Source organism: Vibrio sp. PID23_8 (assembly GCF_003584965.1).
Taxonomy (GTDB): domain Bacteria; phylum Pseudomonadota; class Gammaproteobacteria; order Enterobacterales; family Vibrionaceae; genus Vibrio.
Genome location: NZ_LIXE01000002.1, coordinates 461373 through 519043, shown reverse-complemented (window position 1 = coordinate 519043; position 57671 = coordinate 461373). Strand labels below are relative to the sequence as shown.

Sequence of the window (57671 nt, the reverse complement as noted above, 5' to 3'; positions counted from 1 at the left end):
TACAATCTGTATCTCAAGCTACGACCACGATCACCAACGTGACATGACCGTGCTAAAAGCACCGGAAGGTGATGGCGAAGGTTACCTAATTATTGAAGACCTAGTAGATAGCGGCGACACAGCGCGTAAACTACGTGAAATGTACCCGAAAGCAAAACTTATCGCGGTATGTGCGAAACCGTCTGGAAAAGAACTGCTTGATGACTATGTAGTCGATATCGCTCAAGATACTTGGATTGAACAGCCATGGGATATGTCTATCCAGTACGCTGAGCCGGTAAACCGCAAGCAAAAGTAATTGGATACGAAGAATCTTGAGAAATGCCCCTTTATAGGGGCATTTTTTTTATTATTATTAAAGCTATTGCTAACAGCCTAGAGTTCTTCCTATGTCAGAAGACGTCAGTAAAAACCTTTCCGAAGCTTTGTTTGCCAATCATAAACAGGCGAAAGAAACGTCCGCACTTACTCAGTACATGCCGACCAGCCAAAAGATTCTTGATGAACGAGAAGGGAGTGATGATAGTGCCTGGTATCGCCACCTGAGACGTTTACAGTGGGCTTGGCAGGGGGTATCTCCCATAGAGATAGAAGGCGTTTTATCAAAAATTGCTTCTTCTCCTCACTCTCGCACTCAAGATAGATGGCTAGATACGGTGATGGGGTATCACAGCGGTAACTGGACATTTGAGTGGATAAAATTAGGTATGGAGCATCAACGACGTGCAAAAGATCTCAGTGGTGAGGAAGCGGCTGATGAGTTGTTTTCGGCATCGCTGTGTTTTAGCATTGCAGGTTATCCTCACCTAAAAAATGACAACTTAGCGCTACAGGCTCAAGTGCTAGCGAACAAAGCCTATTCGGAAGCCTCTGAAAAGACGCAATACACGATTAAGCAGATTGAAGTGCCTTATCAAAAGCATAAGATCATTGCGAACTTGCATCTGCCACGTACCGATAAGCAATTGCCAGTGGTGATGGTGAGTGCGGGTTTAGATAGCTTGCAAACCGACATGTGGCGACTTTTCCGTGATCACTTAGCGCCAAAAGGCATTGCCATGTTGACCGTGGATATGCCTTCGGTAGGTCATAGCTCACACTGCCCATTGACCGAAGACTCAAGTTGTGTGCATCAGGCCGTACTTAACGAACTCTATTCTGTTCCCTGGGTTGATCATCATAAAGTGGGTTTGGTTGGTTTCCGCTTTGGTGGTAACGCCATGATCCGTCTTTCTTTTATCGAACAAGAGAAGATCAAAGCTTGCGTGTCGTTAGGGGCGCCTGTCCATGATTTGTTTACTTCGCCGAAGAAGTTGCAGCAGATGCCCAAGATGTATTTAGACTTACTAGCTTCACGTTTAGGAAAGAGTGCGGTCGATATCAACAGCATGGCCGGACAAATGATGGCGTGGTCATTGAAAGTGCAGGGTTTTTTGAGCAGCCGTAGAACCAAAGTACCAATCCTTGCCTTGAGTTTAGAGGGCGACCCGATTTCTCCTCACAGTGATAATCAGTTGGTGGCACTGTTTAGCCAGTATGGTCAGGCGAAGAAAATCAGTTCCAAAACAATTACAAAAGGATATGAGCAATCCCTCGATTTAGCCATAAAGTGGTTAGAAGATGAACTATTGAGATGACAAAGAGCCTAATTTAGTGAAGAGTAATGCAGTTGAGCAAAAAACATGCTCATTACAATTAAATAATTTACTGGGTAGTAGATATCCTCACTATAGAAACGGAGATTCTTATGTCAGAGACGAGTCAAAGCCCGACCCATTTTCGCTTGATGTCAAAGTTAAAGGCGGTAGGGCCTTACCTACGCGAACCACAATCACAGGAAGGGAGGTATTATTTTGATTGCCTATCAGTCTGTGTAGACGACAAAAAGTCACCTGAACAACGTGAGTTTTGGGGCTGGTGGATGGATTTGGAGTCCATCGAAAGTGGCTTTACGGCTAAGTACCATATCGGCAAGTATAATCAAGAAGGCGAGTGGGAATCAGAGTCATTACCCAAAAAAGTCGTTGAAGAAGTGTACTTAACTCAAAACATCTTTCACAAAAAGCTTGTAGAGACAATGAGTGAATATTTCAAATTGGAAGTGGAATATCACACCGAGTCGTTTGACTTTGCCTAATTTGACTGATTTACTCTTCCCTAAGACAAAAAGGTGCGTTTTCGCACCTTTTCTGCTTGTTAAATCCCCATTTGATTGCTAAAACATCCACTCTTTATTTGTTTTTCATTTCAGAAGACATCATGACAACGAATCAACAGAATGCAGTTGTTTCACAACCACAGACCGTCGTTGTGAAACTGGGAACAAGTGTGCTGACAGGCGGTACTTTGGCGTTAGACCGTGCTCACATGGTAGAGCTGGCTCGTCAATGTGCGGAGCTAAAAAAACAAGGCCATTCAGTCGTAATGGTTTCGTCTGGTGCAATTGCAGCAGGCCGAGAGCATCTTGGATACCCCGCGCTGCCCAATGCGATGGCGAGCAAACAGTTGCTTGCTGCTGTGGGTCAGAGCCGCTTGATTCAAACATGGGAGTCACTGTTTGGCATTTACGGTATTAAAATTGGTCAAATGCTGCTGACTCGCGCAGATTTAGATGATCGTGAGCGCTTCCTTAACGCGCGTGACACTATTAACGCACTGGTAGCAAACGACATTATTCCTATCGTTAACGAAAACGACGCAGTAGCAACGAACGAAATCAAAGTGGGTGACAACGATAACTTGTCTGCTTTGGTGGGGATTTTGTGTGGTGCAGATAAATTATTACTCCTCACTGACCAAAAAGGCTTGTTTACCGCAGACCCGCGTAAAGACCCAAATGCAGAGCTGATCAAAGAGGTGAAAACCATCGATGATACTTTACGTAAAATTGCAGGTGGCAGCGGAACAATGCTCGGTACTGGCGGTATGGCAACCAAACTCCAAGCCGCAGACATTGCTCGCCGAGCCGGTATTGAGGTAATTATTGCTGCAGGTAGTGCGCCAAACGTGATTTTTGATTCGTTGAGCCCAGAGCCACAAGGCACCCGTTTCCTACCTTGCTCAGAAGCACTAGAAAACCGTAAGCGTTGGATCCTTGCGGGTCCTGCCGCTAGTGGTGACATCGTGATCGATGACGGTGCAGTTAATGCGGTGGTAGGCACGGGCAGTAGTTTGTTAGCGAAAGGTGTGATCAAAGTTAGTGGTGATTTCGCGCGTGGTGAAGTCGCACGTGTCACCAACTCGCACGGTAAGTTAGTTGCCCGTGGTATCAGCGCTTACTCAAGTGAAGACTTAGCGAAAATTGCCGGTAAGCACAGTAAAGATATCATCTCTATTTTGGGGCATGACTACGGCTCGGAAGTGATTCATCGCGATGATCTTGTTGTTATTCAAGAATAGAATTTGAGGGAAGCAAAGTGGATTTAACGAATATGGGGAAAGCTGCCAAAGATGCAGCTTTCGAGCTAGCGACGGCGTCAACTGCACAGAAGAACCAAGCGCTAGCCATCATCGCGGATGAGCTAGAAGCAAATGCTGCAACAATTTTGGCTGCCAACGCAAAAGACATCGAACTGGGCCGTGAAGCAGGTCTAACAGACGCGCTGCTTGATCGTCTCCTACTGAATGAAGAGCGCCTAATTGGCATAGCAAATGACGTTCGTAACGTTATCAGCCTAAATGACCCAGTCGGTAGCGAAATTGACAGTAAAGTACTAGAAAACGGCATGTCACTGTCTCGTCGTCGCGTTCCTCTTGGTGTCGTGGGTGTGATTTACGAAGCGCGGCCAAACGTAACTATCGATATTGCGGCACTGTGTCTGAAAACGGGTAACGCTAGTATTCTACGTGGTGGTAAAGAGACCTTCTTCTCGAACATGGAGTTGGTGAAAGTTATCCAATTGGCGCTAGCGAAAGCGAACTTGCCTGCGGCATCTGTTCAGTATATTGAAAAGCCTGACCGTGAGTTGGTTTCTCAATTGCTTAAACTGGATGATTACGTCGATATGATCATTCCACGTGGTGGCGCTGGTCTACACAAAATGTGTAAAGAGAACAGCACGATTCCAGTCATCATTGGCGGTTTTGGTATCAGTCATATTTTCGTCGATGAATCAGCGGAACTAGAAAAATCGCTAAACGTGGTTGAGAACTCAAAAGTTCAACGCCCATCGGCATGTAACTCATTAGATACACTGTTAGTACACGAGAAGGTAGCAGCGCAATTCTTATCAATGATTGTTGATCGCATGAACGACAAAGTGACGTTCGTTGCAGAGCCAAAAGCAAAAGCACTAATGGCACAAGCGAAACACATTCGCGATGCCGGTGAAGGTGATTTTGATACGGAATGGTTAAGTTACACGCTTGGCGTAAAAGTGGTTGCTGACGTGAAAGAAGCGATTGACCATATGCGTGTTCACAATGCGAGCCATTCCGATGCAATCATGACCAATAGCCTGGAAAATGCTGAATGGTTTATTAACTCAGTGGGCTCTGCTGCAGTATACGTAAACGCGGCGACGCGCTTTACTGATGGAGCACAATTCGGTTTAGGTGCAGAAGTGGCAGTATCCACTCAGAAACTGCACGCGCGTGGGCCGATGGGTTTAGAAGAGCTAACCAGTTACAAATGGGTAGGTAAAGCGAACTACCTTGTACGTAGTTAACTGATATTGATTGAAAAAGGGGCAGTAATGCCCCTTTTTGTTTTCTCTAACATGGCAATTCCGCTACACTAGTCTTGCTTTTAGGACGAACTTGAAAGCACTTTATTTGGAGGTGATATGCATTGTCCTTTTTGTTCTGAGAACGATACAAAAGTAATTGATTCCCGCTTAGTTGCGGACGGCCACCAGGTGCGCCGCCGTCGTCAGTGTTTGGCATGTAATGAACGTTTTACTACGTTTGAAACCGCGGAATTGGTGATGCCAAAAGTGATTAAGTCGAATGGAAACCGTGAACCGTTTGATGAAGACAAAATGGTAGGCGGCATTCAACGAGCTTTAGAAAAACGTCCAGTGAGTGCGGATGCGATAGAGCTAGCCATTAGCATGATTAAATCGCAGTTGCGTGCCACTGGTGAGCGCGAAGTTCCGAGTGAAATGATTGGTAATTTAGTGATGGATCAACTCAAAGAGTTGGATAAAGTCGCTTACATCCGTTTTGCCTCGGTTTATCGCAGTTTCGAAGATATCCGAGAGTTCGGTGAAGAAATTGCTCGCCTCGAAGACTGATTAAATCATGACGCAATACTTGCCTTCCTCAGAATTTACTTCTCAAGATTTCAACATGATGTCGCGTGCACTAAAACTCGCCAAACGCGGCATATACACAACGGCACCTAATCCAAATGTAGGTTGCGTTATTGTGCGCAATGGCGAGATTATAGGGGAAGGCTACCACCATCGTGCGGGAGAGCCTCATGCAGAAGTGCATGCATTACGCATGGCTGGGCGTAATGCTGAAGGTGCCACCGCTTATGTGACGCTTGAGCCTTGCTCTCATTATGGACGAACACCACCTTGTGCAGAAGGGCTGATTAACGCCAACGTGGCGAAAGTGATTTGCGCAATGCAAGACCCTAACCCGAAAGTGGCTGGGCGTGGTATTCAAATGCTTCGTGATGCTGGTATTGAGGTTCAAGTGGGGCTATTGGAAAGCGATGCCATCGCACTTAATCAAGGTTTTATCAAATTTATGAAAACTGGCATGCCTTTCATACAGTTGAAAATGGCAGCCAGTTTAGATGGGCAAAGTGCACTCAGTAATGGCCAGAGTCAATGGATCACCTCCCCAAAGGCTCGTCAAGATGTGCAGCGTTATCGCGCACAGAGTGGTGGCATTCTCTCGACCAGTAAAACGGTGATTGATGACAATGCGTCACTGAATGTACGTTGGGATGATTTGCCTAAAAGTGTACAAACGCTCTATCCCAAAGATGATGTGCGTCAGCCGCCACGTGTGATTTTGGATCGCCAATCTCAACTGAGTGATGACCTAAAGTTATTTAACACCAATGGTGAGCGGATTGTTGTCAGCCCAGATGGCGACTTTTCCCCTCAACTGGATGAAGCTGGTCGAATTGACCTTGCTGCGACACTCAAAGCGGTCGCGAGTAAATATCATATCAATCACTTATGGGTGGAGGCCGGGGCGACACTTGCGAGTTCGCTAATCAGAGCGAACCTTGTTGATGAGCTCATAGTTTATCTTGCACCTAAATTGATGGGTAGCGATGGGCGTGGGCTTATCGGTGCTTTAGGTTTAACTGAGATGGCGCAGGTTATCGATCTTAATATTACCGACGTTCGTATGGTGGGGGTGGACATTCGCCTCACCGCAACGATCACGACAGCGAAGAAAGAAGCAATATGTTTACAGGAATAATAGAAGCAGTTGGCAAACTCACTGCAATCATGCCAAAAGGCGAAGACATGACCGTAACGGTAGAAGTCGGCAAGTTGGATATGTCTGACGTTAAGTTAGGCGACAGTATTGCTACCAACGGTGTGTGCTTGACGGTCGTAGACTTCGGTAGCAACTACTACAGTGCCGATTTGTCACTGGAAACACTTAACAAAACAGGCTTTGCCGCTTACCAAGTTGGCGACAAAGTGAACTTAGAAAAAGCGATGCTACCTACAACGCGTTTTGGTGGTCACATCGTTTCTGGCCACATCGATGGCGTGGGTGAAATCGTAGAGCGCAACCAAGTGGGACGTGCGATAGAGTTTTGGGTCGCGATGCCGGCTGAAATCACTAAGTACGTAGCAGAAAAAGGCTCGATTACCGTCGATGGTATCAGTCTGACGGTGAATGATTTACGTAAGCATGCTTTTAAGTTGACGATCGTTCCCCACACCAGTGAAGAAACAACGATTGATCAATTTCAAGTTGGTCGCAAAGTCAATTTGGAAGTCGATGTGTTAGCTCGTTATATGGAGCGCTTGCTGCAAGTGCAACGAGAAGAACCGCAAGAATCACGCATCACAATGGAATTCTTGCAGCAAAATGGTTTTGCATAATCTTAGCTGACCATAGTCACAGAACGCCATTAGGTTAATTGACTTAACAGAACGGCCGTTCAAACTCGGAGCTTACTGTAGCCATAAGTATGGACTCACAGCAACATGTCAAGCGCATTGCTGCTACAAAAATAAATTCTGAATAACGGGGAAACAGGCTATGCCAATCAGCACACCACAAGAAATTATCGATGAAATTCGCGCGGGTAAAATGGTCATTCTAATGGATGATGAAGACCGTGAGAACGAAGGTGATTTGATCATGGCTGCCGAGCATATCACGCCGGAAGCGATTAATTTTATGGCGACTTATGGCCGTGGCTTGATCTGTCTCACCATGACAAAAACACGTTGTGAGAGTTTAGGCTTGCCGCCAATGGTGCAGGACAACAACGCTCAGTACACAACTAACTTCACCGTATCAATTGAAGCGGCAGAAGGGGTGACGACCGGGATTTCTGCAGCAGACCGTGCACGTACGGTCCAAGCCGCAGTGGCATCAAATGCGAAAGCGGCGGATTTGGTTCAACCTGGTCACATCTTTCCTCTTGCTGCGCAAGATGGCGGCGTTCTGACTCGCGCAGGTCACACCGAAGCGGGGTGTGATTTAGCTCGCCTTGCTGGTTTAGAGCCTGCATCAGTTATTGTTGAGATCCTTAATGACGACGGCACCATGGCACGTCGTCCCGATCTTGAAGTGTTTGCTGAAAAACATGGCCTGAAGCTTGGTACCATTGCGGATCTGATCGAGTACCGCAACAACACAGAAACCACCATTGAGCGTGTTGCTGAATGTAAACTGCCAACCGAGTTCGGTGAATTCACGCTAGTGACCTACAAAGACACGATTGATAACCAAGTGCATTACGCGCTGTGCAAGGGGGAGTTGCAAGGTGAAGCGCCATTGGTGCGAGTGCACCTGCAGGATGTGTTTACGGATTTACTGCGCAGTGATCGTAACGCAGAGCGCAGCTGGACGCTAGACAAAGCGATGAAACGCATTGGTGAAGAAGGCGGCGTGCTCGTAGTGCTTGGTCATGAAGAATCGACCGATCTTCTCATCCACCGTGTAAAAATGTTTCAAGCACAAGATAAAGGCGAAGCACCAACGTTGGCGAAAAGACAGGGCACGTCACGTCGTGTCGGTGTTGGTTCACAGATCCTTGCAGATTTGGGGGTACATGATATGCGTTTGTTGTCGTCGACCAACAAAAAATACCACGCGTTAGGTGGCTTTGGCCTGAACGTGGTTGAATACGTTTGCGAGTAACAACACTCCACAATAGAGCCTTAGCCGTGAGTGAGCTTAGTTTGCTTACGGCTAGTAACTTGTGGCTCGCCTCCAATTTCCATTAGATATTGCTCACAGACTTGTGCTAGAATCCGTCGATTCTCACTTGATGAACAATTTTCACTTATAAATAGAGTTAAAGGAAAGCTTATGAAAGTGATCGAGGGTGGCTTCCCAGCGCCAAATGCAAAAATTGCTATCGTTATTTCGCGTTTTAATAGTTTTATTAACGAAAGCTTACTTTCTGGTGCGATCGATACACTAAAGCGTCATGGACAAGTAAGCGAAGACAACATTACTGTTGTTCGTTGCCCAGGAGCGGTAGAACTGCCTTTGGTAGCTCAGCGTGTTGCTAAAACAGGCAAATACGATGCTATCGTATCTCTAGGTACAGTAATCCGTGGCGGTACACCACACTTTGACTATGTTTGTAGTGAATGTAACAAAGGTCTTGCACAAGTGTCTATGGAATATAGTCTTCCAGTGGCATTTGGTGTATTGACAGTTGATACTATTGATCAAGCGATTGAACGCGCGGGAACCAAGGCTGGTAATAAAGGTGCAGAGGCTGCACTAAGCGCACTTGAAATGATTAACGTACTATCTGAAATTGATTCCTAATGGGGGCCAGTGTGAAACCAGCCGCACGTCGTAACGCACGTCAATTCGCTCTACAGGCGATCTATTCATGGCAAATTACTAAAGAGAATGTTGCCACGATTGAAGAACAGTTTTTGTCTGGCGACAAATACGATGAAGAAGAACTTCATGCCTCTGAGCCTGCACTAGCTGCTCCAGAAACTGACGTAGCTTACTTCCGTGAACTACTAAGCGGTGTTGTACTTAGCCACTCAGAGCTAGATAGCAAAATCCGTCCATACGTGTCTCGTCCAATGCAGGATTTAGACATGATGGAACTTGCTCTTCTTCGCCTAGCTATGTACGAGATGACTCGTCGCGAAGATGTTCCTTACAAAGTGGTTATCAATGAAGCGATTGAACTTGCAAAAGTGTTCGCAGCAGAAGACAGCCACAAATTTGTGAATGGTGTGCTAGATAAGGCCGCACCACACGTACGTAAGAAATAATAATTTCTTAAATAAAAAGGTCAGCAGATGCTGACCTTTTTTGTATTAAAAGATAAATAAAAGATGTCTGGTGAATTTAGTCTAATCGAAAAGTATTTCGTTGGTCGTCAAAACCAACGCAAAGATGTACACCTAGCGGCTGGTGATGATTGCGCGCTAGTTCAAGCCCCCGCGAATGTTCAGATTGCTATCAGTACCGATACACTTGTCGCCGGTACTCACTTTCTTGCTGATGCGAATCCTGCCTGGGTAGCACATAAAGCCCTTGCTTCAAATATCAGTGATCTTGCCGCGATGGGCGCAACGCCAGCCTGGGTAAGCTTCGCATTGACGATGCCAGAGCCGGATGAGACGTGGTTGGCCCCTTTCTGTGATGCGTTTTTTGAGTTGGCGGATTACTTTGGCATTCAGCTTATCGGTGGCGATACCACCAAAGGTCCATTGAGTTTAACGTTGACAGTGCAAGGCTTCGTCCCTGAAGGGAAAGCATTAACTCGATCTGGAGCGAAAGTAGGAGACTGGGTTTACGTGACGGGCAACCTTGGTGATGCGAAAGCGGGCTTGGATGTTATCCTAGATGAATCTTTACGTTCTCGAGTCGCTGCGGCAGAGCTTGAGAAAGCTCATTATCTCAGTACACCGCGTGTATTGGCAGGGCAAGCCTTAGTGGGATTGGCGTCTTCAGCGATTGATATTTCCGATGGTTTGATTTCTGACATTAAACACATTCTTAAGCGATCTGAAGTTGGCGTCAGTTTGGATGCCTCCCTACTACCCATATCCTCAGAGTTGGTTCAGTTTTTAGATGATAAGATCAGCGCGCAGCAGTATGCTTTATCTAGTGGCGAAGAGTACGAATTGTGCTTTACTGTGCCAGAGCAGAACCGAGGCTCACTACCGAGTGCATTGGCACACATAGGATGTAAAGTGACGTGTATTGGTCAAATTCGACCGATGGGAACGTTTGAGTTACATGATAATAATCAGCCTCTTGATTGGGATCTTAGTGGTTTTGATCACTTCAAGTGATCTGAACTTAAGATTGAAACCAAACTAGCAGTAAAGGTTTAAGGAAATGACCAACCCTCTTTCTCTGATTTCATTAAAGAATCCGTGGCACCTTTTGGCGACGGGCTTTGGCAGCGGCTTATCACCAGTGATTCCTGGAACAATGGGGACGCTTGCGGCGGTGCCATTGTTTCTCCTTCTGGCACAACTGCCTTTCCCGCTTTATGTGATTGTCGTACTTTTCTCTTGTGTGATTGGCATTAAGATTTGCCAAGTGACATCAGATGATATGGGCGTTCATGACCACGGCTCAATTGTGTGGGATGAGTTCGCCGGTTTTTGGATCACCATGAGCCTAATGCCTGCATTGAATATTCCAGTGACCGAGTGGAAGTGGCTATTAACGGGCTTCGTCTTGTTCCGATTCTTCGACATGGTAAAGCCGTGGCCGATCGGTTGGTTAGATAAACGTGTCCACGGCGGCTTGGGTATTATGATCGATGATATCGTTGCAGGAGGCATGGCGGGCATCGCGCTTTTCTTCATCGCAAAATACGCAGGTTGGATGTAATACCTACCCTCAAGCTCTAAAATCAACAGATAAACCAAAGGGATGCAGCGACATCCCTTTTGTGTTTATTTTGCTGCGTTTTTTGTGTTCGCTTATTTCGCTAGATAGTCGTTGATCGACTGTTCGATGCCTTTCGCATCTAAGCCAAGCTCTTCATGCAACTCGTCTTGTGTACCTTGAGGAATGAAGCGATCTGGCAAGCCAAGATTTAGCACTGGCTTAATGATCTTCTCTTGCATCAAAAACTCAATGACACCCGCACCTGCGCCACCTGCAATTGCGTTCTCTTCTAGTGTCACAAGAACATCGTGCTCAGAGGCAAGTTGACGAATCAGCTCCTCATCCAAAGGCTTCACGAAGCGCATGTCAGCCACAGTTGCATTTAGGTTTTCCGCTGCTTCGAGTGCATTACCGAGGAAGGTACCGAAGCTTAGAATTGCGACTGTCTCACCTTTACGAACGACACGGCCTTTACCAATCTCAAGCGCTGTGAAGTCTTGTTTGATTTCTGTACCTATGCCGCTGCCACGTGGATATCGAACCGCACTTGGGCCCGTGTGCTTATGACCGGTGTACAGCATTTGACGACATTCATTTTCATCGCTTGGCGCCATAATCACCATGTTTGGGATACAACGCATAAAGCTAAGATCGAACGCGCCTTGGTGAGTTTGACCATCTGCGCCAACCAAACCAGCACGGTCGATAGCGAACATCACGGGTAAATCCATGATCGCAACATCATGGATCAACTGATCGTAACCACGCTGCAAGAAGGTTGAGTAAATCGCAACGATCGGGTGATCGCCAGCTATCGCCATACCGGTTGCAAGCGTCACTGCGTGTTGCTCTGCAATCGCAACATCGAAGTATTGGTTTGGGTACTCTTTCGAGAAACGCACCATGCCAGAGCCTTCACGCATTGCTGGCGTAATTGCCATCAGTTTAGGATCTTGCGCGGCCATATCGCAAAGGAAGTCACCAAAGATCTTAGAGAAACTAGGCTTACCACCATTGCTCTTTGGCAAACTGTTGTGTGATGGGTCGAACTTTGGAACTCCGTGGTAGCCGATAGGGTCTTTCTCTGCAGGTTCGTAACCTTTGCCTTTCTTGGTCATGATGTGCAGGAACTGAGGGCCTTTCAGCTCACGCATGTTCTTGAGGGTTTTGACCAGTTCATTGACATCGTGACCGTCCACAGGACCAATGTAGTTGAAGCCGAGCTCTTCAAATAGCGTGCCCGGAACTACCATGCCTTTTAGGTGTTCTTCCGTGCGACGAACCAACTCTTTGATTGGTGGCACACCAGAAAGCACTTTTTTACCGCCTTCACGGATAGAGGTGTATAGGCTGCCTGAAAGGACTTTGGCTAAATGGTTATTTAGTGCGCCGACGTTTTCTGAAATCGACATCTCGTTGTCATTGAGAATAACCAGCATGTCAGTGTGCACGTCACCAGCGTGGTTCATCGCTTCAAATGCCATGCCTGCCGTGATGGCACCATCACCAATCACACTGACTACTTTGCGACCTTGGCCCTCTTTCTGGGCACTTATGGCCATGCCAAGCCCGGCACTGATCGAAGTCGATGAATGTCCAACGGATAGGGTGTCGTATTCACTCTCTTCGCGCCACGGGAATGGGTGTAGGCCATCCTTTTGACGGATAGTTGGCATTTGGTCACGACGACCAGTCAGGATCTTATGTGGGTATGCTTGATGACCCACATCCCAGATCAACTGATCAACAGGTGTGTTGTATACATAGTGTAGAGCCACAGTGAGTTCTACGGTGCCTAAGCCAGACGCTAGGTGTCCGCTTGATTGGCTCACTGAATTTAGCAGATACGTACGCAGTTCATCACACAAAGTAGGCAATGTTTCTTTCGGAAGAAGACGCAGGTCTTCCGGTGTATTTGCTAACGCCAGTGTTGGGTACTTTGAAATATCAAGAGTCATATAAATGCGCGCTTATAGAGTTAGTTCTTGCGCTCGATGACATATCGGGCGAACTCTTCGAGTAACTGAGTATTGTATGGGATCGCTTCCAATGCTTGAAGCGCTTCCTGTAGTAGAGTGTGAGCTTTCTCCATTGCTCCCTCCAAACCCAATAAAGATGGATAAGTGCTCTTATTCAGATCTTGGTCTGAGCCTTGAGGCTTACCCAGTGTTTCAGTGTCACTGATAATATCAAGAATATCGTCTTGAACTTGAAACGCCAGACCGATCGCTTGCGAGTAGCGTTCTAGCTGTGGCAAGACTTCTAGGCCTTTTTCACCAGCGGCTAACGCGCCAAGTTTAATCGCACAGTTAATCAGGGCACCGGTTTTATTGCGATGGATTTTTTCTAATTCTGTGAGAGAGACTCGACGATTTTCAGCAGCAAGATCCAACGCTTGACCGACACACATACCGCTCGCCCCAGACGCTTGCGCTAAGGTTTGTACCATCTTGATACGGTACTTCTCCGCATTTAGGTTCAGTGCGCCTTCAGCGATGATGGTGAACGCGAGGGTTTGCAGTGCATCACCGGTCAAAATGGCCGTCGCTTCATCAAACTTAATATGGCAAGTTGGTTGGCCACGGCGCAGCTCATCGTCATCCATTGCAGGTAAATCGTCATGGATGAGCGAGTAGGCGTGGACACACTCGATAGCAGAGGCTGGGGTATCGAGATCTTCTGGTGCGCAACCAAGCATTTGACCTGTGATGTAAACAAGGAATGGGCGAACCCGTTTACCGCCAAGTAATAGGCCATATTTCATTGCTTGGATCAATGGCTGTTCCTGGTGAGGCAGTTGCTCAAGCCACAGATTCAGTTGCTGGTTATTTCTTTGTTGATAAGACGTCAATGTCTCTTGCATTACATTGCTCACTACTGATTATGATTCTGACTCAGGGGTGAAGTCACTCAGCGGTGCTTCATCATCTTCACTAAGAAGAATACTAACGCGATATTCTGCGTCACTCAGTTTGGTTTGGCCAGCACGAGCCAACGCAATGCCACGTTCAAATTTGCGTAGGGCATCATCTAGGGCAAGATCGCCGTTTTCTAATTGATCAACCAAGCTATCCAGCTCTTCAATGGTTGCTTCGAAGGTCATATTTTCTGGTTTTTTGACCGCCATCTTTTATTTGCCTTAATCAAGCCTCTAATCGAATCCACGAAAGTTACCTTAGCCTACTAACTTGGTCAAATTTAACCTCATATAATTGTCACAAATTTGGCTTTCGACCAGGCAGAATAGGCGATGCCCATTATCTAATTAGGGAGATAACGATCTTTTTGTGACTTATTAACCAAGATTTCTCTAAAAATTCTGCTCTCGCTGTCGATACAAGTAATAATTCGCCTGACTTGGCAATATTTGAATTTAGCGTGAGGAGTGCTTTGTGGATTTAGCAACCCTAATAGGTTTGATCGGTGGTTTTGCATTCGTCATTATGGCGATGGTGCTTGGTGGCAGCATCGGTATGTTCGTCGACGTCACTTCAATCCTAATCGTCGTTGGTGGTTCTGCATTTGTTGTATTGATGAAGTTCACCATGGGGCAGTTCTTCGGTGCGACCAAAATTGCGGGTAAAGCATTCATGTTTAAAGCGGATGAGTCAGAAGATTTAATTGCTAAGATCGTTGAAATGGCTGACGCCGCGCGCAAAGGTGGGTTTCTTGCGCTAGAAGAAATGGAAATCAACAACAGCTTTATGCAAAAGGGCATCGATTTATTGGTTGATGGCCATGATGCGGACGTCGTACGTGCCGCACTGCAAAAAGACATCGCCCTAACGGATGAGCGTCATACACAAGGTACGGGAGTGTTCCGTGCGTTTGGCGAGGTTGCACCCGCGATGGGGATGATTGGTACATTGGTTGGTCTGGTAGCCATGCTTTCGAACATGGATGATCCTAAAGCGATCGGTCCGGCAATGGCGGTTGCTCTATTGACCACGCTCTATGGCGCGGTACTTTCCAACATGGTGTTTTTCCCCATTGCAGACAAGCTTTCTCTACGTCGTGATCAAGAAACACTCAATCGTCGTTTGATTATGGATGGTGTACTTGCCATTCAAGATGGTCAGAACCCACGAGTTATCGACAGTTACCTCAAGAACTACCTCAACGAGGGTAAGCGCGTTCTTGAGATTGACGATTAACCCGGAGGTCATCTGATGGATGAAGATAACAAATGTGATTGCCCGCCACCTGGGCTCCCCCAGTGGATGGGGACATTTGCTGATTTGATGTCTCTGCTGATGTGTTTCTTTGTACTGTTGCTCTCTTTCTCTGAGATGGATGTCCTAAAGTTCAAGCAGATCGCTGGTTCGATGAAGTTCGCCTTTGGTGTGCAAAACCAACTTGAGGTGAAAGATATTCCAAAGGGGACGAGTATTATCGCGCAAGAGTTTCGTCCAGGGCGACCTGAACCGACACCGATTGATGTCATCATGCAGCAAACCATGGACATCACTCAGCAAACATTAGAGTTTCATGAAGGCGAATCTGATCGTGCGGGGGGGACAAAGCGTGATCAAGGTAAGTTAACCGGGGGGCAATCGCCAGAAACCTCGACGCAAAGCAACCAATCGTCAGAAGCTGATATGCAACAGCAGCAGTCTGAAGCGACCTCGCAGTCGATGGATACTTTGATGGAAAGCATCAAGAAGGCACTGGAGCGAGAGATTGAACAAGGGGCGATCGAAGTAGAAAACCTTGGTCAACAAATCGTGATTCGAATGCGCGAGAAAGGCGCTTTCCCTGAGGGATCGGCGTTCTTGCAGCCCAAGTTTCGTCCTCTGGTGCGTCAGATAGCGGAATTAGTAAAGGATGTACCCGGCATAGTACGTATTTCTGGTCATACCGATAACCAGAGAATCGATTCTGAGCTTTATCGCTCTAATTGGGACCTATCTTCCCAGCGAGCGGTTTCTGTCGCGCAGGAGATGGAGAAAGTCAGGGGCTTCTCACGTCAAAGATTGCGTGTGCGAGGCATGGCGGATACCGAACCTCTGGTAGCGAATGATTCTGACACTAACCGTGCGCTTAACCGCCGAGTAGAGATCAGTATTATGCAAGGTGAACCGCTTTACAGTGATGAAGTCCCCGTCATTCAGTAATTCGGTATTTATTCTTATACTAAAGCGAGCGTTTAGCTCGCTTTTTTTTTGACATTTACGCGGAAACTAGCACCTAGAGGTTACTTGGGTGTATAATCTTGCGCCTTTGAAGTGAGCTCAGGCTACCGGTAGTGAACGACGCTCTCCATTGCGACGTAAAATAGACCGAGGTGGAGTATCACTCACTGTTGATTGCGAAACTAACCTGCGAACGAAACTATGAAATTTATTGTAAAGCCCCATCCAGAAATTTTTGTAAAAAGTGAATCTGTGCGTAAGCGCTTCACAAAGATTTTAGAGTGCAACATTCGTAACATTGTGAAGAACCGTACGGAATCTGTTGCGGTTTTTAACCGTCGTGATCACATTGAAGTGACCTCCGAGAGTGACGAATTTTACGCTGAAGTACTGGAAATCCTGACGCATACACCAGGCATCCATCACGTATTAGAAGTAAAACAGTCTGAGTTTAAAGATTTGCACGATATTTACGAGCAAGTGCTAGAACTTAGCGGTGCGTCGATCGAAGGTAAAACTTTTGTGGTACGCGCTAAGCGCCGCGGTAAGCATGATTTTACTTCGCTTGAACTTGAGCGTTATGTCGGTGGTGGTCTTAACCAAGCGGTTGAGAGCGCACGCGTTAAGCTGAGCAACCCAGAAGTAACGATCAAGGTCGAAGTATCAAACGACAAGCTAAACCAAGTATTGGCGCGTCATAAAGGTCTTGGCGGTTTCCCTCTAGGTACTCAAGAAGACGTACTCAGCTTGATCTCCGGCGGCTTTGACTCTGGTGTTTCAAGCTATCTGCACATCAAACGTGGTTCAAAAGTCCATTACTGTTTCTTTAACCTAGGAGGTCCTGCACACGAAATCGGTGTTAAGCAGGTTTCTCACTACTTATGGAACAAATACGGTTCTTCAGCAAAAGTACGCTTTATCTCCGTGGACTTCGAACCAGTTGTGGCAGAAATCCTAGAAAAAGTGGATGACGGTCAAATGGGTGTTATCCTCAAGCGCATGTTTATGCGTGCGGCGGGAATGATTGCTGAGAAGTTGAAGATTGAAGCTTTGGTCACTGGTGAAGCTCTAGGTCAGGTATCGAGCCAAACGCTAACGAACCTTCGTCACATTGATAACGTCACCGATACGCTAATCCTGCGTCCACTTATCAACTGGGATAAAGAAGACATCATTAACCTAGCGCGCGATATCGGCACGGAAGACTTCGCTAAAACCATGCCGGAATACTGTGGTGTTATCTCGAAGAAACCAACAGTAAAAGCAGTGAAACATAAGCTAGAAACAGAAGAAGCGAAATTCGATTTCAGTATTCTAGAAAAAGTGGTTCTTGAAGCTCGTCAAATGGACATTCGTGACATTGCGAAAGAATCTGAACAAGCCGCCCCAGAAGTTGAGCAAGTTCAAGCGGTAGAAGAGCATGCCATTGTGCTAGATATTCGTAGCCCTGAAGAGGAAGACGATAGCCCATTAGAAATCGATGGTGTTGATGTTAAGCACATCCCGTTCTACAAGTTGAGTACTCAGTTTGGTGACTTGGACCAGTCTAAGACTTACCTGCTGTACTGTGACCGTGGTGTCATGAGTCGCCTTCAAGCGCTTTACTTACAAGAGCAAGGCTTCAACAACGTGAAAGTTTATCGCCCGTAACCTCCTTCGATAGGAATGACCACAAAGCGCAACCTGAGGAATCAGCTTGCGCTTTTTTCGTTGTTGGACGCCTAAAATTTATGTGTAAGACGTTAAAATATAGAGATGCTTCGCACCGTTTTAGTGCTGTATTGATATAACGATAATTAATCCGAAATTCGGTTGGAAAGGTGACCTTAGTGCAAGATTTTTAGGGGGAGAAGCATGAATTTGTTAGATAAAAAAACACCGCCTGAACCAGGCGGTGTAACAAATTTGACAGACAGGTCAAAATAAATACAGGAAGTATCTGTTTTGTCACAGGGAATGTCGACAAAACATCACGGTAGAAATCTACCTAACTCGAAATGCGAGTTTGCAAACACAACATCGCAATAACGAAGCCAATTGATTCATAAAAAATCAAGCCGTTCAGGCTCGTATTGCGAGGTGAAATATAGAATTTATCTGGCTGTTCGACAATGAACATTTTATAATGTTTCAGATTAAAAAAACTAATCCTATTTGAGGTTCCTTATGTCTCGTCGATTGCCTCCACTGAATTCGCTTCGCGTATTTGAAGCGGCAGCTCGCCATCTTAGTTTTACCCGTGCAGCCGAAGAGCTGTTTGTGACTCAAGCAGCAGTGAGCCATCAAATAAAAGCACTAGAAGAATTCTTATCATTGAAGCTTTTTCGTCGCCGTAACCGTTCACTGCTGCTCACAGAAGAGGGGCAAAGCTACTTCTTAGACATTAAAGATATCTTCACTTCCATTGCAGATGCGACCGATAAGGTATTAGAACGCAGTGAAAAAGGGGCGTTGACTATCAGTTTGCCACCAAGTTTTGCTATCCAGTGGTTGGTGCCTCGCTTGGCCGACTTCAATGCTCAAGAACCGGACATTGATGTACGTATCAAAGCGGTGGATATGGATGAAGGTTCATTGACGGATGATGTCGACGTCGCGATCTATTATGGACGTGGTAATTGGCCAGGTTTGCGTGCAGATAAACTCTACCAAGAGTATTTGATCCCACTTTGTTCACCTTCGCTACTTTTAGGTAGCAAACCATTGGAATCTCTAAGTGATCTAAAACAGCATACTTTGTTACATGATACGTCGCGAAAAGATTGGAAACAGTTTGCTCGACACTACAATGTTGACGGGATTAATGTGAATCATGGTCCAATATTTAGTCACTCAACCATGGTCTTGCAAGCGGCAGCTCATGGGCAGGGAGTTGCATTAGGAAACAACGTATTAGCCAAACCAGAGATGGAAGCAGGACGCTTGATTGCGCCATTTGACCAGGTTTTGGTTTCTAAGAATGCGTTCTACGTGGTATGTCACGAACAGCAAGCGGACATGGGGCGTATCGCGACTTTCCGAGATTGGATGTTGGCAACCGCGAGAAAAGAACAAGAGGAAGTACTCGATGAACCATTGGATAGCTGAGGGGCCAGAAAACGGACCATTGTTTATTTTTGCTCACGGTGCAGGCGCAGGCATGGAGCATGAGTTCATGGCGGCCGTTGCCAAAGGATTGGTTGATCAGGGTATTCGTGTGGTGCGCTTCAATTTCCCTTACATGGTCAAGCGTGCCGAAGACGGCAAAAAGCGTCCGCCAGATCGCGCGCCAAAGCTTCTTGAAGCGTACCAAGAAGTGATCACTCACTTTACTTCCGCTCCCATCGTTATTGGTGGTAAATCGCTGGGCGGTCGAATGTCGAGTTTGCTCGCAGATAATGAGCTAGTGGCGGGCATTGCGTGTTTGGGTTTTCCATTCCACCCACCGGGTAAACCAGAGAAATACAAAGGCGAGCATTTAGCTAGCATCGACAAGCCAACCTTAATTCTACAAGGCGAGCGCGATACGTTCGGCAAGCGCGAAGAGTTCGAAGGCTTCGCGTTATCAGAGCAGGTCACAGTGAGCTTTCTGCCAGATGGTGACCACAGCTTTAAACCGCGTAAGCGCTCAGGGTATACCGAGGCGGATAATATAGCGCAGACGATTGAGCAGTTAGCGGCGTTTATTAAAGAGGTATACCGTGAAAAGTAAGTGGTTACTCTCGTTTACTGGTATTTCGGGTCTGACATCGGTAGCGTTAGGTGCGTTTGCCGCACACGGTTTAAAAGCCAAATTGTCGCCCTATTTACTTGGCGTATTTGAAACCGGCGTTTTGTACCAATTCATCCATACTTTGGCTATCGCGTTTTGTGCCATCTTGCTACTGGTCAATTTGGGACAAAAAGCACAAAAGTATTTTTTCATCGCGGCGATTTGCTTTATCATCGGCATCTTTTGTTTTAGCGGCAGTCTTTATGCGCTGGCGCTGACGGGCATTAAGTGGTTTGGACCAATTACTCCGATGGGCGGGGTGTTGTTCATGTTCGGCTGGTGTCTGTTCTTTTTTGCTGCGTTTAATATCAAAGAGGTCTCCAAGTGAAACAACTAATGCTCTATTGCCGTTCTGGCTTTGAGAAAGAGTGTGCTGGTGAAATTCAGGACAAAGCGACACAGTTGGAAGTGTACGGCTTCCCTCGTGTGAAGAAAAACTCAGGTTATGTTGTCTTCGAGTGTTACCAAGATGGAGACGCAGATAAGTTAGTCAAAGGCTTGGACTTTAGTGCATTGATTTTTGCACGTCAGATGTTTGCTGTTGCAGCCGAGTTTGAAGCGCTACCAAGCGAAGACCGTATCAGTCCAATTCTTGCAGAACTGTCTGAAGTGGAAGATTTTCCGCGTTGTGGCGATCTACGTATCGAAACGCCAGACACCAACGAAGCGAAAGAATTGCTAAAGTTTTGCCGTAAATTCACGGTTCCAATGCGCCAAGCTCTACGTGGCAAAGGTCTGATGTGGAATAAAGACAACGCGAAGAAGCCAGTGCTGCACATCTGTTTTATTGCACCAGGTCATTGTTACGTGGGTTATTCATACCCAGGCAATAACTCGCAGTTCTTTATGGGTATTCCTCGCTTAAAGTTCCCTGCGGATGCACCAAGTCGTTCAACACTAAAACTGGAAGAAGCGTTCCACGTATTTATTCCACGTGAAGAGTGGGATGAGCGTCTTGCTCCAGGCATGTGGGGGGTTGATCTCGGTGCGTGTCCAGGTGGTTGGACTTACCAATTGGTTAAACGATCGATGTTCGTTCATTGCGTTGATAACGGCATGATGGCAGATAGCCTAATGGAAACGGGTCAAATCAAGCACCATATGGTGGATGGTTTTAAGTTTGAACCCGATCGTAAGAACGTGACTTGGATTGTGTGTGACATGATTGAGAAACCAGCTCGCGTTGCGCACCTTATGGGTCAATGGTTGTTAAAAGGTTGGGCGAAAGAGGCAATCTTCAACCTGAAGCTACCAATGAAAGGTCGTTACGACGAAGTGTTGCAAGATCTTGAGAACCTAAAAACGTTCTTGATTGAGAATAAGGTGAAATTCAAGCTGCAAGCAAAACACTTGTACCATGATCGTGAAGAGATCACGATTCACATTCAGTGTCTGTCTAACATCTCTCCGCATTAATCTACGCATTCACTTAAGCAGTAGAGCAGAATAAGAAAAGCGCCTTAAATTGGGCGCTTTTTTCTTGTCTGGAAGATAGGGCTTCTCACCAAACGGGTGGTTATTCTGCTTTGTTTGGACCAGTAAAGCGAATGTCTTGCAGGTTAAAGCCGAGTTCGATATCGCATTTCAGTGCTGCTACTCGTTTGCATAAACGCGCAGATTCAATGTGCTCATCTAACTTTTTGCGATATTTTGGGGCCAGCTCTTCGCTCGCGTATGCCGCTTCAATATCCTCAAATTGAGTCAGAATTTCTTTCGCTGCTTTTGGACCAACACCCGGTACGCCCGGCACTTGGCTTGAGCTGATACCCGTTAAACCCCAGTAGTCGGCAAGCTGAGATGGTTTTACGCCAAACTCTTTTTCGATAAATGGCTCATCTAACCAACGATGTTGGAAGTAATCTCGGATCTGTAGAGTCGGAGATAATAGTTGGCAGTAACCTTTGTCGGTCGAGACAATCGTTACTTTCTCGCCGTGGCTCGCGACTTTGGTGGCCAGTGTTGCGACCAAATCATCTGCTTCATCGCCTTCAGACAGCAATGAGTCGATCCCTTGTTCCCACCATGCTTGTTGAATCGCGTCTAAGCCTTGCATGAGCGGCTCTGGCATTGGCTTGCGGTTTTGTTTGTAGTCAGGAAGGATTTCAGCGCGCCAGCCACGGTCTTGTTCGTGGTGATCGAATACGGCGATGATGTGAGTTGGCTGCGCTTCAGACAGGATGCGAGTCAGTGTTCTGCTCGTCGTGGTAATGGTTCTTGCTATGTCAGTGGGATCGGGCTGTGCAGAGTGCACGCGGCGGATCAGGTTTAGGGCATCAATGATAACAAGATGAATAGACATAATGACTTAGCAGTAAAAAGGGGCGTAATGCCCCTAGTGTAACCAATGTAGCTCTTTCTATCGAGTTGCATTTTCTGGATGAGCGATTCGATAACAAGGTTCGTACGCGCTACCGCCTGGTAGCTTCATACGGTGCTGCTCTACAAAGTCTGAGAGTAACGTGTCGAGTTTTTTCATCAATGCTGATTCACCATGGATAGTGAAGGGACCTTGTTGCTCGATCTCTCTAATCCCTTCGGCTTTAACGTTACCAGCAACAATACCGGAAAACGCTTGGCGCAGCGTGGCGGCCAATACTTGCGGTTTTTGGTTCAAGTTCAAGTTTAAACTTGCCATTGATTCATGGTTGGGCTCGAATGGCAGTTGGAACTCTGGTTCAATCTTAAGTGACCAATTAAAGCTGTATGCGTCACCTTTCTCTTTACGGTGAAGGCGAACCTTTTCCATTGAGTACTTCATGATGCGTGCGACTTCCGCAGGATCATCGATGACGATTTGATAATGCTTCTGGCCCTCTTCACCTAGCGTATCTGCAATAAAAGCATCTATAGATCGGAAATAAGCTTCACTCTCTTTTGGACCAGTTAATACGATTGGCATGGGCTGGTCGGCGTTTTCTGGATGCATCATAATACCAAGAATGTACAGTAATTCCTCGGCAGTACCTGGACCGCCAGGGAAGATCACGATGCCGTGTGCCATTCGAACAAAGGCTTCAAGGCGTTTCTCAATATCTGGCATGATCACCAGCTCATTCACGATCGGGTTTGGTGGCTCGGCCGCGATGATTGACGGCTCGGTAAGGCCAAGGTAGCGTTGCTCGGTATAGCGCTGCTTCGCATGTCCAATTGCCGCCCCCTTCATTGGGCCTTCCATCGCACCTGGGCCACAACCGGTACAGATATTCAGCTCTCGTAGCCCGAGCTCATGTCCCACTTCGCGTGTGTATTGATATTCGGTGGCATTGATCGAGTGTCCTCCCCAGCAGACGACCAAGTTTGGTTCAATACCTGGCGTTAGTGTGCCTGCGTTACGTAAGATGCCAAACACCAAATTGGTAATGTGGGTCGCGTTGGTTAGATTTAGGCGTTGATTATCTGCTAAGTGCATGTTGACGTACACAATGTCTCGAAGTACTGAAAACAGATGTTCTTGGATGCCTTTGATAATCTCTCCATCTACGAACGCATGCTCTGGTGGGTTAGAGAGTTCTAGCTTGATACCACGTTCGCGGCGAACCACGTTGACATCAAAAGATTGATATCTATCTAACAATTCTTTTGAGTTGTCTGTGTGGCTACCAGAGTTAAGCACTGCTAGCGTGCAGTTACGATAAAGCTGGTAAAGGTCACTTGATGCGGTTTTTTTTAGACGTTCGACTTCAAGTTGGGATAGCAAGTCCATACTACCTGCGGGGCTGATATGGGTAATCATAGGGCCTCCTTGCTAATGCTTTTTTAGAGGAAAGAAACCAACGCATCTGTTTGTTTGTACGTATAGTTTGACTCAAATGGTTGGTGGAGTTTGTTTTAGGGTGTGTAGTTAGCTTAGCAGACTGGGAGAAGAGAAATGTGATAACTCATTGAAATTTTCGGCAATATGGTGAAAGATTGCATCAAAAGTGCGATCTTGGCGTTTTTTTGAGCGGTTTTAATTCCAGTTAATTTGGTTAGGACCACGCTGCTTTGCATCTTTTGACAAAATACCTAGGCGATCGAGTACGTATTCTGGGGTATCGGCTTCTCTAAAGGCAGTGGAAGCAGCTGTGAGCGTGATCATGATGTTTTGTTCACGGAACTTAAATGGTAATGCGTTGATGTCTTTTTGGATATTTTTCATCAGTTCTAGCGTGTACTCTTCGGATTGCTCTGGAATAAGAATAATAAACTCTTCACCGCCAAAACGAGCAACGGTTTCGGTTTTTCCCACTCGTTTTTGAATGGTACGAGCGATGATTTTTAAAGCCTTATCACCGGCCGTATAACCATAGCTGTCGTTAATCGCTTTAAAGTTGTCGACGTCAAACATCACCACTCGAAGGTTTTGTTGTGAGCGGATCCAACGGCGGTATTCGTGTTCCATTCGGTCAGTGAACGCCGCGCGGTTGTATACTTTGGTCAAAGGATCAAGCAACATGCGTTGTGCTTGATCTTCTAGGCGACGATGATACTCCTGGGTAGTTTCAAACACCAATGCGAGTTGATTTTTATTGTAATTTAAACGTTCTTGGAGGGTTTGCTCACGCTCTTCCGTCATCTTTAACCGTTCAGATAGTGATGCTATTTGTGCAAGTAGTGGAGCGATCTCTTGCTTCAGTGCGGCTAAATCTTGTGCTTGCTCGAGCGATTTTTGGCTGAGACCTACTAAATCGTTCATTTCAGCATTCAACTCTTGGCGATGTTCAAAGTAGTTTTGATGCTGATCGACGTTCTGATGTGCGGTTTTAAGATTACTTGAAAGAGACGCGTTTAACTGCACCAAAAATTGCTCGGATGTCTTACGTTCCGATTTGGTTGCTTCGACGACTAACTTCAGCGTATTTAAAGTCAGCTCAATCAACGACTCGGCATTCACACCTAACAGTAGCTTTGAGCGAATATCAAGCAGTTGATCACCAGAGTCACCTTCGAAATTGAGTTCCGTAATGGTACGCTGCAGATCGCTAGCAAGGCACTCTAATTGAGATCTATCTGGGTTGTTTTCAAGCTCAGAGAGGTTGAGGCGCGAATTGGCAGTCATTATCTTCAGCGAACGTTCGTAGATGCTAAGTAATTTTGTCGCTTGGTCAACGTTATTACAAGCATGAGTGCCGGAGCAACTCATTAGGTTACGCAACTCTCGCTTGAGTTGTGCTGGTAAACCCGGAGCACGTTGTAGTGTCGCAGCACTGTGCTTCACTTGCTCGTTGAGGTAATCGCTCTGCTTATCCATTGCCTTTGACTGCTGTTTGAGCATTCTTTCTAGTACGGCCAAACGAGGGATCAGAATACTGACATCTTTTTGAAGCTCCAGCTCTTGCTGAACTTCAAACAGATAGCTAGTGACTTGAGAGTTTGCCCCCTGACAAGCAGAAGACAATGCGGCCACGACGCGTTTTAGAACCTGTTGCTCACGCTTAAATTTGAGTGAAGTGTCACGATGAGTCAGTCTGAGCTTGTCAAGTTGACAACTCAGCTGATGAAGATGTGACTGAATATCGGATTCCAAGATTCCCATGAAGTGACTACAACTAAGTCCATGAACTGCTGATAATTATGTCATAATAACAAAAAACGTATTAGCGTCATCATTGTTTAAGAACAACAGTTAGTAAATTATCCACTTTTTAATATTTTTTTGATGTCCTCCTCATTCTTGTAAGAAGAATGAACTTTTATTAGTCCCTGATGGATAGCGTGTAGACACGCCGTTCTTATGTCATGACTTGCAAAACTCGCAGCAGGAGCATTGTCGATGGCCTTTAAGAATACCCAATGGCTGCGTTTATCTTTTAGGCTGACCTCACGAGCAACATGGGTTGCAAGAAGCAATAAGTCGAGCAGCTCTTCGCCGTTAATCGCGGTATAAGCTCGTGGTAAAAATGGATAATCACTGATCCCCATACGAATGATGCGGCTAACGTTATGTTGCTGAGCAAATTCATCTATCCACTTCTGGAACTTTTCAAAGGTGGCTTCGCCAGAGGTATTTCGGTCAGCATTGGGCTCAATGTAAAGTAAATTGGCATCGGAAAAATGATACAAGCGTGTTGGTTTCTTAATTTTTTCAGCAAGGAAGTCACCAAACGCTCGTTCCAATTCAAGGCCAGCTTTGTATCCGTGCTGTACATACATACTGCGTAGGAATGGTAGGTCTATCATGACAAAGCGCAAACGATCATTCAGAGGTTCGTGGATCAGTTCCCCCATCTGCCATTGCTCAAACGTATCGCTGGATTTTTTTAATGAACCAGATAACTTCACGTTCAACATGCGTAGGTTATTTAAGCGAGAGCGAGAGTGCGTGAATAGATCGCTACGAAGCTTATCTATTTCACTCGCTTGGCGCTGTATAATCACACCTCGGCGCATGATAAATAAGAACATGAATAGTACCGAAATAAATAGCGCGAATGAGATCTTCTGGAATTTGCGGTGTTCCATCTCAACCAACGCCAGTTTGTCGGCTTGGCCAACGTGATGGATGCTTTGCTCGGCAAATTCTTTTTGCTGGCGGAAGGCATCTTCACTGATTTGGTTAAGGTGCCTTTGTTCTACGCGCACTAGGTTGATGTATTTTTTAAATGCTTGAAGAGAGGAGTGATACTCACCAGCCTGCTCGTAGCCTAAGCCTAATAAACGGTAAGATTGCTGCTTAATGAAGTCGGATGCGTTGGGCAACGTCTCAAGAAGATCGAGTGCGTATTGAGCGTTTTTAATTACGTTTTGGCTGTCATTTTGGTGATAAGCCAAGCCGGACTGAAGCAAAGCCGCTTTGGCTTCTAAATTGGTTAAGTCGGAATATTCCAATAACTCGTTGGCACGCTTTAGATATTGTTCTGCTAAAGGGTAGTTATAGAGTTGTAAATAGGTCGCGGCAAGACTTAAGCGAAGATTGATATCTCGGTGAATATCTTGGCTAGTGCTCTTATGATCTAACACGTTGAAGTAGTGCACTAAAGCAAGATTAAATTTGCCTTGATAGAAGTAAACATCCCCCATATTTTCAAGGACATCTGCCAAAATTGGCGAGTTAGGATAACTATCATAAAAATCTGCGGCCTGAGATAAGTACTCCATCGCTTTATCGTATACGCGACGCTCTTGGAACAATCGTGCTAATAAACGGTTTACTTTCGCTAGTTTGGCTCCGTTATCACTCTCAATTGATTGCCAATAGCCATAAAGTAACTCAGAAAGAGCAAGGTTGTATTGCTTGTTGTTGAGATAGAACTCGCCTAAAGTCGTGTAGTAATCAATTAAAATTAGATCAGAACGCTTTTCTTTGAGCATCGCTTTTGCTTCGATGTAAAGTTGCTCGGCTTTCGCTGTCTCGCCTCTATGTGAAGCAAGCAGGGCGCGTTGCATTACTAAATGGTAACGAATGCTGTTTGCGCGTTGTAGTGCGGGTTTCGCCTCGTTAATCTGTTGCTCAATTTGATTCAGCTTTTTCTCTGCCGCCGCATAGTTTTTGTCGTACATCCACACCATTTGGTTGCGAGTCAATTGCACACCCAGTTCCATGTACGGCAATTGATACTCTTTCGCAAGGCGCTCCGCTTCATCTAAGCTCTTAATCGCACTTCGCAAATCGCCCATAACATAGTCGGCTTGAGCAATGATTTTGTACGCTTCGATGGTACTGCTTGGTGTGCGGATACTACGATCGGTCTCTTCACGGGACATCGCGGAGGGGCTGCTGTTTTCTATGCGCTCAATGAGTTCGCGTTGAAGTAGGTAGTTTTTGGCCGCTTGTTTAGCTTGGGAAGGTTCAAACTCAGTCAATTGTTGAGCTTCATTCAGCAAAGCAGAAGATAAAATGGTCGCGTGAAGTGGCGGTGCTAGCAATAAGCAAAGAAAGCCAATCAGCCAGTATAGACGCGAACTGTCCCAAAACATCGTTTTCGTTCCCTCGAACTGTGTCGTAATGCACGTATATTTAATCGAGCAATATTAGAGAAAAACACCGCGCAATCCAACAGATAGCTGGGTGTTTTAGATCATTATTGACGAGCCATGCGATTATTGTGTGCTGGTTTATCTTGTTCAGTTGAGCGGTAAGGGTTGATATCCAGCCCACCACGGCGAGTGTAACGAGCAAAAACCGTCAGCGTGCTTGGCTGGCAGTATTTTATCAAATCGGTGAAAATACGTTCCACACATTGCTCATGGAATTCGTTGTGCTCACGGAAAGAGACGAGATAACGAAGCAGCTTTTCACGATCAAGCTTAGCGCCTTGGTAACGAATTTCTACGCTGCCCCAGTCTGGTTGATTAGTGATCAGGCAGTTTGATTTTAATAGGTGGCTGTGAAGAATTTCTTCGACCTGCTCTTCACCCGCAGCCCCCTCAAGTAATGTGGCATCAAAATCGTAGCTATCGATTTCGATGTCTTGATCGTCAATGCATTCACCTTCCATCGTTACGATAGGTTGATTGGCGTAGTGAGTTACCGGGTTTACTTCCACAAGTACATGTTCGCCTGCGCATGCTGACAAATCTTGAGTGAGACGCTCTGTTACTTCTTCCCAGCTTGCAAAACGCGTTTGGTTGTAGCTGTTTAGATACAGTTTGAACGACTTTGACTCAATCAAGTTTGCGCTGGTTGCTGGAATGTACACTTCACCTACCGCAACTTGAGGTAAGCCTTTGCTGTTTAGCCAAGAAAGCTCGTAGAGTGTCCAGATGTCATGGCCCAAAAACGGTAGGCTATCGCCCAGTTCTAAGTCATCACGGTTTAAACTGCGAGGAACGGGTTGCAGCAAACTCGCATCGTATTGGTTTGCGTACTCGGTCTTTTTACCCAGAGTCAGGCTGGCAAGCTCTTTAGCGTCAGAATATTTGCTCATACTTTGTGGTCATTTTCGATTAGAATAGCGAGAATTTTACTTAATCCGCTGAACAATTGCCATCTGGCAGACACCGCTATCTGATAAATAAGGAATGAGGAGACCTTCATGACCCAGACCGTTACTCAGGCTCTACAGGAGTTTAGCCTGCGCTATCAACAAGCTTGGCAAGATGAGCACAATGAACTGCCACGCAGTGAAGAGCTTGCTGATCTTGTTTCTCCATGTGTAGAAGAGAAACGCGATGGGGCAGTATTGTGGAAAGCATTCCCACGTGAAGAAATGGCGGATTTCACGAATGTTGAGAACGCAATTGAATTAACGCTGCATGAAGACATCAAAACTTTCTATGGCTCTCAATACAGCGCAGACATGGACGCGGCTTGGCAAGGTAACGAGCTGACGTTACTGCAAGTATGGAGTGATGAGGATTTTACTCGTCTGCAAGAGAATATTCTTGGCCACTTAGTTACTCAGCGTCGTCTCAAGTTAAAGCCAACGGTGTTTATCGCTGCGACCGATGCGGAGCTGGATGTGATTTCCATTTGTAACCTAACGGGTAATGTGATTCTTGAGCGTCTAGGCACGGATAAGCGTGACGTGTTAGCAGAAAGCATCTCGGAGTTTCTGACTAAGCTAGAGGCAGCGGTGTAAGTATGTACGTGGTTGAGTTGCAGTTTGAATGCTTTGATAACACGACAGTGAGTGCGGTCGATAAAGCCATCAATGGTTTGATGGATGCGTTGCGTTATAACGGCCAAGTGTTAGGTCGTGAGTTCCCTATCGTGATGGGCGATGGCGAGTTCTTCGTTCGCGTAGTTTGCCCTGAGCAAGACAGTTTACATCCACGTTATCATTCAGACTTTGTAAAAGTGTGTATGAATCGTTTGACCGAAGCATCATTGCTAGCACCGAAAATGCGCATGTTAGGGCGAGACTTGAACTCAGAAGAAGCGGCGGAAGATGAGCAACCGAGCTGGCAAGTATTATACACTACTTACGTGCATACCTGTTCTCCACTACGTAGTGGAGAAACGCTATTGCCGATCCCTCTTTACCGCAATGGTCCTACGTTAAACGGTGATCACAAAGCTGTGGTGAAGTGGCAAACCGAATGGCAAGCGTGTGATGAAATCCAGATGGCAGGTGGCTGCCGTGCTGAACACGCGGCACTGCATGAAATTTGTGATGCGGACAGTGTGTTATTCCGTCGAGGTTGGGATTTACGTGGTCGTATTGAGTTCATTACAAAAATTCCGACGTATTACTATCAGTATCGCGTCGGTGGTGAGTCGGTAGAGTCAGAAAAAGCACGCAAATGTCCCAAGTGCGGTGGGGAGTGGCGACTTGATGAGCCGCTGCATGACATCTTCCATTTTAAGTGCGATGACTGTCGAATCGTATCGAATATGTCGTGGGACCATATCAAATAAGGCTTCAAGCGATAGCGTTTATCGACATGAGACAGTAAAAAGGCTGATGTATTCTCATCAGCCTTTTTGTTTTTGTGACGTATTGGTGTTGAATTACCAACCTTTAACAACGCCACCTTTAAAGGTTTCTTTTGCCGCTTGGTGCACTTCTTCGGTTTGGTAAGCTTTTACGAAGTTTTGTACGTTTGTCGCTTGAGCATTGTCTTCACGAGCGACAATTAGGTTCACATATGGTGACTCTTTATCTTCAACGAAAAGCCCATCGCGTTCTGGTGTGAGGTCAATTGAGCTTGCGTAAGTCGTGTTGATGATAGAAACCGCAACATCATCAAGAGAGCGAGGAAGCTGTGCAGCGTCTAGCTCAACGATAGTTAAGTTTTTCGGGTTGCCAACAATGTCGCGAACCGTTGCCAACAGATCTGCACCATCACGCAGTTCGATCAGGCCTTGTTGTTCAAGCAGCAGTAGAGAGCGACCTAAATTGGTTGGATCGTTTGGCACTGCGATGCGCGCACCATCTTCGATTTCATCCACTGATTTCACTTGCTTAGAGTAGCCAGCAATTGGATAGACGAAAGAGTTTCCAACCGTGACCAGCTTATAACCACGATCTTCTACTTGTTGGTCTAGGTATGGCTTGTGTTGGAACGCGTTCGCATCGATTGACCCATCATCCAGTGCGGCATTTGGTGTTACATAGTCAGTAAAGGTAACGAGCTCAACATCCAAGTTGTATTTCTCTTTCGCCACTTTTTTGGCAACTTCTGCCACCTGTGCTTCCGCGCCGGCCATGACACCGACTTTGATGCTGTTTTCGTTAGACTGTTTGTCACCGCAACCTACAAGCGCGAGAGTTGAAGCAACGGTTGCTGCAGTCAAAAGACTCTTAAGGCTAAATTTCATGGTTATCTCCTTATAATTTTTAGAAATGTTTAGGCTATCTGTGGTCCACGCGGCGTACGATTGTGTCGCCGATGGACTGAATAATTTGAACAAGTACAATTAGCATCACGACAGTTACTGCCATGATAACCACATCGTAGCGGTGGAAACCATATCGAATAGCAACGTCACCAAGACCACCACCACCCACAGTGCCTGCCATCGCTGAGTAGCTCACAAGTGTTACTAGGGTAATGGTTACTGAGTTAACAATAGTCGGCATTGCTTCTGGTAGTAGCACTTTTGTAATGATCTGCATCGGTGTTGCTCCCATTGATTGTGCCGCTTCAACCAGCCCTGTTGGAACTTCTAATAGGGCACCTTCAATTAATCGCGCAACGAATGGGATAGCGCCGATAGTCAGCGGGACGATCGCTGCGGTCGTGCCGATAAACGTGCCGACCAACAGTTTCGTTAAAGGGATGATTGCGACCATCAGAACGAGGAATGGTACAGAGCGACCGATGTTGACGATCGCGCCAAGAAAGCGGTTCAGTTTGTTGTTTTCTAGTAAACCACCTTTTTTAGTGGTGTGCAGAATGACACCTAATGGAATGCCTATCGCGAAGCCAACAATACCCGCAACGGCAACCATGTAAAGGGTTTCCCATGTTGCACCTAAAAGTAGGTTGCTGTTTAGGCTCAGCCATTCAGAAATTGCATTAAAGGACATAGCCAAGTACCTCTACTTTCACGTTGTGTTTACGTAGGAATTCAATCGCAGCGTTATCGTCTTCTTGATTACCAAACAGCTCGGCGACCATCATGCCGAACTTCACGCCGCCAGCGTAATCTAGATCGGAACTTAGGATGCTCACATCAATGTTGAACTTACGAGCGATTTGCGTCATCAGTGGTGCATCCACTGTTGCGCCAGTAAATTCTAGGCGAACCAGTGGGTAGCTATTGTCAACGCGGGTTGCTTGTAAGCGTGCTTGGTAATCTTCCGGGATAGACAGATCCAAAGTAGAGCGAATGAACTCGTGCGCCAGTTCTGTTTTTGGGTGCGCAAAAATGTCACCCACGCTACCTTTCTCAACTAACTCACCACCACCGATGATTGCCACTTCGTGGCAGATGCTTTTTACCACTTCCATCTCGTGAGTGATCAATAGGATGGTGATATCCAGTTTGCGGTTGATTTCTTTTAGTAGCTCTAGAATGGATTGCGTTGTCGCTGGATCCAGTGCGCTAGTCGCTTCATCGCACAATAGAACGCTTGGATCGGATGAGAGTGCACGTGCAATGGCGACACGTTGCTTTTGACCACCACTTAGATTTGCTGGGTAGCTTTCATGCTTATCTTCTAGGCCAACCAACTTAAGTAGCTCAGTCACTTTTGCTGTGATCTGTGATTTGTCTTTGCCTGCAAGCTCAAGAGGAAGGGCGACATTGTCGAAAACGGTGCGAGACGACAGCAGGTTAAAGTGTTGGAAGATCATTCCGATGTTGCGGCGAGTTTCTCCCAGCTGCTTTTTGCTTAATGTAGTTAGATCAACGCCATCAACGATGATTGAGCCTGATGTTGGGGCTTCCAGCATGTTGACACAACGGATCAGGGTACTTTTACCCGCGCCCGATGAGCCGATCACACCAAAGATGGTGCCCTTCGCGATATCTAGGTTAATGTCCTTGAGGGCAAGAATTTCTTTGCTTCCTTGGTAGAACACTTTATTGACGTTTTTTATTTCTATCATGTTTCAACCTGCACAGAGATACTGGGACCTTCACTGTTAAAAACGGCTTTTAACAGGAGTAAATTTTGAACTCTATCTCAATTCTCAGTTGATGCTATGGGGTAAGCGAAATGAAGTCAATAGATATTTTTACGTCTAGACGTCTAAGTGTATGGATGTTTTATTTCAGTACGTAAACAAGAAGAAGTATGAAAAAGAGTGGTTTTCCAGAATTACCGATTCTCTGCTAACAAATCAACTGTTTTGTGTCGGCTTCACACGAATTAGATAGTGTTGAAGTTTATAAGGTGTGTAATAATCAGATTAAACCGAGTTAATAGAGAAATACGTTTTGGCAAAACCTGCTGTTTTTATCGATCGTGACGGCGTGATCAACGTTGACCACGGCTATGTTCATGATGAACATGATTTTGAGTACATTGATGGTGTGTTTGAAGCGACGAAAGCACTGAAAGATAAAGGTTACCTATTGGTGCTTGTAACCAACCAATCGGGTATCGCGCGTGGTAAATACAGTGAAGACCGTTTCTTATCTTTAACTCAGTGGATGGATTGGAACTTCGTCGATAATGGCGTTGAGTTCGATGGTTTTTATTATTGTCCACATCACCCAGAACATGGCATTGGCGAATACAAACAAGATTGTGATTGCCGCAAGCCAAAACCAGGCATGTTCATTTCTGCGCGTGACTTCTTGAAGATCGACATGGAGAAATCTGTGATGATCGGCGATAAAGCCGAAGACATGATGGCTGCAGAAGCGGCTGGCGTTGGCACTAAGATTTTGGTTCGCACAGGTAAGCCTGTCACTGAACAAGGTGAAGCGCTCGCGACGGTTGTACTTGATAGCATTGCAGACGTTCCTGCATATTTAAGTCGTTAACGCTATATCAAACGTAAGATTTATTAAGAAGCCAGCATATTGATTGCTGGCTTTTTTTTGTCTTTTTGGTTAAGACCCATAGGTCACAGAATAGCGATGCGGCTTGTGATTCATTGCGAGTACAAGGTTTAAGGCAAAAGCGCCAAGAATAGACAGGCCAATAATCCAAGGCGTGACGAAGAAGAAAGAGGCAAACAGGATGCACGCATCAATGGCCATCTGAGATTTGCCGACAGAAATGCCAAACTTATCTTGAATGAACAAACACAGGACATTAAAGCCACCCAAGCTAGAGCGATGACGGAATAAGATTAACATGCCTAAGCCCATCAATAAGCCTCCTGCAACGGCGCAGTAAACTTCATTGATGGATTCAAGTGAAATCAGCAGAGATAAGTGGTCAGCAAACACGGAAACCAAAGCGCCAGAGATAGCACTGTTAATCGCAAAACGGCCCCCGAAGCGTTTCCATGCCAATAAGTAGAATGGGCAGTTGGCGATAAAATACAGAACACCAAAGCTAAACGGCGTAAATTGGGTAATTAAAAGAGCCAGTCCAGTGGTGCCGCCCGTTAGCAGATTAGTAGACTGTAAAAAGAATACGCCCTGAGCAACCAGAAATGTGCCAGTTAAAATCGCAATCCAATCTTCTTTATTTGAGTGTTTTTCCATCAATATTGTATTTATTGCTAAGTTTTGGGGCATGCATAGTAGTAAAAAGATGATCTTTTCGGTAGCTAGGGGGTAAAATTTGCGGTAAACCTATGTAATTATCGTTTTACAGGGTGTAAAGCGTAAAATTGACACTCAGGTTTACATAGTGAATCGATTGCAATATCACTATGATAAACCATACATGTCATCATGAAAAAACTGCATGAGAAAATTGTAAATTTCTCTTTATGACCTAGATCAAATTCTGTAGAATGCGCGCTATTAGAGTGACGAAAACGTTTGCGTTAGGTCATTATTCGGTTTTTTTTGCAACTTTCAGTACTAATCTGAGTCAGGAGATACAGATGCTTAAGCGTGATATGAACATCGCAGATTACGATGCGGAACTGTTCGCAGCTATCCAGGAAGAAACCCTTCGCCAGGAAGAACACATTGAACTTATCGCTTCTGAAAACTACACAAGTCCACGTGTAATGGAAGCGCAAGGTTCTCAGCTAACGAATAAATACGCTGAAGGCTACCCAGGCAAGCGTTACTACGGTGGTTGTGAGTACGTAGATAAAGCTGAAGCACTCGCTATCGATCGTGCATGTCAACTGTTCGGTTGTGAGTACGCGAACGTACAGCCTCACTCAGGTTCTCAAGCAAACAGCGCAGTGTACATGGCGCTTCTAAACCCAGGCGACACAGTTCTCGGTATGAGCCTAGCACACGGTGGCCACCTAACTCACGGTTCTCCAGTGAACTTCTCTGGTAAGCACTACAACGTGATTCCTTACGGTATCGACGAAGCTGGTCAAATCAACTACGACGAGATGGAACAGCTAGCGCTTGAGCACAAGCCTAAGATGATCATCGGTGGTTTCTCTGCTTACTCGCAAATCGTTGATTGGAAACGCATGCGTGAAATCGCAGACAAAGTTGACGCTTACCTATTCGTAGACATGGCGCACGTTGCTGGTCTTATCGCTGCAGGGGAGTACCCAACGCCAGTTCCACACGCTCACGTAGTAACAACGACTACACACAAAACACTGGCAGGCCCTCGCGGTGGTCTTATCTTGTCAAACGCTGGCGAAGATATGTACAAAAAGCTGAATTCAGCCGTATTCCCAGGCGGTCAAGGCGGCCCTCTAATGCACGTTATTGCTGGTAAAGCAGTGGCGTTTAAAGAAGCAATGGAGCCTGAGTTTAAAGAGTACCAAGCGCGCGTAGTGAAAAATGCGAAAGCGATGGTTGGTCAATTCCAAGAGCGTGGCTACAAGATCGTATCTAACGGCACGGAGAACCACCTGTTCCTCGTTGATCTTATCGACAAAGGCATCACTGGTAAAGATGCAGATGCAGCGCTAGGTGCAGCAAACATCACAGTAAACAAGAACTCTGTACCAAACGACCCACGTAGCCCATTCGTAACGTCTGGTATTCGTGTTGGTACGCCAGCAATCACTCGTCGTGGCTTCACAGAAGAAGACGCGAAAGAGCTTGCGAACTGGATGTGTGACGTTCTAGATAACATCGGCAACGAGGAAGTTATCGAAGCAACGAAACAGAAAGTTTTAGAGATCTGTAAGCGTCTACCAGTTTACGCGTAACTTTCTTCGTAGAGTGAGCTGATTTCGTTGTCGAACATACTCATTTGCTAGAAGCAAACTCCGTGTGTTCTCCTAGAACTCGCCCCATCTATTTCGAAAGTTCACCCAATTTAAAGGTCCTCATTTGAGGGCCTTTTTGTTTTTCTAGAATAGGGAATCTCTTGTTACCACTGTTAATTAAAGTGCGTTGAAAGCAGATTCCTGATATCGCTTAGGCTCGTCAGAATGATGCGCTTTTTGTTCGAGAAAATCTCTTATGAACGCTCCAATTCTGGGAGTATATAAGTTAGATACAAAAAAGGTTGGCATAGAGCCAACCTTTCCTCATCAAAGTAAGTCAGTGCTTATTTCACTTCAATACCTTGCGCCTGCATGTCGGCATGGTAAGAAGAGCGAACGAATGGACCACACGCTGCATGGGTGAAGCCAAGCTCTAGTGCGATCTCTTTTAGCTCGTCAAACTCTGAAGGTGGAACGTAACGCTCTACTGGCAGGTGGTGACGGCTTGGCGCAAGGTACTGGCCTAGAGTTAGCATGGTTACGCCGTGTGCACGAAGGTCTTTCAGTACTTCAACGATCTCTTCTTTCGTCTCACCCAGTCCCATCATCAGGCCTGACTTAGTCGGTACGTTTGGATGCTGCTCTTTGAATTTTTGCAGTAACTGTAGCGACCAATTGTAGTTCGCGCCTGGGCGAGCTTTACGATACAGACGAGGTGCCGTCTCTAGGTTGTGGTTGAAGACATCTGGTGGGTTGTCTTTCATCAGATCAAGTGCCACGTCCATACGACCACGGAAGTCAGGAACGAGGGTTTCAATTTTGATGTGTGGGTTCAATTCGCGGATTTCACGGTTACAGTTAGCAAAGTGCTCTGCACCACCATCACGCAGGTCGTCACGGTCTACCGAAGTAATAACGACGTATTTCAACTTCATATCGGCGATGGTTTTCGCCAGTTTCTTCGGTTCTTCTGCTTCAACAGGTAGAGGACGGCCATGAGCAACGTCACAGAAAGGGCAACGACGAGTACAGATCGCACCTAGGATCATAAACGTCGCGGTGCCGTGGTTAAAACACTCTGCGAGGTTAGGGCAAGACGCTTCTTCACATACGGAGTGAAGTTTGTTCTTACGCATTGCCGATTTGATGTCTTGAATACGTTGGCTGTCGGCTGGTAGCTTGATCTTCATCCAATCAGGCTTACGTAGCACTTCTTTCTGCTCTGTAGGCATGTTCTTTACGGGAATCAATGCCATTTTGTCGGCGTCGCGGTATTTAACGCCTTTTTCCATCTGGATTGGTTTGCTCATGCTTTATTACCTTGAGAAGGTGCTTCTGTGCTGAATTTTACTTGCTCATAATCAAGCAAAGTAACGAGTTCTTGTATTAATTGTTTTTCCACGGTTTCGATGTCGTCAGGTCCCCCAACTTGGCTAACCTGAACCATCTCCATTCCCTCATAACCACATGGGTTTATACGCAAAAATGGGGTTAAATCCATATCCACGTTTAGTGCGAGGCCATGGAATGAACATCCTTTGCGGATACGAAGACCGAGAGAACATATTTTTTTGCTGTCGACATAAACGCCTGGTGCGTCTGGTCGCGCAGCGGAATCGATATTGTATGCCTTTAGGGTATTGATCACGAGATTCTCAATGTGCGTAACGAGATCTCGCACTCCTAATTTTTTACGACGTAGGTTGATCAGGAAGTAAACAACCAACTGGCCCGGGCCGTGGTAGGTGACTTGTCCGCCGCGATCGCTTTGCACAACAGGAATGTCGCCAGTGTTAAGAAGGTGCTCCGCTTTACCTGCTTGCCCTTGAGTGAACACTGGGTTGTGTTCTACCAACCAAACTTCATCAGGCGTGTCGTCCGTGCGTTGGTCAGTAAACTCATGCATCGCCTTCCATACCGGCTCATAATCTTGGCGGCCAAGTCGTTTTACAACAAGTTGGTGTTGCATGGGAATTCCTGTCACTAATATATAAAGTTTTTGGATTATAAACTGGATGAACCTGATGCTCTACAGTTGAGTAACAGATTTTTAACTGGAAGTGGGATGGGACTTTATTATCTATCTGATAAATAAAAAGAAAGCAGCCTAAGCTGCTTTCAAAAAAAATTTAATGCATCAAAAAATTATAGAACCATGCGCACGATGTCGATTTCACCCAGTTCTTTATAAAGGGTTTCAACCTGCTCAATAGAAGTCGCAGTAATGTTGATAGACACCGAGTGGTAGTTGCCCTTAGCGCTTGGTTTTACTGCTGGGCTGTAGTCACCTGGAGCATGACGCTGGATAACTTCAAGAACAAGTTCTGGAAGCTCAGGTTTTGCATGACCCATTACCTTGTAAGTAAATGAACAAGGAAACTCAAGCAGGTCTTTCAATTTTGCATCAGAGTTGATGGTTAGCATTTCGGTAACTCCAGTTGGTATTCGTTGCGGTGCGAAATAGTACAGTCAAATTCGGTTGAACTCAAGATCATACTAAGTGGCTTAAAGGGGTATAACAAAGCCGCCCAAATTAGGCGGCTTTGTGGACGTTATTGTGTTTAAGAAGCTTGTTTTAGAAGAAGCTCTTAAACAACAATACGATGTAGTCCCACATGCGGCTAAATAGGCTGCCTTGGTCTACGGTCTCTAGCGCCATTAGAGGGTATTCTGCAATATCTTCACCATTAATTTGGTAGTATAGCGTACCCACAACATCGCCTTTGTTAATTGGTGCTTCGAGCTCTTTCTCAAGTACGAAGCTTGCTTCTAGGTTTTTCGCTTGACCACGAGGTAGCGTTACGTAAGTGTCTTGGTCAAGACCCAGTGCAACCGTATCTTGACTACCCATCCATACTTTTTCTTCAACGAAGGTTTCACCCGCTTTGTGTGGCGCAACGGTTTCGAAGAAGCGGAAGCCATAGCTCAGCAGTTTTTTACTTTCTGCTTTACGTGCATTCAAGTCTTTGGTGCCCATTACTACTGCAATGAGTCGCATTTGACCTTCTGTTGCTGAGCTCACTAGGCTGTAACCAGCGTTGCTTGTGTGGCCAGTTTTGATGCCATCAACGTTCATGCTTTTATCCCACAATAGGCCGTTACGGTTGTATTGGGTGATGCCGTTGTAAGTGAACTTCTTCTCTGAGTAGATGCGGTACTCATCCGGCACATCGCGGATAAGTGCTTTACCCAGTAGTGCCATATCGTATGGTGTTGAATATAGCTCTGAGTTGTCTAGGCCGTGAACGTTGGCGAAGTGTGAGTTTTTCATGCCTAGGGTGTTAGCCCAAGCATTCATTAGGTCAACAAATGCATCTTCAGATCCAGCAATATGCTCGGCCATTGCAACACAAGCATCGTTACCTGATTGAACGATGATGCCACGGTTCAGTTCTTTAACTTTTACTGTCGTACCAACTTCGATAAACATTTTTGACGAGTCTGGGAAGTTTTTCGCCCATGCATTTTTGCTGATGGTGACGTCATCGTCTTCTGAGATATTACCACGCGCGAGTTCTTGACCGATGACGTAGCTGGTCATCATTTTTGTCAGGCTAGCAGGAGACAATTTTTCATTCATCTCTTTTTCAGCCAGTACTTTACCTGAATGGTAATCCATCAGTACGTAGCCTTTCGCTGCGATTTGAGGTGCATCCGGCACAACAATTGGTGATGCAAAAGCAGATTGAGCGATGGTTGCAGATAGGGCAACCGAAGAAACGAGAATGGATCTCACAAACATATTTTTATTCATGGTAATTCAAATTTTTGGGTTAACTGGCGACATATTAACAGAATCCCCTCTTATATCAGAGGGGGCTTTATCGGTCATTTGTCAGTTTTATGTTTTTTGATAAATGCAGATGCATAACCAAGCAACTTTATTTTATCTAAGGTTGCCTGAGTCAGAGAGTAGTCACTATATGGCCCGAGCAATAAACGATAGGTTTCTTTTGAAGTCTCCAAAAAGGTTTCAGTATCGAGCTTTTGACCCAGTTCTGAGCCTAAAGTTCGTGCGCGATCTTCATATTTTGAAGAGGCGACCTGAATGACGTATTTAGGGTGTGCCGCGAGTGATTTTTCATCGGTCGGTTTATCGACAGCGATAACTTCAATCTGTACGTTTGCAGTCCCCGCCTTTACGACATCCAACTTATGTGCTGCGGCGTAGCTCAAATCAATGATACGCCCTTCATGGAAAGGGCCACGGTCATTGACGCGTACAATCGTCGACTTTCCATTATCGGTGTTGGTAACTTTCACGTAGCTTGGCAGGGGCAATGTTTTGTGTGCCGCTGTCATTGAGTACATATCGTAGATTTCACCGTTAGACGTTAAGTGACCTTGGAATTTTTTACCATACCACGAGGCTTTACCTGTCTGTGTAAAACCGTGGGCATCGCGGATAATCTTGTAATCTTGTCCACGTAGATGGTAATCACTATTACCGCCTAAGCTGTATGGTTCATATTTAGGGTGCGCATCTTCGATGTGCTCAACCGACAGCGGTTTATCGGGTGCTACATCGGATTCAAGTTCATAACGGCCTTCCTGTGTTTTTTGGTTGGTAGAAGAACAGCCTGCCAAAATCACAGCAGAAAAAACGAAGGAATATAAAGCGCGTTTTTGCATGTCTAGGTCGCCTTAGAGAATGCTTTTCGGTGTGTGTGAATCGACATGAGAATACCAAAGCCGGCCATTAGGGTCACCATAGAAGTGCCTCCGTAGCTGATGAGTGGTAATGGTACGCCTACCACGGGTAGGATACCGCTTACCATGCCGATATTTACAAAAATATACACGAAGAAGCTGAGTACAATACTGCCTGCCATCATTCGACCGAACGCGGTTTGCGCTTGGCTAGCGAGGTAGAGACCACGGCCAATGATGAATAGATAGATGGTTAATAGGCAAAGGAAGCCAATCATACCCCATTCCTCAGCAATTACTGCAAAGATAAAGTCAGTGTGTCTCTCCGGTAGGAATTCGAGTTGTGATTGCGTACCTTGCAACCAACCTTTGCCTGAAATTCCGCCAGAGCCAATGGCGATTTTACTTTGAATGATGTGGTAGCCAGCACCGAGTGGATCCGATTCTGGATTGAATAGGGTACGTACCCGCACCTTTTGGTACTCGCGCATTAAGAAGAACCATAAGATCGGAATAAATCCTCCGAGCGCGATGGCTGCCCCTGCAATTATTTTCCAACTAATGCCGGCAAGGAAGATCACGAAAATTCCAGATGCGGCGATGAGAATCGATGTACCTAAGTCGGGCTGCTTAGCAATCAGGATGGTTGGCAAGCACACCATAATCAGAGCAACTATTAGCGTTTTAAAGGTTGGAGGAAGGGGTTGACGACCGATATAGCGCGCAACCATGAGAGGCACTGCCAGTTTAAGCAGTTCTGATGGTTGAAAACGGACAAAGCCAAGGTTTAGCCAGCGCTGCGCGCCTTTTGATGCCTCTCCAAAGAAGAGAACACCAAACAGTAACACTAAACCCCCGATAAACATTAAGGGGGCAAGGCTCTCATAAGTTCTGGGAGAGAGTTGAGCCAACACAAGCATGACTCCCAAAGAGAGGGTCATGCGCATGACTTGGCGATCCATCATCGCCAAGTTTTGGCCACTTGCGCTATACATGATGACCAAGCCAAAAGCCATCAAAGATAATATGCCGAGTAGTAGTGGTAAGTCGATATGGAAGCGTTCAAACAGGGCGCGGTTCTTGCCTGTAGAGGGATCCATTTTCATTACTGCGTTACCTCTTGTTTTTCGTTGGCGTTATCATTGTCGGGGGCCACTTTTTCCGGTCCAAGAATGACGCGGTCGAAGATCTTTCTTGCTACAGGTGCACCGTTGCTTGAACCACCACCAGCATTCTCCAGTACGACAGTAACAACCACTTTAGGATCATTGAATGGCGCAAATCCTGTAAAGAGTGCGTGGTCACGTAAATGCTCAGCAACATCGTCTGCATTGTACTCTTCATCTTCACCCAATCCGAATACCTGTGCAGTACCGGACTTGCCCCCAGTTTGGTAGTCCATGTTATAGAACGAACGACGTGCGGTACCTTTTGGGCCATGGTTAACCAAACGCATCCCTTCTTTCGCCATGTTCCAGTACTTGTCTGGTACGTTTTGGATAGGTGGATAAATGACGTACTCAGACGCCTCTTGCTGTTCAAAATCACCACCGTTATCGATGGTTGCTTTTAGCAAGTGTGGAGCTATAACCGTCCCGTCATTGACTAACACTGACGTTGCTTTTGCTATTTGCATTGGTGTCGCGGTCCAGTAACCTTGCCCAATCCCTACCGGAATTGTATCGCCTTTGTACCAAGGCGTTTTATGACGAGACATCTTCCATTCACGTGTTGGCATGTTGGCTCTACTTTCTTCATAAATATCGATGCCAGTGTAATCACCAAAGCCAAACATCATCATCCAATTTGAGATGCGGTCGATCCCCATGTCATAAGCGATTTGGTAGAAGAAGGTATCCACAGATTCTTCAATCGACTTAATGATATCAACGCGTCCATGCCCCCAACGTAACCAGTCACGAAACGGACGAGTATCTGAATTTGGAATACGCCAGTATCCAGGATCGTTTCGTGTGGTTTTCGGTGTTACCACACCTTCTTCCAATGCTGCAACGGCCATAAATGGTTTAATGGTTGAAGCGGGAGGGTAGATGCCTAATGTAGAACGGTTTACCAACGGGCGGTTCTTATCGTTCAGTAGAGCTCGGTAGGCCTTACCAGAAATGCCGTGTACGAAGGCATTTGGATTGTAACTTGGGCTAGAGACCATTGCCAACACACCATTGTCTCTTGGATCAAGCACAACAGCGCTACCGCGACGCCCATCGAGCAGTTGATGAACGTACAGTTGCAGGTTGATATCAAGGTTCAAGACGATGTCTTCGCCAGGTATCGGTGGCACGTATTTCAGGGTGCGGATCACTCGGCCGAGGCTATTCACCTCAACTTCTTGATACCCAGCAGTACCATGGAGAATATCTTCGTAGTATTTCTCAATACCTAACTTGCCGATGTCTCGTGTTGCTTGGTAGTTGGCATCTTTCTCTTCGCGAATCAGGCGCAGCATGTCTCGATCGTTAATACGTGATACGTAGCCAATCACATGGGTGAGTACTTCGTCGAACGGGTAATAGCGTTTGAGTGTCGCGCTGATCTCAACACCAGGGAAACGGTATTGATTGACTGAGAACACCGCTACTTGCTTTTCATCTAACTGAGTTAATAGTGGCACTGATTTAAAGCGACGCGTGCGTTTACGTTCACGCTGGAAACGCGCGACTTGCTCTGGAGTGATCTCGAGAATGTTTTGTAGCTCTTTGATCGTGCCATCAATGTCTTTAATTTTTTCTGGAGTGAGTTCCAAGTTAAAGACAGGACGGTTTTCAGCAAGCAATACGCCATTACGGTCGTAGATCAGCCCACGGTTTGGTGCAATAGGAACAATTTTTATACGGTTGTCGTTGGAACGAGTTTGATAATCTTGAAACTGGTTCACTTGGATGTTGTACATGTTGGCGACCAACAAACCCATCAAAACGGCGATTCCGAGGAACGCAACAATAGCACGACTGGCAAACAGGCGCGCTTCGGCTTGATAATCTCGGATCTGACTACGGCGTTTACGGATCATTAACGCTTGTCTCTGGACTTAAGCTGCGATTATTCGCGGTGATAAGGGTGGTTAGCAGTGATGCTCCACGCTCGGTATAAGCTTTCTGCCATGACAATGCGCACGAGCGGGTGTGGCAATGTCAGAGCGGATAATGACCAGCTTTGGTCAGCGGCGGCTTTACATGCGGGAGCAAGGCCTTCTGGACCACCAATTAAAATTGAAACGTCACGTGCGTCCAGTTTCCATGCTTCCAACTGCTCTGCCAGTTGTGGTGTATCCCACTTCTTACCTGGAATATCAAGTGTCACAATTCGGTTGCCTTTCGGCACGGCTGCCAACATCGCTTCCCCTTCTTTTTGCAGGATGCGTGCGATATCCGCATTTTTTCCACGTTTTCCGGCCTGGATTTCAACCAATTCAAGTGGCATATCATGAGGGAAGCGACGGCGGTATTCTTGGAAACCTTCTTCGACCCATTTTGGCATTTTTGTACCAACGGCAATTAACTGAATCTTCAAAAGATTAACCCCAGAGCTTTTCTAGCTGGTATAGAGATCGATATTCGTCTTGCATGACATGTAGCATGGCGTCGCCCATATCTAGAACAACCCATTCTCCCTCGTTTTCGCCTTCCATGCCTAGCGGTTCTAGGCCGATTTTTTTCACTTCAGACGCAACGTGATCAGCGATAGATGACACATGACGCTTAGATGTGCCCGTACAGATGATCATATAGTCTGTCACGCTAGACTTATCTTCTACATTTAGAATGACAATCTCTTCCGCTTTCATATCGTCGGCTTTATCAGCTAAAAAGTCTTTAAGTTCTTCGCCAAGCACTCGGTTTTCCTCGATTTTCTTTTCAATCTGTGGGAGTTTCAACGTTGTTGAGTTAAAACTGGTCGCGCACTATATCATGCTTTGAGTTTTAAATTGCCAGCTTAATATCAGGAGAGCAGGTTTCTAGGCTCAATTGATGGATCGTTGGCCACACAGGGTCATCATACTGGGTTTTCGCTTTTATCTCTGCGTGCGCTAAAAGAGACAAAAGTGCACAAATTCGGTTGGCCGACAGACGAGTCAGCGCTGCATTGTAAAAGGGGCGTTTATTTTGCCACACGCGATGCTTTTCAAATACTTGACTCATGTTCATCTGAGTTAAGTCACGGTGCATGTTTAGCAGTTGAGTGAACTCTTTTTGTACACTACGGATTAGGATAATTGTTTCAACGCCTTCTGCTTCTAATTGGCGCAAAATTCGTTGTGCACGATTTGCTTTACCAGCGAGCAGAGCATCAATCCAATGGAAAGTCGTGAAGTGGTTGTGGCGACTTAGCGACTCTTCCAAGCGCACGACGGTCAATTCTCCGTCCGGGTAAAGCAGAGCGAGTTTCTCTAAGCTTTGCGATAGCGCGAATAGGTTGCCTTCATGCCATTGCGCTAACATCTGCAATGATTGTGGATCGGCTTTTAAACCAAGCGTGCGGCAACGCATTTGAATGAACATTGGTAAGCGTTGTAGATCAGGCGTTAAGCAGCTAATCCAATCGCCTTTCGTACTCAGCGTTTTAAACCATTTCGCGTTTTCTTGCGCTTTGGTCAATTTAGTGCCAACGATAACCAACATGATGTCGTCGTGCAGTAGGTCACACAGTGAAAGAAGCTCTTTGCTGATGGTAGCGCTCACGCCACTTTCAGGTAGCTCAAGTTCAATCAGTTGACGGTTTGAAAACAAGCTTAGTGCTTGGAAGCAGTCGTAAACTTGGTTCCAATCTAAGCTTGCGTCAACCGCAAAACGATGTTTTTCTTCAAAGCCATGTTGACGAGCAGTTTGTTGAATTGCTTGGCGGCTTTCTTGAATCAATAGCGGCTCATTACCAAAGATCAGATAAACCTGCTTGAGGTGTTTCGCTAGATGATCAGCCAGCTTGTCGGCAAAAATTCGCATGTTAGTTATGAGTTGGTATTTTTCGCATTGATATCAATATGGTCATGTTCGTATTCTGCACGTACACGACCTAATTGTCGCATCATTTGGCCAGCGGCTTGTTGACGCATCTCATCTTCGATAACGTCGCGTTCTACCGATTTAGCCAGTGCCGTTAGTGGGTTGTCTAAGTAGTTACGGTTCACGGTTGTGGTGAAGCCTTTGGAACCGAGACCAGGAATAGTGACACGGTATTTCACTACGTAAGTCAGTTCTTTTTCTGCTGCTCGGCTATTTTGATAAAGGGATAGCGTGCGCTCATCCATCGTTGCTTCAATTAGATGTAGATTTGGTACGCTAGATGAAGGCTGCACGATGTCTACTTTGTTGAGTGCTAACTGAGATCGAACGTAACGAGTTAACGGGCTGTACTCATCGTAACTACTGAATGACATGGTATGTAGCTCTTCCGGAACGGAATACTCGCCACGAAGGTGAAAACCACAGGCAGAAAGAAGCCCTGCTAATACCAATATCACTGGTAGTTTAATCAAAGAGAAAAAGCGCATTGATTGTATTCATCCTAAATTGAAGGGGTTATATACCTAAGTAACCTCAAGAGGTTCTGAGCCCGGTATTTTGAAGTCACTTGGGTATATTTACCTCAAACCACTTGGTGTGAATGGTAGAGTTAAATAAACAGGGTGATAGCTCACCCTGTTTAATGACTCTTAGCGAGCGAATTAGTTCGCTTTACGTCGAGTTATTACAAGCTGCGTTTCGTTTTTTGCGATAGGCTAGTTTGCAACGATGTTCAGCAGTTTACCTGGTACATAAATGACTTTACGAATGGTTAGACCATCTAGGAACTTCTTAGCGTTTTCATCGTTTAGGCCAAGCTCGCGAACTTGCTCTTCTGTTGCGTCAGCCGCAACCGTTAGCTTCGCACGTAGCTTACCGTTGATCATTACAACGATAGTTTTTTCATCTTCAACGAGCGCTTTCTCGTCAAACGTTGGCCATACTGCGTTATCGATGTCTGCTTCACCTAGCGCAGCCCATAGTTCGTATGAGATGTGCGGAGTGATTGGGTAAAGCATTGCAACGACTGCTTTAAGTGCTTCATCAAGGATTGCACGGTCTTGTGCAGACTCTTGAGGTGCTTTTGCAAGCTTGTTCATTAGTTCCATGATAGCGGCAATCGCAGTGTTGAACGTTTGGCGACGGCCAATATCGTCAGTCACTTTAGCGATGGTTTTGTGCACATCACGGCGAAGTGCTTTTTGGTCACCTGACAGCGCTGATGCGTCTACAGATTCAGCAGCACCTTTTGAAGAGTGCGCGTGAACCAGTTTCCATACACGCTTAAGGAAACGGTTTGCCCCTTCTACACCAGACTCTTGCCATTCAAGCGTCATGTCTGCTGGAGACGCGAACATCATGAATAGACGAACGGTATCTGCACCGTACTTGTCTACCATCTCTTGAGGGTCGATACCGTTGTTTTTCGACTTAGACATTTTGATCATGCCTGAGTGTGTTACATCACGGCCTTCAGTGTCTTTAGCTGAAGTAATACGGCCTTTACCGTCACGCTCAACAGCAACATCTGTTGGTGCAACCCACTCTTTACCGCCTTTCTCGTTCTCGAAGTAGAACGCATCTGCTAGTACCATGCCTTGACATAGTAGTTGCTTGAACGGCTCGTCAGAAGTCACGTAGCCCGCATCACGTAGCAGTTTGTGGAAGAAGCGAGAGTACAGTAGGTGCATACAAGCGTGCTCGATACCGCCGATGTACTGGTCTACTGGTAGCCAGTAGTTTGCTTTTTCTGGATCTAAGATGTCGTCAGCTTGTGGTGAACAGTAACGTGCGTAGTACCAAGACGATTCCATAAAGGTATCGAACGTATCAGTCTCACGTAGAGCTGGTTCGCCGTTGAATGTGGTCTTCGCCCACTCTTTGTCAGCTTTGATTGGGCTTGTTACGCCGTCCATTACCACGTCTTCTGGAAGAATGACAGGTAGTTGGTCTGCTGGTACTGGGTGAACTTCACCGTCTTCAGTGGTTACCATTGGGATTGGCGCACCCCAGTAACGTTGACGAGACACACCCCAGTCACGTAGACGGAAGTTAACGGTCTTAGTGCCTTTGCCTTGCGCTTCTAGTTTCGCTGCGATTGCATCGAAAGCGGCTTGGAATTCTAGACCGTCGAATTCACCAGAATCGAACAGTACACCTTTCTCTGTATATGCTGCTTCAGAGATGTCCAGCTCGCTGCCATCAACTGGCTTGATTACAGGCACGATGTCTAGACCGTATTTTGTTGCGAATTCAAAGTCACGTTGGTCGTGTGCAGGTACTGCCATTACAGCGCCTGTACCGTAGTCCATCAGTACGAAGTTAGCCACAAAAACAGGTACTTCACGGCCGTTCAATGGGTGAATAGCAGTAAGGCCAGTCGCCATACCTTTCTTTTCCATTGTCGCAAGTTCTGCTTCCGCTACTTTGGTGTTCTTACATTCTTCAACGAAGGCGGCAAGCTCAGGATTGTTCTCTGCTGCTTTTTCAGCAAGAGGGTGACCAGCAGCGATACCAACGTAGGTTACGCCCATTAGGGTGTCAGGACGTGTCGTGTATACCTCTAGTGGTGCATCTTCGCCTTTCACTTCAAATGAAAGCTCAACACCTTCAGAGCGACCGATCCAGTTGCGTTGCATGGTTTTTACCATTTCAGGCCAACCATCTAGTTTGTCTAGATCATCAAGTAGCTCTTGTGCGTATTCTGTGATTTTAATGAACCACTGTGGGATTTTCTTTTGCTCTACAGGCGTGTCACAACGCCAGCAGCAGCCATCTTCAACCTGCTCGTTTGCGAGAACGGTTTGGTCATTTGGACACCAGTTTACTGAAGACGTCTTCTTGTAAACTAAGCCTTTATTGTAAAGCTTAGTGAAGAACTCTTGTTCCCAACGGTAGTATTCAGGAGTACAGGTTGCGAATTCACGGTTCCAGTCGTAACCAAAGCCAAGTAGCTTAAGTTGGTTTTTCATGTACTCAATGTTTTCGTAAGTCCATGGGGCTGGTGCAGTGTTGTTTTTTACTGCGGCGTTTTCTGCAGGCAGACCAAATGCATCCCAACCAATTGGTTGCATAACATTTTTACCTTGCAGGCGTTGGAAACGAGATACCACATCACCGATAGTGTAGTTACGCACGTGACCCATGTGCAGGCGACCACTTGGGTAAGGGAACATAGAAAGACAGTAGAATTTTTCTTTGTTTGGGTCTTCACTTACAACGAAGGTCTCGTTGTTGTCCCAATGTTGTTGAACCTTTTGTTCAATCTCTTGCGGGTTATATTGTTCTTGCATCGATGGTATCCGGTTATCTTGGAATTTGTGAGTTCGGTTAGAACAGACTTATATAGATCATCATAGAATACCTAAAGCAAGGGATCACAACAATAGCCAATCTATACCCATGCGCCTTGAAGTGACGCTTGGAAGTAGAAAGATGGAGGTCAGTTATGCCTAAACGTAAAGCAGGTTATGAGGAAATGCTCGAAGATGTGATTGAAACATTGAAGCATAGTCCGGATGAAGTTAACAAAGTATTCGAAACGTCGGGCAAAGTCGTCGATGCCGCCAACGATATGACCAAGGATGAACTTTCGTTGATTTCCGCCTACGTAAAAGCCGATTTGAAAGAGTTCTCTGAGAGTTATGAAGAAGGTAAGAGTGGGCCTTTTTACCTCACCATTGCTGATTCAATCTGGCAAGGGTTGCTCGATATTACCGACCGAACCAAAGTGGAGTGGGTTGAGTTGTTTGATGATCTAGAACACCAAGGTTTGTATGAGGCGGGAGAAGTGATTGGATTAGGGACGTTAGTCTGTGATGAGTGTGGTCATAAGACAACGTACAATCATCCGACGGTTATTATTCCATGCATAAAGTGCGGTCATACGGGCTTTAGTCGTCAGTCCCTCAAACCTTAGTCTTGATTAAACAAAAAAGAGGCTATCATCGCCTCTTTTTTGGGAGTGTTATTTGTGTTTTCTTGGCAGCCACCAAGCTAACACTAAGCTCAATGCGACCCAAATATACAGTGGCCAAGAGCCAAACATGCGGTAAGGCGTCTGTCCGTCTGTCGGCGTAAGCTCTGCACGCAGAACCGCAGTTTCAAACTGAGGGATCTGCTCAATGATTTTACCTTTGTGATCTGCCACAGCGGTTAAGCCGTTGTTGGTTGAACGAATCAGAGGTTTGCCTAACTCTAATGCGCGCATACGAGCGATTTCCATGTGTTGCAGTGGACCAATTGAGTGTCCAAACCAAGCATCGTTTGAAAGCGTTAGTATGAAGTCCGTTTCGTCAGTGATGTTCTGACGCACTTGTTCATTAAAGATGATTTCATAGCACAATGCAGGAGCCATGTGCATGCCATTCGCGACAATGTTGGGTTGGACGAACGCGCCACGGCTGAACGATGACATTGGCAGGTTGAAGAATGGTGCAAGAGGGCGCAATATCTCTTCAAACGGTACGAATTCACCAAATGGCAATAGGTGATGCTTGTGATAGCGCTCGTTCATATCAAAGCTGTAATCGCCATATGGTGTCACGCCAAGCGATAGAATGCTGTTGTAGAACTGACCGTCTTCACCTTGATTAACCACTCCGGTGATGATGCCGCTCTGGTTGATCTTCGCAGCACTGTCGATGTTTCTTAAAAATGACGGCACTTCGATTTCAAACGCTGGAATTGCCGCTTCTGGCCAGACAATAATATCCGCATCCCAATTTTCACGTGTCAGGTCCGCATATTTCATGATGGTAGGCCAACGCTGGCTTGGTAGCCATTTTAGTTTTTGGTCGACGTTGCCTTGAATAAGCGCCACTTTAGTGGTGTCTTTTACGCGAGGAGTCACCCAGTCGTATTGGCGAATACCAAAGCCAGCACTCAACAACACGGCAGGGATAATGATCATCAGCCATTGCTTGTGCAGCCAAGCGTAAGCTAATGCTCCAGCACAGATAAGAATAAACAGGGTTAAAAGCTCAACACCACCAATAGGCGCAAAGCTTGCCATCGGCGCATCAATTTGGCTGTAGCCAAGCCATAGCCAAGGGAAGCCTGTCATTACCCAGCCACGCAACCAGTCGGTGATCAGCCATAAAGCTGGGGCCGCTAGCAGCGCTTTAGTAAGCGTAAATTGAGGGAAAAGTTTGTTGTTTAGCCAAGCAAACAAGCCTGAATAAATTGCCAAGTAAGCAATCAACAAACTCATTAAGAATAGGTTCGCAGTCAGCGGCATACCGCCAAAGCCAGCAATACTGACGTAAACCCAGCTAACACCCGTAGAGAATTGACCTAGACCCCAAGCGTAACCGATCCATAGCGCACGCTTGGGCGATTGGTTTGCAAGAAGAATAAGCAAGATAGCTGGACTAAGTATGGCAATCGGCCAAAGTTGATAAGGGGCAAAAGCTAGGGTAGTTAAGGCGCCAACAAAAGCGGCCACGAAGGGCCGCTTGAGGCGATGAAAGAGTACATTCATCATTATATTTTTCTGATATTCCCGTTGTTAGGGTATCGCGTTACTCTTGAGTGGTTTCAACCAGTTTTTCTTCGTCTGGAATCGTCACTTGAAGTTGAATGACACGACGGTTGTCGGCTGCAGTCACTTTGAAGTTGTAACCTTCAAGTTCAACCACTTCGCCTCGAGAAGGTAGGTGACCAAAGGCCGTCATTACCATGCCGCCAACGGTATCTACTTCTTCATCGCTGAAGTCAGTACCGAACGTCTCATTAAACTCTTCAATGGTTGTCAGAGCTCGGACAGCAAACGTGTGTTTGCTTAGCTTGCGGATATCGGTTTCTTCATCGTCATCGAACTCATCTTCAATGTCCCCAACGATTTCTTCAAGGATATCTTCGATAGTTACGAGGCCTGAAACGCCACCGAATTCATCGACAACAATCGCCATGTGATAACGTTCTTCACGGAATTCTTTTAGCAGGCGGTCGACACGTTTACTTTCCGGTACAACGACTGCAGGTCGAATCACTTCTTCGATATCAAATGGGTTACTGCCTGAGCCCAAGTATTTGAGTAAGTCCTTCGCTAGTAGGATGCCTTCCACATGGTCTTTATCTTCGCTGATCACAGGGTAGCGAGAATGTTGAGCATCGGTAATTAGCGCGATCAATGTATCCAGATCGTCTGTGCGCTCAACCGTAACCATTTGCGAACGCGGGATCATAATGTCACGCACGCGCATTTCGGAGATTTCCATAACACCTTCAAGCATATCGCGGGTGTCGTGGTCAATCAGGTCGTTGATTTCTGAGTCGCGGATAACATCCACAAGCTCTTGGCGGTCTTTTGGTTCGCCTTGAAATAGTTGACCTAGACGTTCAAAGAAGGACTTTCTACTCGGACCTTCTGCCTTTTCTTTCTTACCTTCGTTAGAAGAGGGAGAATTATCTTCGTTCATTGTTTCTCAATTAAGTAACGCTATCAGATGTGTGATAGCTCACGTAGAAAGGCGAGTACGAGGTATTGCCCTGGGTAGGTTGCCTTTCCCTTTCGAGTAACCTGTGGTTACTCTTTTTCAGCAATGTATGGATCTTCGTAACCCATGCCTTGCATGATTTCTGTTTCGAGGGACTCCATCTCTTCAGCTTCGTCATCCTCGATATGGTCATAACCTAGCAGATGCAAGCTGCCATGTACAACCATATGCGCCCAATGTGCTAGCAGAGGCTTATTCTGCTCAATAGCCTCTTTTTCAACAACTTGACGACAGATAATTAAATCGCCTAGTAGATCCATTTCCATACCAGGTGGTACTTCAAATGGGAACGACAGCACGTTGGTTGGTTTGTCTTTACCACGATATTCATGGTTTAGCTCGTGACTTTCTTTTTCATCAACAATGCGAATGGTCAATTCTGCTTGAGGTTGAAAAAGAGGAATGGTCTTGTCTAACCACAATTGAAAATCTTGCTCTGAAGGTAAGCCTTCTTCATTTTCGACTGCCAGTTGTAAATCAAGTTCAATTGTCATGTTTATTCCTTGCTCGCCGTGACTTGTGCACTTAGCTCTGCCTTTGCTGCTTCTAGCAATTTTGCATCACGTTCTTCACGACGGCGTTTTTCGAATTCTTTACGTTCTTTCTGGTCTTGCGCTTCCCACTTCTCATAGGCATTAACGATGCGAGCAACCACAGGGTGACGCACAACATCGTCTGCTTGGAAGAAGTTAAAGCTGATGTCATCGACTTCACTGAGTACTTCAATCGCATGACGAAGTCCGGATTTCGCGCCACGAGGCAAGTCGATCTGGGTTACGTCACCGGTGATCACTGCACGTGAATTGAAGCCGATACGCGTAAGAAACATCTTCATCTGCTCGACGGTGGTGTTCTGACTTTCATCTAAAATGATGAAGGCGTCGTTGAGCGTACGACCACGCATATAAGCCAGAGGCGCGACTTCAATGACGTTGCGCTCAATCAGCTTTTCAACACGCTCGAAGCCTAGCATTTCGAACAAAGCATCGTAAAGAGGACGCAGATATGGGTCGACTTTCTGACTTAAATCACCGGGTAGGAAACCCAATTTTTCACCTGCTTCGACCGCAGGACGAGTCAATAGAATTCGGCGGATCTCTTGGCGTTCCAGTGCATCAACGGCTGCAGCGACGGCTAAGTACGTTTTACCAGTACCCGCAGGACCAATGCCGAAAGTGATATCGTGCGTCACCATGTTTACCAGGTACTGAGCCTGATTTGGAGTACGCGGCTTGATCACGCCTTTTTTGGTTTTTACGAAGACTTCTTTACCGTGCTCGATGTTCGATTCAGTATTTTGCTCCAGGACACCGGATTCTTTGATCGCTAGGTGGATCTGTTCTGGTTCGATATCTGGCGTTTCGCCACGAACAGGTGCAGTATCAACGTAAAGTGTTTTTAGAATATCTAGCGCAGCGGCGGCAGTATGAGGTTTACCGACGATGGTGAAAAGGTCGCTACGGTGATTAATTTCAACGCCTAAGCGACGTTCTAAGTGCTTGATGTTGTCGTCGAATGGACCGCACAGGCTTGCTAAACGGCGGTTATCTGAAGGTTCTAGGTTAATTTCTAGAGTTACGATTTTATTGCTCAAAGTTACCTCTCATTGTAGCCAATCACTAGAGAGCTGATAACGACCAGCTCTCCTTGGCGTTATACGAGCTTATGGCGTAAAAGTCGCTACACCTAGCTCATCTTCGCGACGGGTTTTCGCCATCATTTGCATTGGAGAAATCACGCTACGAAGGTCCATGTCTTTTTCTGTACGTACAAGCTCACCACGCAGTGAGTTGGCAAATACGTCAGTAATCTTAACGTCAACGAACTGACCGATTAGATCCGCGCTACCTTCAAAGTTTACTACACGGTTATTTTCTGTACGAGCGCGTAGCTCCATTAGGTTCTTCTTAGAAGGACCTTCAACCAAAACGCGCTGCTCAGTGCCTAGCATTAGGCGAGAGTAGCGCATTGCCTGTGTATTAATGGTTTGTTGCAGTTCGTATAGACGCTCTTTCTTCACTTCTTCTGAGAGGTCACAAGGGTAATCTGCCGCTGGTGTGCCTGGACGAGGAGAGAAGATAAAGCTAAAACTCATGTCAAAGTCTACGTCTTTGATTAGCTTCATGGTGTCTTGGAAATCTTTGTCTGTTTCACCTGGGAAAGCAACGATAAAGTCAGAACTGATTTGGATATCAGGACGCGCTTTACGCAGTTTACGAATGATTGACTTGTACTCGATTGCCGTGTGAGGACGCTTCATCATGGTCAGGATGCGGTCACTACCACTTTGTACTGGTAGGTGCAGGAAGCTCACAAGCTCCGGTGTGTCTTCGTATACCGCGATAATGTCGTCAGTAAATTCAAGTGGATGACTCGTTGTAAAGCGAATACGGTCGATACCATCTATAGACGCTACTAGGCGAAGCAGCTCGGCGAATGAACAGATCTCACCGTCGTGCATTGGGCCGCGGTAAGCATTGACGTTTTGACCAAGTAGGTTAACTTCACGAACGCCTTGCTCCGCTAATTGAGCGATCTCGTATAGTACGTCATCCATAGGACGACTCACTTCTTCACCACGAGTGTACGGTACAACACAGTAAGTGCAGTACTTAGAACAGCCTTCCATGATAGAAACGAATGCCGTGGCACCTTCTGCACGAGGCTCAGGCAGACGGTCAAACTTTTCGATCTCTGGGAATGAAATATCCATGACTGGTGCTTCATCCGATTGAGACTGTTTGATCATCTCAGGTAAACGGTGAAGCGTTTGTGGGCCAAAGATTACGTCAACGAATGGAGCACGTTGACGAATGTGGTCACCTTCTTGAGTTGCTACACAGCCACCTACGCCGATCACTACGCCAGGTTTTTTATCTTTTAGGGTTTTCCAACGACCAAGCTGGTGGAAAACTTTTTCTTGCGCTTTTTCACGGATTGAACAGGTGTTAAGTAGAAGTACGTCTGCTTCCTCTGGCTCTTCAGTCAGCTCATAGCCGTTTGCAGCATTAAGCAGGTCGGCCATTTTTGATGAATCGTATTCATTCATCTGGCAGCCCCAGGTTTTAATTAGCAGTTTCTTACTCATCTCACTTTCGCTCGTTCAGTTGTACTTAAATCGGAGAGCTATTGCTCAAATTATAGCCGCCATCTCGGCGGTAAGCGGCGTATTGTACTGCTTTAAAAAGCACCTGACTAGTGATCTGATGAATTCTCTGCAAACCCTGATGAAATCTAGTTTTTTGACCTACACGGAGCAAGGTTTTGTGTTAAAGAATTTTGTAAAAAAAGCGGTGGAACGTACAATTAAAAAACGCCAATTAATCAATGTGATGAAGAGCAAGAAATGAACAAGTATGACATCGTCGTAATCGGTGGCGGCATGGTAGGGGCAGCGGTTGCTGTCGGGTTTGCCAAGCAGGGGAGAAGTGTTATGGTCGTGGAGGGCGCTGAACCGAAAGGATTTGAGGCTTGTCAAGCTCTGGATATCCGCGTGTCTGCGATTTCCCATCAGTCGGTAAAGCTACTTGATTCATTAGGCGCATGGTCCGCGATTGAGAGCATGAGAGTTTGCCCTTATCGTCGTTTGGAAACTTGGGAGCACCCAGAGTGTCGTACTCGTTTCCGCTCTGATGAGCTGCTATTAGAGCAGTTAGGTTACATCGTTGAAAACCGTCTGATCCAACTTGGGCTTTGGCAAGCTTTCGCCCAATATGATAACTTAGCGGTAATGTGCCCTGAGCGATTGAAAAGCATAGAATTTTCTGATGTGAACCGTGTGACGCTAGAAAGCGGTGAGCAGTTTGAAGCGAATTGGGTGATCGGGGCTGACGGTGCGAATTCTAAAGTTCGTCAATTGGCGGGCATTGGTGTGACCGCATGGGATTACCGTCAACACTGTATGCTGATCAATGTGAAGACCGCATTACCGCAGCAAGACATCACTTGGCAGCAATTTACACCGTCAGGTCCGCGTTCATTCTTGCCTCTATGCTCTCTAATTGAAGATGGTCACGAAGTTGGCCAAGGTTCGCTGGTGTGGTATGACTCTCCAAAGCGTATCAGGCAATTGTGTTCAATGACGAAATCTCAACTCAGAGAAGAGATCCTACGTCATTTCCCATCAGAACTCGGTGATATCGAGGTTTTGCAGTTTGGCTCATTCCCACTGACTCGTCGTCATGCTCAAAGCTATTCAAGTAAGAATTGCGTACTAGTCGGTGATTCTGCTCATACGATTAATCCACTAGCTGGACAAGGCGTGAATCTCGGCTTTAAAGATGTTGGTGTACTGCTTGCGGTTACGGATCAGCAGGAGCAACTCAACGATGTGTTGTTAGCCAAGTATGAACGCGCTCGTCGTCCAGATAACTTATTAATGCAAACGGGTATGGATGTATTTTACAAAGGCTTTAGCAATGATCTAGGCCCGTTGAAGTTTGCTCGTAACGCAGCTTTAAAGCTGGCTGAAAACTCAGGACCGTTCAAAGTACAAGTGTTGAAGTACGCGTTGGGGATATAAGCAACTTGAAAACGGCAGATAGAAAAAGTAACAGAGACAAAAAAGCGAGCCATGAGCTCGCTTTTTAATTCTGGATATCAAAGAACGCCCGAGTCCAGAATCGAAAAAATAAAAAAAAACCAGCAAATTAATGCTGGCTTTCTTAATCATGGTGCGGTCGGAGAGACTTGAACTCTCACACCTTGCGGCGCCAGAACCTAAATCTGGTGCGTCTACCAATTCCGCCACGACCGCATCGTATTTTTTAGTTATCAAGGCAATTGGTATAACCTTAACAACGTTTTGTAATGGCAGGGCTACCTGGATTCGAACCAGGGAATGGCGGCATCAAAAGCCGCTGCCTTACCGCTTGGCGATAGCCCTACAGGTCTTAGTCTTTCAACTAAGTGCTCTCCAATTAAGGAAAGTAATGGTGCGGTCGGAGAGACTTGAACTCTCACACCTTACGGCGCCAGAACCTAAATCTGGTGCGTCTACCAATTCCGCCACGACCGCATTTTTAATTTACGGAATTAATAGTATAAACTATTTCTTCGAATAAATGGTGGCTACGACGGGATTCGAACCTGTGACCCCATCATTATGAGTGATGTGCTCTAACCAGCTGAGCTACGTAGCCAAATTTTAACTCTTCATTAAGATGGTGCGGTCGGAGAGACTTGAACTCTCACACCTTGCGGCGCCAGAACCTAAATCTGGTGCGTCTACCAATTCCGCCACGACCGCATCTTAATGTGTATTGCTGAGAGAATTGGTAAAACCTCAACAACATCCCTTTTTAGGGAGAATAATGGCAGGTCTACCTGGATTCGAACCAGGGAATGGCGGCATCAAAAGCCGCTGCCTTACCGCTTGGCGATAGACCTACAGTGCTCTAATAAAAGAGACTTTAATAATGGTGCGGTCGGAGAGACTTGAACTCTCACACCTTACGGCGCCAGAACCTAAATCTGGTGCGTCTACCAATTCCGCCACGACCGCATAATTACTGAGTAGACTCAATAATCAAAATAGTGGCAGGTCTACCTGGATTCGAACCAG

The 57671-nt window shown here is 46.1% G+C and carries 55 protein-coding genes and 8 tRNA genes (2 of these 63 cut by a window edge); 26 read left to right on the top strand and 37 right to left on the bottom strand.

Features of this window, described 5'->3' with window-relative positions; genetic code table 11:
* From tet(34) to pgpA, 13 genes are all read left to right on the top strand, one after another.
* Positions 1-298, top strand: the 3' portion of a protein-coding gene (gene tet(34) / locus AK966_RS06390) for an oxytetracycline resistance phosphoribosyltransferase domain-containing protein Tet(34) (protein ID WP_005447605.1). It extends 167 nt beyond the left edge of the window; 298 of the gene's 465 nt are visible here — the last part of the coding sequence; its start codon lies off the left edge, out of view; it ends in the stop codon at positions 296-298.
* 91 nt (positions 299-389) lie between these two features.
* A complete protein-coding gene (gene frsA / locus AK966_RS06385) occupies positions 390-1637 on the top strand; it encodes an esterase FrsA (RefSeq protein WP_099081102.1) in 1248 nt (415 codons plus the stop codon).
* A gap of 110 nt (positions 1638-1747) precedes the next feature.
* Entirely contained in the window at positions 1748-2137 is a 390-nt protein-coding gene (crl, locus tag AK966_RS06380; RefSeq protein ID WP_099081101.1) for a sigma factor-binding protein Crl, read from the top strand.
* 122 nt (positions 2138-2259) lie between these two features.
* Positions 2260-3399, top strand: a complete 1140-nt coding sequence (gene proB, locus AK966_RS06375; protein ID WP_099081100.1) for a glutamate 5-kinase — start codon at positions 2260-2262, stop codon at positions 3397-3399.
* A 17-nt stretch (positions 3400-3416) separates the two neighbouring features.
* Entirely contained in the window at positions 3417-4667 is a 1251-nt protein-coding gene (locus AK966_RS06370; protein ID WP_099081099.1) for a glutamate-5-semialdehyde dehydrogenase, read from the top strand.
* 117 nt (positions 4668-4784) lie between these two features.
* Complete coding sequence (gene nrdR / locus AK966_RS06365) at positions 4785-5234, top strand: transcriptional regulator NrdR (RefSeq protein WP_099080884.1); 450 nt, start codon at positions 4785-4787, stop codon at positions 5232-5234.
* A 7-nt stretch (positions 5235-5241) separates the two neighbouring features.
* Positions 5242-6387, top strand: coding sequence for a bifunctional diaminohydroxyphosphoribosylaminopyrimidine deaminase/5-amino-6-(5-phosphoribosylamino)uracil reductase RibD (gene ribD / locus AK966_RS06360; RefSeq protein ID WP_119463738.1), 1146 nt, complete (start codon positions 5242-5244; stop codon positions 6385-6387).
* Positions 6372-7025, top strand: coding sequence for a riboflavin synthase (locus AK966_RS06355; protein WP_099080886.1), 654 nt, complete (start codon positions 6372-6374; stop codon positions 7023-7025). Before ribD ends, AK966_RS06355 begins: the two co-directional genes overlap by 16 nt.
* Positions 7026-7185: 160 nt before the next feature.
* The gene (ribBA, locus tag AK966_RS06350; protein WP_099080887.1) at positions 7186-8295 is read left to right on the top strand and encodes a bifunctional 3,4-dihydroxy-2-butanone-4-phosphate synthase/GTP cyclohydrolase II; all 1110 of its coding nucleotides are present in this window, start codon (positions 7186-7188) and stop codon (positions 8293-8295) included.
* A 171-nt stretch (positions 8296-8466) separates the two neighbouring features.
* The gene (ribE, locus tag AK966_RS06345) at positions 8467-8937 is read left to right on the top strand and encodes a 6,7-dimethyl-8-ribityllumazine synthase (protein WP_099080888.1); all 471 of its coding nucleotides are present in this window, start codon (positions 8467-8469) and stop codon (positions 8935-8937) included.
* Positions 8937-9404 (top strand): transcription antitermination factor NusB, encoded by a 468-nt coding sequence (gene nusB / locus AK966_RS06340; protein WP_099080889.1) that lies wholly within the window; start codon positions 8937-8939, stop codon positions 9402-9404. The genes ribE and nusB overlap by 1 nt, the downstream gene beginning before the upstream one ends.
* Positions 9405-9467: 63 nt before the next feature.
* Positions 9468-10433 carry a thiamine-phosphate kinase gene (gene thiL, locus AK966_RS06335; RefSeq protein ID WP_099080890.1) on the top strand — a complete coding sequence of 322 codons (966 nt, stop codon included), beginning with the start codon at positions 9468-9470 and terminating at the stop codon, positions 10431-10433.
* 46 nt (positions 10434-10479) lie between these two features.
* Entirely contained in the window at positions 10480-10983 is a 504-nt protein-coding gene (gene pgpA, locus AK966_RS06330; protein WP_099080891.1) for a phosphatidylglycerophosphatase A, read from the top strand.
* Positions 10984-11075: 92 nt separating this feature from the next.
* Here the strand turns inward: pgpA and dxs are convergent, their stop codons facing one another.
* The 3 genes from dxs to xseB are packed head-to-tail and all read right to left on the bottom strand — an operon-like array spanning position 11076 to position 14110.
* On the bottom strand, positions 11076-12941 hold the full coding sequence (gene dxs, locus AK966_RS06325) for a 1-deoxy-D-xylulose-5-phosphate synthase (protein WP_099080892.1): 1866 nt from the start codon (positions 12939-12941) through the stop codon (positions 11076-11078).
* Between the two features lie 20 nt (positions 12942-12961).
* Positions 12962-13846 (bottom strand): (2E,6E)-farnesyl diphosphate synthase, encoded by an 885-nt coding sequence (gene ispA, locus AK966_RS06320; RefSeq protein WP_099080893.1) that lies wholly within the window; start codon positions 13844-13846, stop codon positions 12962-12964.
* 18 nt (positions 13847-13864) lie between these two features.
* Complete coding sequence (xseB, locus tag AK966_RS06315) at positions 13865-14110, bottom strand: exodeoxyribonuclease VII small subunit (protein WP_099080894.1); 246 nt, start codon at positions 14108-14110, stop codon at positions 13865-13867.
* Between the two features lie 265 nt (positions 14111-14375).
* Here xseB and pomA point away from each other — a divergent pair, with 265 nt between their 5' ends.
* The 7 genes from pomA to rlmM all read left to right on the top strand — a co-directional run bounded on the left by pomA (position 14376) and on the right by rlmM (position 21282).
* Positions 14376-15137, top strand: a complete 762-nt coding sequence (gene pomA, locus AK966_RS06310; RefSeq protein WP_099080895.1) for a flagellar motor protein PomA — start codon at positions 14376-14378, stop codon at positions 15135-15137.
* Between the two features lie 15 nt (positions 15138-15152).
* A complete protein-coding gene (locus AK966_RS06305; protein WP_172438189.1) occupies positions 15153-16097 on the top strand; it encodes a flagellar motor protein MotB in 945 nt (314 codons plus the stop codon).
* 219 nt (positions 16098-16316) lie between these two features.
* Positions 16317-17765 carry a tRNA uracil 4-sulfurtransferase ThiI gene (thiI, locus tag AK966_RS06300; RefSeq protein ID WP_099080897.1) on the top strand — a complete coding sequence of 483 codons (1449 nt, stop codon included), beginning with the start codon at positions 16317-16319 and terminating at the stop codon, positions 17763-17765.
* A 516-nt stretch (positions 17766-18281) separates the two neighbouring features.
* Positions 18282-19202, top strand: coding sequence for a transcriptional regulator GcvA (locus tag AK966_RS06295; protein WP_119463737.1), 921 nt, complete (start codon positions 18282-18284; stop codon positions 19200-19202).
* On the top strand, positions 19183-19806 hold the full coding sequence (locus tag AK966_RS06290; protein ID WP_099080899.1) for an alpha/beta family hydrolase: 624 nt from the start codon (positions 19183-19185) through the stop codon (positions 19804-19806). Before AK966_RS06295 ends, AK966_RS06290 begins: the two co-directional genes overlap by 20 nt.
* The gene (locus AK966_RS06285) at positions 19796-20194 is read left to right on the top strand and encodes a DUF423 domain-containing protein (RefSeq protein WP_119463736.1); all 399 of its coding nucleotides are present in this window, start codon (positions 19796-19798) and stop codon (positions 20192-20194) included. The genes AK966_RS06290 and AK966_RS06285 overlap by 11 nt, the downstream gene beginning before the upstream one ends.
* Positions 20191-21282, top strand: a complete 1092-nt coding sequence (rlmM, locus tag AK966_RS06280) for a 23S rRNA (cytidine(2498)-2'-O)-methyltransferase RlmM (protein ID WP_099080901.1) — start codon at positions 20191-20193, stop codon at positions 21280-21282. The genes AK966_RS06285 and rlmM overlap by 4 nt, the downstream gene beginning before the upstream one ends.
* Positions 21283-21382: 100 nt before the next feature.
* On the opposite strand, the gene xni is transcribed toward rlmM, so the two are convergent.
* The 5 genes from xni to queF form a co-directional block, all read right to left on the bottom strand.
* Positions 21383-22165, bottom strand: coding sequence for a flap endonuclease Xni (xni, locus tag AK966_RS06275; protein WP_119463735.1), 783 nt, complete (start codon positions 22163-22165; stop codon positions 21383-21385).
* Between the two features lie 57 nt (positions 22166-22222).
* Positions 22223-23599 carry a nucleotide 5'-monophosphate nucleosidase PpnN gene (ppnN, locus tag AK966_RS06270; protein WP_099080903.1) on the bottom strand — a complete coding sequence of 459 codons (1377 nt, stop codon included), beginning with the start codon at positions 23597-23599 and terminating at the stop codon, positions 22223-22225.
* Between the two features lie 216 nt (positions 23600-23815).
* Complete coding sequence (locus AK966_RS06265; RefSeq protein WP_099080904.1) at positions 23816-25381, bottom strand: diguanylate cyclase; 1566 nt, start codon at positions 25379-25381, stop codon at positions 23816-23818.
* A gap of 98 nt (positions 25382-25479) precedes the next feature.
* Positions 25480-27762 carry a lipopolysaccharide assembly protein LapB gene (locus AK966_RS06260; RefSeq protein ID WP_099080905.1) on the bottom strand — a complete coding sequence of 761 codons (2283 nt, stop codon included), beginning with the start codon at positions 27760-27762 and terminating at the stop codon, positions 25480-25482.
* 104 nt (positions 27763-27866) lie between these two features.
* Positions 27867-28712 (bottom strand): NADPH-dependent 7-cyano-7-deazaguanine reductase QueF, encoded by an 846-nt coding sequence (queF, locus tag AK966_RS06255; protein ID WP_099080906.1) that lies wholly within the window; start codon positions 28710-28712, stop codon positions 27867-27869.
* 108 nt (positions 28713-28820) lie between these two features.
* On the opposite strand from queF, the gene syd reads away from it, so the two are divergent.
* Entirely contained in the window at positions 28821-29366 is a 546-nt protein-coding gene (gene syd / locus AK966_RS06250) for a SecY-interacting protein (protein WP_099080907.1), read from the top strand.
* A gap of 2 nt (positions 29367-29368) precedes the next feature.
* Positions 29369-30145, top strand: coding sequence for a Zn-ribbon-containing protein (locus AK966_RS06245; RefSeq protein WP_119463734.1), 777 nt, complete (start codon positions 29369-29371; stop codon positions 30143-30145).
* Between the two features lie 93 nt (positions 30146-30238).
* Here AK966_RS06245 and AK966_RS06240 read toward each other — a convergent pair whose 3' ends face one another.
* The 3 genes from AK966_RS06240 to metN are packed head-to-tail and all read right to left on the bottom strand — an operon-like array spanning position 30239 to position 32784.
* Positions 30239-31048: a MetQ/NlpA family lipoprotein gene (locus tag AK966_RS06240; RefSeq protein WP_119463733.1), complete on the bottom strand. Its 810-nt coding sequence runs from the start codon at positions 31046-31048 to the stop codon at positions 30239-30241.
* 34 nt (positions 31049-31082) lie between these two features.
* Positions 31083-31760: a methionine ABC transporter permease gene (locus tag AK966_RS06235; RefSeq protein WP_119463732.1), complete on the bottom strand. Its 678-nt coding sequence runs from the start codon at positions 31758-31760 to the stop codon at positions 31083-31085.
* Complete coding sequence (gene metN / locus AK966_RS06230; protein ID WP_119463731.1) at positions 31750-32784, bottom strand: methionine ABC transporter ATP-binding protein MetN; 1035 nt, start codon at positions 32782-32784, stop codon at positions 31750-31752. The genes AK966_RS06235 and metN overlap by 11 nt, the downstream gene beginning before the upstream one ends.
* A 331-nt stretch (positions 32785-33115) precedes the next feature.
* Here metN and gmhB point away from each other — a divergent pair, with 331 nt between their 5' ends.
* On the top strand, positions 33116-33667 hold the full coding sequence (gene gmhB / locus AK966_RS06225; protein ID WP_099080912.1) for a D-glycero-beta-D-manno-heptose 1,7-bisphosphate 7-phosphatase: 552 nt from the start codon (positions 33116-33118) through the stop codon (positions 33665-33667).
* A gap of 69 nt (positions 33668-33736) precedes the next feature.
* On the opposite strand, the gene AK966_RS06220 is transcribed toward gmhB, so the two are convergent.
* Positions 33737-34339 carry a YitT family protein gene (locus tag AK966_RS06220; protein ID WP_119463730.1) on the bottom strand — a complete coding sequence of 201 codons (603 nt, stop codon included), beginning with the start codon at positions 34337-34339 and terminating at the stop codon, positions 33737-33739.
* 347 nt (positions 34340-34686) lie between these two features.
* On the opposite strand from AK966_RS06220, the gene glyA reads away from it, so the two are divergent.
* A complete protein-coding gene (gene glyA, locus AK966_RS06215) occupies positions 34687-35937 on the top strand; it encodes a serine hydroxymethyltransferase (protein WP_099080914.1) in 1251 nt (416 codons plus the stop codon).
* Between the two features lie 344 nt (positions 35938-36281).
* Here glyA and lipA read toward each other — a convergent pair whose 3' ends face one another.
* The 12 genes from lipA to leuS all read right to left on the bottom strand — a co-directional run bounded on the left by lipA (position 36282) and on the right by leuS (position 48901).
* On the bottom strand, positions 36282-37247 hold the full coding sequence (gene lipA, locus AK966_RS06210) for a lipoyl synthase (RefSeq protein WP_099080915.1): 966 nt from the start codon (positions 37245-37247) through the stop codon (positions 36282-36284).
* On the bottom strand, positions 37244-37906 hold the full coding sequence (gene lipB / locus AK966_RS06205) for a lipoyl(octanoyl) transferase LipB (protein WP_119463729.1): 663 nt from the start codon (positions 37904-37906) through the stop codon (positions 37244-37246). Before lipB ends, lipA begins: the two co-directional genes overlap by 4 nt.
* Positions 37907-38082: 176 nt before the next feature.
* On the bottom strand, positions 38083-38361 hold the full coding sequence (gene ybeD, locus AK966_RS06200; protein WP_038865384.1) for a DUF493 family protein YbeD: 279 nt from the start codon (positions 38359-38361) through the stop codon (positions 38083-38085).
* Positions 38362-38512: 151 nt separating this feature from the next.
* Positions 38513-39691, bottom strand: a complete 1179-nt coding sequence (locus tag AK966_RS06195; RefSeq protein WP_099080917.1) for a serine hydrolase — start codon at positions 39689-39691, stop codon at positions 38513-38515.
* Positions 39692-39765: 74 nt separating this feature from the next.
* Positions 39766-40569, bottom strand: coding sequence for a septal ring lytic transglycosylase RlpA family protein (locus AK966_RS06190; RefSeq protein ID WP_099080918.1), 804 nt, complete (start codon positions 40567-40569; stop codon positions 39766-39768).
* 2 nt (positions 40570-40571) lie between these two features.
* Entirely contained in the window at positions 40572-41693 is a 1122-nt protein-coding gene (gene rodA, locus AK966_RS06185; RefSeq protein ID WP_099080919.1) for a rod shape-determining protein RodA, read from the bottom strand.
* Positions 41693-43618 carry a penicillin-binding protein 2 gene (gene mrdA, locus AK966_RS06180; protein ID WP_099080920.1) on the bottom strand — a complete coding sequence of 642 codons (1926 nt, stop codon included), beginning with the start codon at positions 43616-43618 and terminating at the stop codon, positions 41693-41695. Before mrdA ends, rodA begins: the two co-directional genes overlap by 1 nt.
* Before the next feature lie 29 nt (positions 43619-43647).
* A complete protein-coding gene (gene rlmH, locus AK966_RS06175; RefSeq protein WP_099080921.1) occupies positions 43648-44118 on the bottom strand; it encodes a 23S rRNA (pseudouridine(1915)-N(3))-methyltransferase RlmH in 471 nt (156 codons plus the stop codon).
* Between the two features lie 4 nt (positions 44119-44122).
* A complete protein-coding gene (gene rsfS, locus AK966_RS06170; RefSeq protein ID WP_099080922.1) occupies positions 44123-44440 on the bottom strand; it encodes a ribosome silencing factor in 318 nt (105 codons plus the stop codon).
* Positions 44441-44528: 88 nt separating this feature from the next.
* Positions 44529-45548, bottom strand: coding sequence for a DNA polymerase III subunit delta (gene holA, locus AK966_RS06165; RefSeq protein ID WP_119463728.1), 1020 nt, complete (start codon positions 45546-45548; stop codon positions 44529-44531).
* 5 nt (positions 45549-45553) lie between these two features.
* Positions 45554-46096 carry an LPS assembly lipoprotein LptE gene (gene lptE / locus AK966_RS06160; RefSeq protein WP_099080924.1) on the bottom strand — a complete coding sequence of 181 codons (543 nt, stop codon included), beginning with the start codon at positions 46094-46096 and terminating at the stop codon, positions 45554-45556.
* A gap of 228 nt (positions 46097-46324) precedes the next feature.
* Positions 46325-48901 carry a leucine--tRNA ligase gene (gene leuS / locus AK966_RS06155; protein WP_099080925.1) on the bottom strand — a complete coding sequence of 859 codons (2577 nt, stop codon included), beginning with the start codon at positions 48899-48901 and terminating at the stop codon, positions 46325-46327.
* 155 nt (positions 48902-49056) lie between these two features.
* Between leuS and AK966_RS06150 the strand changes: the two genes are divergently transcribed.
* On the top strand, positions 49057-49527 hold the full coding sequence (locus AK966_RS06150) for a zinc ribbon-containing protein (RefSeq protein ID WP_099080926.1): 471 nt from the start codon (positions 49057-49059) through the stop codon (positions 49525-49527).
* A gap of 48 nt (positions 49528-49575) precedes the next feature.
* Here the strand turns inward: AK966_RS06150 and lnt are convergent, their stop codons facing one another.
* The 5 genes from lnt to miaB form a co-directional block, all read right to left on the bottom strand.
* Entirely contained in the window at positions 49576-51093 is a 1518-nt protein-coding gene (gene lnt, locus AK966_RS06145) for an apolipoprotein N-acyltransferase (RefSeq protein WP_119463727.1), read from the bottom strand.
* A 37-nt stretch (positions 51094-51130) separates the two neighbouring features.
* Entirely contained in the window at positions 51131-52030 is a 900-nt protein-coding gene (gene corC / locus AK966_RS06140) for a CNNM family magnesium/cobalt transport protein CorC (protein WP_099079238.1), read from the bottom strand.
* 107 nt (positions 52031-52137) lie between these two features.
* Positions 52138-52602, bottom strand: coding sequence for an rRNA maturation RNase YbeY (ybeY, locus tag AK966_RS06135; RefSeq protein WP_099079239.1), 465 nt, complete (start codon positions 52600-52602; stop codon positions 52138-52140).
* 2 nt (positions 52603-52604) lie between these two features.
* Complete coding sequence (locus AK966_RS06130; protein ID WP_119463726.1) at positions 52605-53702, bottom strand: PhoH family protein; 1098 nt, start codon at positions 53700-53702, stop codon at positions 52605-52607.
* 69 nt (positions 53703-53771) lie between these two features.
* Positions 53772-55196 carry a tRNA (N6-isopentenyl adenosine(37)-C2)-methylthiotransferase MiaB gene (gene miaB, locus AK966_RS06125; RefSeq protein WP_099079241.1) on the bottom strand — a complete coding sequence of 475 codons (1425 nt, stop codon included), beginning with the start codon at positions 55194-55196 and terminating at the stop codon, positions 53772-53774.
* Positions 55197-55454: 258 nt separating this feature from the next.
* On the opposite strand from miaB, the gene AK966_RS06115 reads away from it, so the two are divergent.
* Positions 55455-56630 (top strand): 2-octaprenyl-3-methyl-6-methoxy-1,4-benzoquinol hydroxylase, encoded by a 1176-nt coding sequence (locus tag AK966_RS06115; RefSeq protein ID WP_119463724.1) that lies wholly within the window; start codon positions 55455-55457, stop codon positions 56628-56630.
* Positions 56631-56779: 149 nt separating this feature from the next.
* On the opposite strand, the gene AK966_RS06110 is transcribed toward AK966_RS06115, so the two are convergent.
* From AK966_RS06110 to AK966_RS06075, 8 genes are all read right to left on the bottom strand, one after another.
* Positions 56780-56864: transfer RNA gene (locus tag AK966_RS06110), tRNA-Leu, on the bottom strand.
* 54 nt (positions 56865-56918) lie between these two features.
* Positions 56919-56993, bottom strand: a tRNA-Gln gene (locus AK966_RS06105).
* A gap of 47 nt (positions 56994-57040) precedes the next feature.
* Positions 57041-57125 (bottom strand) — tRNA-Leu (locus tag AK966_RS06100).
* A gap of 47 nt (positions 57126-57172) precedes the next feature.
* A tRNA-Met gene (locus tag AK966_RS06095) sits at positions 57173-57249 on the bottom strand.
* A 22-nt stretch (positions 57250-57271) separates the two neighbouring features.
* Positions 57272-57356, bottom strand: a tRNA-Leu gene (locus AK966_RS06090).
* A gap of 65 nt (positions 57357-57421) precedes the next feature.
* Positions 57422-57496: transfer RNA gene (locus AK966_RS06085), tRNA-Gln, on the bottom strand.
* A gap of 30 nt (positions 57497-57526) precedes the next feature.
* Positions 57527-57611: transfer RNA gene (locus AK966_RS06080), tRNA-Leu, on the bottom strand.
* Positions 57612-57644: 33 nt separating this feature from the next.
* A tRNA-Gln gene (locus tag AK966_RS06075) sits at positions 57645-57671 on the bottom strand (it continues 48 nt past the right edge of the window).

What these genes read in the sequence shown, in the direction of transcription:
- ribBA (WP_099080887.1), top strand. Translation starts at nt 7,186, where the DNA reads ATGCCAATCAGCACACCACAAGAAATTATCGATGAAATTCGCGCGGGT.
- syd (WP_099080907.1), top strand. Translation starts at nt 28,821, where the DNA reads ATGACCCAGACCGTTACTCAGGCTCTACAGGAGTTTAGCCTGCGCTAT.
- holA (WP_119463728.1), bottom strand. Translation starts at nt 45,548, where the DNA reads ATGCGAATTTTTGCCGACAAGCTGGCTGATCATCTAGCGAAACACCTC.
- ppnN (WP_099080903.1), bottom strand. Translation starts at nt 23,599, where the DNA reads ATGATTACCCATATCAGCCCCGCAGGTAGTATGGACTTGCTATCCCAA.
- mrdA (WP_099080920.1), bottom strand. Translation starts at nt 43,618, where the DNA reads ATGATCCGTAAACGCCGTAGTCAGATCCGAGATTATCAAGCCGAAGCG.
- AK966_RS06115 (WP_119463724.1), top strand. Translation starts at nt 55,455, where the DNA reads ATGAACAAGTATGACATCGTCGTAATCGGTGGCGGCATGGTAGGGGCA.
- ribD (WP_119463738.1), top strand. Translation starts at nt 5,242, where the DNA reads ATGACGCAATACTTGCCTTCCTCAGAATTTACTTCTCAAGATTTCAAC.
- nusB (WP_099080889.1), top strand. Translation starts at nt 8,937, where the DNA reads ATGGGGGCCAGTGTGAAACCAGCCGCACGTCGTAACGCACGTCAATTC.
- AK966_RS06190 (WP_099080918.1), bottom strand. Translation starts at nt 40,569, where the DNA reads ATGCAAAAACGCGCTTTATATTCCTTCGTTTTTTCTGCTGTGATTTTG.
- lptE (WP_099080924.1), bottom strand. Translation starts at nt 46,096, where the DNA reads ATGCGCTTTTTCTCTTTGATTAAACTACCAGTGATATTGGTATTAGCA.
- thiI (WP_099080897.1), top strand. Translation starts at nt 16,317, where the DNA reads ATGAAATTTATTGTAAAGCCCCATCCAGAAATTTTTGTAAAAAGTGAA.
- AK966_RS06260 (WP_099080905.1), bottom strand. Translation starts at nt 27,762, where the DNA reads ATGTTTTGGGACAGTTCGCGTCTATACTGGCTGATTGGCTTTCTTTGC.
- lnt (WP_119463727.1), bottom strand. Translation starts at nt 51,093, where the DNA reads ATGATGAATGTACTCTTTCATCGCCTCAAGCGGCCCTTCGTGGCCGCT.
- AK966_RS06220 (WP_119463730.1), bottom strand. Translation starts at nt 34,339, where the DNA reads ATGGAAAAACACTCAAATAAAGAAGATTGGATTGCGATTTTAACTGGC.
- AK966_RS06235 (WP_119463732.1), bottom strand. Translation starts at nt 31,760, where the DNA reads ATGTCCTTTAATGCAATTTCTGAATGGCTGAGCCTAAACAGCAACCTA.
- xni (WP_119463735.1), bottom strand. Translation starts at nt 22,165, where the DNA reads ATGTCTATTCATCTTGTTATCATTGATGCCCTAAACCTGATCCGCCGC.
- metN (WP_119463731.1), bottom strand. Translation starts at nt 32,784, where the DNA reads ATGATAGAAATAAAAAACGTCAATAAAGTGTTCTACCAAGGAAGCAAA.
- rodA (WP_099080919.1), bottom strand. Translation starts at nt 41,693, where the DNA reads ATGAAAATGGATCCCTCTACAGGCAAGAACCGCGCCCTGTTTGAACGC.
- ybeD (WP_038865384.1), bottom strand. Translation starts at nt 38,361, where the DNA reads ATGCTAACCATCAACTCTGATGCAAAATTGAAAGACCTGCTTGAGTTT.
- queF (WP_099080906.1), bottom strand. Translation starts at nt 28,712, where the DNA reads ATGAGCAAATATTCTGACGCTAAAGAGCTTGCCAGCCTGACTCTGGGT.
- lipB (WP_119463729.1), bottom strand. Translation starts at nt 37,906, where the DNA reads ATGCAACACCAACTTGTTGTAAAACGACTTGGCCGCCAAGATTATGAG.
- miaB (WP_099079241.1), bottom strand. Translation starts at nt 55,196, where the DNA reads ATGAGTAAGAAACTGCTAATTAAAACCTGGGGCTGCCAGATGAATGAA.
- AK966_RS06150 (WP_099080926.1), top strand. Translation starts at nt 49,057, where the DNA reads ATGCCTAAACGTAAAGCAGGTTATGAGGAAATGCTCGAAGATGTGATT.
- glyA (WP_099080914.1), top strand. Translation starts at nt 34,687, where the DNA reads ATGCTTAAGCGTGATATGAACATCGCAGATTACGATGCGGAACTGTTC.
- AK966_RS06265 (WP_099080904.1), bottom strand. Translation starts at nt 25,381, where the DNA reads ATGGGAATCTTGGAATCCGATATTCAGTCACATCTTCATCAGCTGAGT.
- AK966_RS06305 (WP_172438189.1), top strand. Translation starts at nt 15,153, where the DNA reads ATGGATGAAGATAACAAATGTGATTGCCCGCCACCTGGGCTCCCCCAG.
- pgpA (WP_099080891.1), top strand. Translation starts at nt 10,480, where the DNA reads ATGACCAACCCTCTTTCTCTGATTTCATTAAAGAATCCGTGGCACCTT.
- xseB (WP_099080894.1), bottom strand. Translation starts at nt 14,110, where the DNA reads ATGGCGGTCAAAAAACCAGAAAATATGACCTTCGAAGCAACCATTGAA.
- lipA (WP_099080915.1), bottom strand. Translation starts at nt 37,247, where the DNA reads ATGAGCAAACCAATCCAGATGGAAAAAGGCGTTAAATACCGCGACGCC.
- AK966_RS06290 (WP_099080899.1), top strand. Translation starts at nt 19,183, where the DNA reads ATGAACCATTGGATAGCTGAGGGGCCAGAAAACGGACCATTGTTTATT.
- proB (WP_099081100.1), top strand. Translation starts at nt 2,260, where the DNA reads ATGACAACGAATCAACAGAATGCAGTTGTTTCACAACCACAGACCGTC.
- dxs (WP_099080892.1), bottom strand. Translation starts at nt 12,941, where the DNA reads ATGACTCTTGATATTTCAAAGTACCCAACACTGGCGTTAGCAAATACA.
- AK966_RS06295 (WP_119463737.1), top strand. Translation starts at nt 18,282, where the DNA reads ATGTCTCGTCGATTGCCTCCACTGAATTCGCTTCGCGTATTTGAAGCG.
- AK966_RS06355 (WP_099080886.1), top strand. Translation starts at nt 6,372, where the DNA reads ATGTTTACAGGAATAATAGAAGCAGTTGGCAAACTCACTGCAATCATG.
- ybeY (WP_099079239.1), bottom strand. Translation starts at nt 52,602, where the DNA reads ATGACAATTGAACTTGATTTACAACTGGCAGTCGAAAATGAAGAAGGC.
- leuS (WP_099080925.1), bottom strand. Translation starts at nt 48,901, where the DNA reads ATGCAAGAACAATATAACCCGCAAGAGATTGAACAAAAGGTTCAACAA.
- AK966_RS06245 (WP_119463734.1), top strand. Translation starts at nt 29,369, where the DNA reads ATGTACGTGGTTGAGTTGCAGTTTGAATGCTTTGATAACACGACAGTG.
- nrdR (WP_099080884.1), top strand. Translation starts at nt 4,785, where the DNA reads ATGCATTGTCCTTTTTGTTCTGAGAACGATACAAAAGTAATTGATTCC.
- AK966_RS06240 (WP_119463733.1), bottom strand. Translation starts at nt 31,048, where the DNA reads ATGAAATTTAGCCTTAAGAGTCTTTTGACTGCAGCAACCGTTGCTTCA.
- ispA (WP_099080893.1), bottom strand. Translation starts at nt 13,846, where the DNA reads ATGCAAGAGACATTGACGTCTTATCAACAAAGAAATAACCAGCAACTG.
- crl (WP_099081101.1), top strand. Translation starts at nt 1,748, where the DNA reads ATGTCAGAGACGAGTCAAAGCCCGACCCATTTTCGCTTGATGTCAAAG.
- frsA (WP_099081102.1), top strand. Translation starts at nt 390, where the DNA reads ATGTCAGAAGACGTCAGTAAAAACCTTTCCGAAGCTTTGTTTGCCAAT.
- AK966_RS06195 (WP_099080917.1), bottom strand. Translation starts at nt 39,691, where the DNA reads ATGAATAAAAATATGTTTGTGAGATCCATTCTCGTTTCTTCGGTTGCC.
- ribE (WP_099080888.1), top strand. Translation starts at nt 8,467, where the DNA reads ATGAAAGTGATCGAGGGTGGCTTCCCAGCGCCAAATGCAAAAATTGCT.
- thiL (WP_099080890.1), top strand. Translation starts at nt 9,468, where the DNA reads ATGTCTGGTGAATTTAGTCTAATCGAAAAGTATTTCGTTGGTCGTCAA.
- corC (WP_099079238.1), bottom strand. Translation starts at nt 52,030, where the DNA reads ATGAACGAAGATAATTCTCCCTCTTCTAACGAAGGTAAGAAAGAAAAG.